This window comes from Subtercola sp. YIM 133946 (genome assembly GCF_036553535.1).
In the GTDB taxonomy this organism is placed as follows: Bacteria; Actinomycetota; Actinomycetes; order Actinomycetales; family Microbacteriaceae; genus Subtercola.
Genome location: NZ_JAZHPE010000039.1, coordinates 56,340 through 104,914, shown reverse-complemented (window position 1 = coordinate 104,914; position 48,575 = coordinate 56,340). Strand labels below are relative to the sequence as shown.

Here is a 48,575-nt window from a genome sequence, read left to right as displayed (position 1 = left end):
TCCGCCGCGCCCGCACGGTGATCTTGACACGGCGACGCCTGACGAAATCGCCGCGCTGGCCGACCGCATCTAGCCCGTTGGTCAGCCCCGCACGTCGCTTCGAAGGCACGGACTGGTGTGGTTACTCGGTTATCTCGCGGAGCAAGCTGGAGCGACGTGGCAGGAGCGCTGGGAGTCGTCCGGACTGAATGACGGTACCCGGCGGGTGCGGGAGTTGCGGACCGGTAAAGATCGGGTCGACGGAGAGCTCGGTCATTCGCTGATGCTGCTGTGCTGCCTCCGAATCGTCCGGCCCACGCTCGCTGCGTTCCGGGTGAATAGCTTCGTCCGCTACCACGAGCATTTCGAACCGGCCCAAAACGATCCGGAACTTGACCGTGTCCTTAAGCTGCTCGACGCGGTCGAAACCTCGCGGCACTTCAAACGTTGCGCCCGATTCGATATCGCCGTCGCCCTCACAACTCAGGGCATCACCATCGCCGATCTCACACCCCCAGGTTTGTTGCATTATGCGATCGCGACACGCGAAGGCGGATGGGGCGGCGGTTACGAAGCCTACGTCGGCCACCTCGCATGGCAGACACTCGTCAAGTCACGGCACTTTCCGCCAAGCGCGCCCGCGACGTTACGCGGAGCGATGCGCGGACCCGCTCTGAGCCCGGCCGAGCTCGTCGACCGGTACAACATCGAAAACACTGACATCCGGGCACTGTTCGTGACCTACCTCGCCCGGCGCAGCCACCCCCTTGACTACGTCACCCTCCGGGAGCTCGCCGCTGACCTGTGCGGCAAGTTCTGGACCTCGCTCGTGAACATCAACCCTCACCAGGCAACCCTGACGATCTCGGCGGAGGACTATCTCGCCTGGCGGGCCGCTGTGTCGTTGCGGGCCGATGGCAGGCCACGGATGGGCGTTGATGGGGTCGTGACCAACGTTCGTGCGTTCTATCTCGATCTGCAGGGGTGGGCCGCGTAAGAACCCGAGCAGTGGGCCCGTTGGGTGGCGCCGTGCCCGATCAGTATGCGGGAGCCGCGTTCGCGGATGAAAGCGAAACGGCGGACCAAGGAACGCATGGACGGCAGGACCCGGATCCTTCAACCGCTGCTTCCGGCGTTCATTCAGGCGGCCAGCGAACACCGCGACCACATGCGCGATCTGCTGAACGCTGCGACAGACGCGCCCGCCGATGGCATCTTCATCGTGGGTACGAGAAAGTACCGCAGACTTTTCTCCGCCGGCGACGCCCGACACGAACGCATCCACGGTCAACCCAATATTCGGGTCCGCGACGAAACAACGGGACGAGCGATCAATGTGACGTTCGTTGAGGATGCAGCGTTCTGGCAATGGGCAATGGTCGATACCCTCCGTCACACCGGTCTGCGGTGCAAAGAACTCCTCGAGCTGACCCAGCTCAGCATCCGTCAATACGCCCGCCCCAACGGCGAAGTCGTAGCCTTGCTCGTCGTCGCCCCATCCAAAACGGACAGGGAACGAGTCATCCCGATGACCGCGGACCTGTTCCACGTCATCGCAACCATCATCCGACGGCTCACCAGAGACCGCCGTGACGTTCCGCTGGCGACCCGGTACGACAAATACGAACGGATCACGAGCGAACCGCAACCATTCCTGTTCCAACGCACCGTCGGGCAGCGCACCGAGGTCATCTCGCCGAGCACGCTCCGCGCAGAACTCGAGAAACTCAGCGACACGCTCGCCGAGGAATACCCGGCATTCGCAGGCATCCGTTTCACACCGCACGACTTCCGGCGGCTGTTCTCAACCGACCTCGTCAACCACGGCCTCCCGATCCATATCGGTGCGGCGCTCCTCGGCCACCTCGATGTACAGACCACCCAGGGATACGTCACCGTCTTTCACGAGGACGTCATCCGGCACTATCAGGCGCATCTCGCTGGTCGTCGGAGCGCTCGACCCGCGGCGGAATACCGTAGTGCGACGGCCGCTGAATGGGACGAGTTCGAGGGCCACTTCGATAAACGAAAGGTCGAGCTTGGCCAATGTGGCCGTCCCTACGGCACGCCGTGCGAACACGAACACGCGTGCGTCCGCTGTCCCATGCTGCAGGTGGATCCGAGCATGATCGGCCGGTTAGGCGAGTTGAGGACCGACCTTGTCGCTAGGCGTCAACGCGCGGAAGACCAGGGCTGGTTGGGTGAACTCGAGGGCATCGATCTCACCCTCCTTTTCCTCGACGAAAAAATGGCCGAAGCGCTGAAACAGAAACGGAACGGAACGGAACCACACTCCTCGGAATGCCGGGCATCAGGATGCCCGGCATTTGACGGCAGCGTGTGGCGGAACAGCCGCCTTTCGGGTCAGCGGTCGGCGAGGGTGATGCGTTCCTCGCTGCGCGCATCGAAGTGGGCAAAGAACGCGGTGACCTCATCGAGCCCGCCGAGCGTGAACGAAGCCACTCCACCCTCGATCGCCTTCTTCAGCACAGCGACGGCATCGAGGAAGACCATGCCGGCGACGAGTTGCTTCGGGATCGACATGACGAAGCTCGCATCATCCGGGATCGAGGCCGTCGTTTCGAGGACACCGTTGCGGAGGATAAGCCCGACGTTCTCGCCGGTATCGGCGACCTGGACGCCGGCTGAAACGGTTCCGCCAGCTTTCTCTGGGTCGACGCGGAAGCGCAGGCTTTCCAGGAGCGCTGATCCGGGCATCGCGGCGATCTGGTCAGGAGCGTTGATTTGGATGGCGAGTGAGTAGTCGATCGTCCCGTCGAGTTCCCGGGCTGCGGTGAGGTAGAAATTGCGCCAGTTCGAATTCGGTGTGCCGTAGCCCAGCGTGCGGAGCGCATCGGCTTTCAGCAGCCGCGCGTCCTGATCGGTGGGATCGGTGCGCACGAGGTGGCTGACCAGCTCAGCCGCCCACTGATGGTCGCCGGCGTTTGCTGCTTCGCGTGCCGCTGTGAGCACGGCGTCGCGGCCGCCGATGAGGTTGATGTAGCGCTGCGACGATTCGCGGATATTCAGGGGCGCGAGGGTGGTGGGGTCGGCGTTGAACCAGCCGAGCTCGCCGAAATAGATCTGTCTTACCGAGTGCGGCACTCCGCCATAGAAGTCGCCGAGCCATTCGCTGCTGGACAGTGATTCGGGGAGGGTGACTTTCTCGACGAGGTCGTCGGGCAGGAACCCTTGGTTGATGTGGCGGAGGGTCTGGTCATAAACGTAGGAGATCGCGTCGCGGTAATCGGTGAGCACTTTTGCGACCTCGGTGCGGCCAGCGAGCGGGCGGCCGTGGGAGGGCACCATGAAGTCGGCCGGGAGGGGGCGGAGGTTCTTGTCGATCGACTTGAACCAGGCCTGCGGGTCGCGGTAGCGGCTGCCTCGAATGGAGTGCAGGTTCGGGAACGACTCGCCTTGGATGACTTCGGCGGACTGCAGCACCCCGAGGTCGGGGAACCAGGTCACGATCTCATCGATGGCCTCGGACGGGGCCCAGAAGAACTCCATCCGCACCCCAGCGACGGTCAACTCGAGCCGGTCGTCGACGAGGGTGTTCGGAGTGACCAACGACATTGTCTCCATGATGAAGTCCGGGCCTAGGCCCCCGTTCACGCGTCCTTCGGCGCCGACCTCGAGGAGACTGCCGAGCGAATAGTCGGCACGTACAGCGATGATAGGCCCGTCGCCGGAGATCGAGTTGGCGATGATGTTCGCCATGAAGTCGCGGTGAGCGATCACCAATACCTCACCAGAGTCGGCCTGCTCCTGGGTGATGAACGCCTTCACCCCGGCGTTGTGATCGGTGTGCCAGTGCGAGTACAGGACCGCCTTGATCGGCAAATCGCTGATCTTGCGCAGCTCGATAAGCTGCCGCTTCCCCTTCTCGACATCTTCGGGCGGGTCAATCAGGATCAGACCGTCATCACCCACTACAACAGTGAGCGCTGAAAGGGCGTAGCCGAAGATCTGGAAAACGTTCTTACCGACGATCTCGAAGGTCCCGGCGTCCATCGTGCGAGAATGCTCAGTCATCTCTGCGGGGACAGTGTCGGCGAATTCGGTGAAAGCGGTGTTCTCGCCCGACGGCGTGAACGTCACGCCTTCTGCTGCACCCAACCAGTACTGGCCCATGACTCCCTCACTCCTCGGGCACCCGTTGCCCATGCCTTAAGCGAACCACGCAACACCAGAAAGGCGAATACCGGCGCGCACCTGTTTCTATGTCGTGTGCTGCTCGGCTGAGACCCCACACGGATGCCAAGCTATCGGAATTGCGAAGTGCAGAGAAAGTGAGACGGTCCGGAAAGACTGGACCGCGGCGTTCCTGACCCGGAAGAAGCTGCCTGCGGATGCGGCCGCGTTCGTCGCGGTGACCCTGACCCGGCACTCCTATGACGTGACCGGCAACAACAGCGGCGCCGCAGCCGTGCTCCTCGGCCACGAGGGCTACGCGGCACGCGAGGCTCTCGCGGTGATGGTCGAGGCGACGCCGACGAAGGCCGGGTATGTGAGTCTCGCGGTCGCGTTGTCGGCGCGGGAGAACCGGACCAGCCGGGAGTCATGGCGGGACCCGAACCCGTCCGATAAGGCCTACCTTTTGCAGATCGAGAAATGGGGTCATCACCTGTCCGCCGTTGAGCGGATCGCGGCAGGCTACCCCGCTCCGGACGTGACTGCAGAAGGCGCACAAACGGACACCGAGTAACACTCTGACGGGTGGGTCGCGCAACACGGCCCGCCCCTCACCGGCACCGGTTAGCAGGTCACCTCACTGCTGCGGGTGGTTGCGTTCGCCGGCCCTTCCGGGGCCGGCGGCGAGGGGGAACCGGCCGTTCCCCCTCGCGCTCCCCCATCGACCAGATCGTGCATCGTTAATGCGCGAAGATGCGCCGCTGACCGTAGCGATTGGGCCTCTTTGCTGTGCGCGGTTCCCCACCCGTTTTGTGGGTGACGAGGCCGTGCCCAGGTCACACCAATGCGGTGCGTGACGTGCGCATGGTTGGTGACGGTGTGGCCTGGGTGCGGGCGGGATGTTGGGGTCCCGCTGTCCACCTGTGGGCAGGATGAGCCCGAACAGAGCTCGTGCTGTCCACAGGTGGTCAGGGGGTCACAGAACATGCCATCGGCAGGTGCTCTATTGAGCGGCGACGTCAGCCGACGGCGTCGTGCTGGCCCGGTTGCTGCGTCGCGCCCGCGGCGTCGTACTGGCTTTCCCCGGTGGGCGGGCGCCAGTCGCGCGGAGCTCTTTGTCGCTCCACCCTGAGGTGATCGCGTCGGCCCACGCTTTGGTATGGGCGTCGCGGGCGTCTTTGACGCTCTGCTCTGCGACGTCGACGGTGTTGCTGGCGTCGACGAGCGCACGAACAGCGTTGACGCGGCGCTCGGTTGTTTCCTGCAGGAGTTCCCGGGCCAGACGAACGGCTTCTTCCGGGTCGAGTTTTTGATCTGTCATGCCAGCCACATTAATCGGATCGCACCGCGATCTCCACATCACACCCCGCCATCAGTGATCCAGGCATGATTGCGAACAAAGTTTCGGAGGAACAAAGTTTCGGAGCAAGCTATAATGTTACCCGGGGTAACCTGCTTGTGACTCTTCCGCTTCGCGGCTGGTCCGGGGCATACTGGTCGTATGGTCCCCGCCGTGGGGCGGGTTCGCTGCGCTGGGCCAGGAAGGAATGTCGGTGTCGGAGTCGTCGCGTGAGGGTCGCCTGTTCGGCCGGCGTCGCCGCGCGAACGTGCCCGTTGAGCAGCGACGAACGAAGCGCTACGAGGTGTCTGTCAGCCCGGCCGAGGATGCGCATTTGCGCGCCCGGGCGGCGGTGCTCCAGGTGACGGTGCCGCGGTTGTTGTTCGAGTCGGCGATGAACGCGCAGGTCCGGACGGACACGGAGTGGAAGCTCGTCGGGGCTGAATTGTTTCGGGTGTCGAGGCTTATGAAGTCGGTGTCGGACAACATGAACCAGCTCGCCAGGTACGCGAACACCGAGGGCCGTTTCCCAGCCGAAGCAGAGGATGTGTACGAGCAGTACCGCCGGTTGCTGCCGAAGCTGGAAGCGACGATCGACAGGCTGGCAGGGCAGTGAGAACAAACATCACCCGCGGCTCGCAAATGTCCGGTCTGATGTCCTACCTTGCCGGTGCGGGGAAGGCGAACGAGCACACCGAACAGCACCTCGTCGCAGGGGACGCGGCGATCATGGCGATGCACGGCGACGCGGTCCTTGACCGTGCGACCGCGTTGGAGATCGCGAAAAGCCTGGACCGGCCACGGAAGTTCTTCGGCATCGAAGTCACCCGCCTCGCCGTGCAGAAAGGTGACGACGGTATCGCCCTCCGAGACGCTGCCGGTGCCGTCGTGAAAGAACGCGTCCAGGCCGACGTGTGGCACTGCTCCCTCTCGTTGGCGGCGGAGGAGGGCCAGCTGACGGATGAGAAGTGGGGACAGATCGCGACCGACTTCGTGAACAGGATGGGGTTCGCAGGCGACGATCTCGGGAAGGCGAACTGTCGGTGGGTTGCGGTCCGTCACGGGTTGTCGAAGAACGGCAACGACCACGTCCATATCGCCGTGTCTCTAGTTCGGGAGGACGGGACGAAAGCGGATGTGAACAACGACTACAACCGGTCGCAGAAGATCAGCCAGGAATTGGAGCGCGACTACGGGTTGCAGGTCTACACCCAACCCGAACGGGAGTACGGCGAACGCGGCATCAAGCCCGGCGCCCGCGAATCCGCGAGCCGTCGCGGACAGATAGAACCGGACATGCACCGCCTCGAGCGCGCCATCCGCGCCGCGGCCGTTTCCTCGGTTGATGAGGGGGAGTTCGTGCGTCGGATGAGGCAGGCCGGTGTCCTCATCCGGCCCCGGTTCGCCGCCGGCCGTGACGATGTCGTCGCCGGTTACTCCGTCGCGTTACGTCCGGAGAAGGGGCAGCCGGTGATCTGGCATGGCGGTGGGAAACTCGCCCGCGACCTGACCCTGCCGGAGCTTCGGAAAGGCTGGCCGGACCGCCCCGAAACCGCCACCGTGGCTGTTCAGGAATGGCGTGCCACCGCGAAGAACCCATGGCAGTACACCCCGGCGAACCCGGGCCGAGAAACTCGGGAACCCTCCCCCGACCTCTGGACCCAATACGCGAGAGAACTTCGCGCCCTCCGGGAGAAGATGCAGGCCGTTCCGGCATCAGATCGCGACGCGTGGGCACGCGTGGCCCGGGAGACTTCGGGTGCGTTCGCGGCCTGGTCGCAACGCGTCGAAACCACACCCGGGCCACTCGCGGAAGCATCACGCAGTCTGGCGAGGTCTGCGCATCTCCGCGCGCACGAAACGAAAGCCCGCCCGGTCGCGTGGGCGTCAGCCGCCGGCAACGCGATGGTTCTGATGCAGGTCGCCCAGACCGGGAAACCAACCCTGGCGTTGGCGTTGGTGATGCGGGAGCTAGAGAAACTCAGCCGCGCCGTCCACGACATGCACCGCGCCGCCGGCGACGCCCACCGGGCCAGCGACGTCCGCAGCATGATGCAGCACCGCCTCCACACCGTCTCCCAGCAGATGCCACACATCCCCGATGCCGGTGCCGGGGCGACTGCGGTCCAGACTTTGACGGCCGAGCAGCAGCAGACGCGGGCACGGATGGCAGCGGAACGCGGCTGGGCCGATGGCACACCCCTCCCGACACCGCTGACGAGGCGCGCACCGGACTGGGCGGCAGACACGGCTGCACCGCAACGTGGCCGCGACGATGACCGCGGCCGCTAAACCCACACGCACGAACCGGATGATGAGGAGCCAAATATGAGCGAGCACGATGCAGACGGTGGAGTCCAGGAGCAGCTGCACGCCGCGACCCGGACAGCGCTGACCGTCGCCCTGCAGATGGGTGAGAAGTTCGCGCGCGTTCGTGAGGAGATGGCGCGCCAGGCTGAACGCCAAGATGCCGTCGTCGCCCGCGAGCTCGCGGCACGATTCGACGCCGAGCGTGCCGCCGCACGAGCGGAGCTTGTCGTCGTCGACCAGCCCTCATGGTGGGACAACGCAGCGACGACGGATATCGCCCGAGTCGCTGAAACCGCCCAGACCTGGCGGGGCCTCGACGACCACGCAGCGGCCGCAGCAGAAACCATCAGCCAGGAAGTACGGGAACGGTACGGCGTCGATGTAGGCTCCCTCGCCACCACCGAACGCCAGACCGCGGATGATGAGCGCGCCGAAGCGGCACTCCTCATCGCAGAAGCAGACCGACTCGACCGCAACGCCCACGAGCAGCCCACCCCAGGCGAGACACCCGCGGATGTCGTCGCGGGCCTCGAGGCGCAGGCACGCTCCTACGACGCGGCCGCCAACCGGGGCGGCGAAGACGGCAAGACACCCGACGAGCTCCGCGAACTCGCCCCAGACGCCCGCGCCCAGGCACAACTGCACCACACCACCGCAAAAGGCCCGGCCGCGGAAACTGCCCGTGCGGATGCCGACGATGCATATGACAGCGCTACCCGCCGGGACGCGTTCGCCTCGGACCTCGAGAGCAAGGGCATCAGTTCGGATGACATCAAGGCGCGACTGCGCGCGGACGTCGACCATGCACGCCCCGCCCACGACGTTCTCACTTCACCAACCCGCAGTAGCCGGGTGAAGTCCCCATCCGGAACCACGGCCAGCCGGCAGCGGCAACGCGGCGACCGCAGCCGATGATCGCCCGCGCTGTTCGCGTAGACGAGAACTCATCGCGCGCCAGCGGAGCGGACTCTTATGGGGCGGTGCTTTACTCTCAGGACATTGTGAGAGGCCCGTGAAGCGGTCAGCTTTCTGTATGCGCCGTCATCATTATCGACACCAGGATGTTTTCGAGAACCGGGCCGAGCCGCGCCACCGCACGGGCGGGAGGGGCGGAGTCGAAGAATTCCGCGAATGCCTCGTTCATCCCTGCGAAATCATCCGGTTGCGCAAGCAGCACTGTGACCAGCGTCACGTCAGCAAGGCTGCTCCCACCTGCGTGGAGGACCGCCTCGCAGTTACGCAGCGCCTGCTGAGTCTGCTCTTGGATCGATGACCCCGCAGGTTGGCCTGTCGCTGGATCGATCCCGACCATCCCCGACACGTAGATCACCGAACCAGCCCGCACACCCTGGCTGTACAGCGGCGAGCTTGGCGCGTTCTCGGTGCTGATGATTTCTCTGCTCACAGGGGGCAAAGCCTGTGCCTGGAGCTTCCACGCTAAAAGGGGCCTGCGCTGCTCGATTGCCCCACAAATCTCTTCGGCCGTCGCCCGCATCGTCCGCGGAATCACGCTCAAAGGGCAAGCGGGGCAGTGCGCCCGCCCCGTTACCGGCTAGGCGCACTGCCCCTCTCCCTACTCTTCGCTGGCGCACATCATCAGAAGCGGGACCAGCTCGGAGGGGTCAGTTTCCGATCTTGTCATCGGCGGAGTCTCGGGCGCCATCGATCTTGTCGTTGAATTTTCCGCCCGTCGCCGTGTTGGCGGCGCCGCTTGCCTTGTCTAGGGCCCCGTCGCTGGCTTGTTCGCCTTTGTCGCTGTCTGCGAATTCCTTGGCTTTGTCGCCGAGTCCGCTGAGATCAACCATGGTATTTCCCGTCCATTCTAATCTTTTGCCTCCACCTGTGTGGTGAGGGGTCTTATCGTGCCCGCCCCGCCCCGGGACATAACAGGGGGCTTAGGCGAGGTCTCAGGCCAACCGCCGATCTATGCCGGAATACCCGGCAAGTTGGATGACGCTCCTTCGCGGTCGACCAGCGCTAGGACGGTGTCACAACGCCTCCAGGGTGAGTGGGCCGGTCGGGGGTTCGTGGAGGACATCGATGTGTTCTTTCCGGACGGTGTCGGTGACGGGCTGGTGCACGGTGATGGTCTTCTTGGTGAGTTTGACGCGTTCAACGGGGACAAGCTCCCTGACGATGCTGATGCGTTCTTCGTGGAGCACTATTTCGATCTCGTCCGGCTGGTCGGCGGGAACCTGGTCGAGGGTCAGATCGGTGAGGGGTTCGGTGGTGAGACGCACTTCCTCGCGGCGTACCTCGACGGTGAAGGTTTTCTGTTCGGTCACAATGAACTTCTGAAGCCGTGCGACGCTGACCGGTGCCTGCCGGGTGGTGACCTGAAGGTGCTCTTCGAACCGGGTCATCTCGACTGCACGGCCTGATGCTGCCAGGTCGGGGTTGCCGCTGGATGCGTAATCATTCATGGGTGCCGTCATTCCTCAGGTTGCGGTTCCTGGAGCTGTTTGTATGCCTGGTAGATGGTGGAGGGTTCGATACCGGTGGTGTATTGCCAGGTCCACATCGCGTCGAAGAGTTCATCTTGTTCTAAACCCTGGTCGAGGAGGTCTTGGGCGATGCTCCGCGCGGTCGGCTGAGGCGGTCCTCCCCGCGTGGCGGTCTTTCGTGCCCGTCGTTTGGCTGCGTGTTCCGGGGACAGCATGCGAGTGATCAAAGCACTAAAGAGAGACGCGGCGACCACTACCCGCAGCTGTTTGCGCACCCGCCTCAGCACGATGTGTTCCGAGCGTCACGCACCGCAGGAGAGCCGGGTGAGGTACCAATTAGTTGATAGGCGCGTTCTGGGCTATACCGGTCGCGCTTATCCAACGCGGCCCACTTGCACCCGGACGGTCGCGGGGGGTGTGAGGTCCTGGTCGGTGAAGTAGTTCCGGAGCGCATCGTGGGCTCGCCGACAGATCACGGTTGCGGGTTCATCGGCGGACACCCCGATGCAGGCGATGATGGTGAGGTCGTCCGGTTTTTCGTTGACGGTGACGAGGTGCATTCCGACCGGGTCATTCCGAACCGCCTCCACGACCGCGCCCACGATGGAGGGCAGCAGGGGTTTCGTGGCGTAGACGGTGTGCACACCGTCGACGTTTCGGAGGAGCCGGGTGAGCTGGGTGGGGAGGTCGTCTTCGGTGTCGTCGTTCATCGTGCCAAGTTCCCGTCATCGTCGAGGTCCTCATCGGTGATGTCGCTGTCATGCACCCGCACTGTCACCCGGGTCACGACAAGGTCGGTGTGCTCCCGAACGGTTTCGATGACGCGTTCCTGAAACAAAGGAACAACGCGCGCGTCGGTGGCGTCAGCGAACGTGGACACCACCACGTGTACCTGAACGGGTGAGCCTGGTGTTTCGAGGTCGCCATCGATGCGGGTGCGTTCGACAATCAGCCCGTCCGTGTCGTCTCCGGCTTCTCGGACCAGCGCCCGGACGGCGCCTTCGGAGATCGAGAGTTTAGCGCCGGGGACGTCGTGGAGGATGGGGATGTCACGGCCGGCGTGTGCCTGTACACCGATTTGGTCAAGGATTCGCGAGATCCAGTTCTCATTCTTGGGAGCGAAATATTCGGCGTCTGTTTTCATGATCCTGGGGGCGACGGCGCGGAGCCGGCTGAGGGCGGCGAGAGCGTGCTGCGCGGCGGGGGAGGCTTCGATGGCCGGGTTTCTGGGATGCCGGCCGTGGTCGAGGTAGTCGCTGAGTTGGTCGACGGTGAAGCCGTCGAGTTTGTTGTCGTCAAGCGGTGACGGTGTTTGCGGCTCGGGAGTGGTGTTGGTCATCTCCAGGCCTCCATCTCACGGACGAGCGTTTTTCGGCTGCGGACGAGAAGACCGCGGACGGTCGTAACGGGCAGGTCGAGCTGTTCTGCGATCTCGGAATAACCGTAGCCCGCGATCTCTCGGAGCACCCAGCACCGTCGCTGATCCTCAGGCAGCGAGGAGAGCGCCAATGACAGGGCCTCGTCAAGCGAGGAGGCAGAAGCGACGTCGGCCGGGCCGTCGGCGGGGTCGTGGATGTCGTGGTCATCGATTGATTCATGATCACGGCCCGCCCGTAGCCGGTCGATGCTCTTATGGGTGACGATGGTTGTCAGCCAGGACCGCACGACTGCCGGGTTCTCAAGGTCGGGGAGTTCCTGCCATGCTGTGACGAACGTGTCTTGCACGACGTCGTCGGCGTCGGCTGGGCGGACGATCCGGGCCGCGTACGCGCGCATCAGCGGGCCGTACCGGCGCATCAGAATTTCGAATGCCCGGATGTCTCCGTCTGCGGCGCGGCTGGCGACGGTGCGGTCATCGGCGTCGCTGAGCGAGTCCCGCCCGGGCAATGACACCATCACGGACCCTTCCGCCAGATCATGGCCACCTCTTGATTGCAACGGCCGGTGCGACCGAGGAGGCCTGTCCGCCAACCTAGTCGAGTACGTCGAATTTTCATGGGCCTTGTGGTTTGGGCCAGGCCGTGGTGCTGCCGCCAACGGTTGTAGTAGGGGCAGCACCACGGTGGTTAAGGGTCAGTTGCTGCGCCGCGTGGTCGCAGCGGGAGCGGTGGCGTTACGCGCCTTCTCGGCAGCCTGCTTGGCCTGCTCTTCGATGCTCGGCGCGTTCTGTACCTGCTGCTGCACATTGGGTGCTTCAGCTTCGGCGGTGTGCAGCCACGATTCCCAGCGTGCCTGCATCGGCTTGATGAGCCCGCCGCCGGCGCCGACGATGATGACTCCCGCGATGATCGCGAGCACCGCGATCAGGATCGGGGTCGTGACCGTGTCGGCGATACCGACCTGGTTCAGTGCGGCGGTGACGCCGAGGAACAGGATGAAGATGCTCGCGATGTTCGCCAGGACCTTGGCGTAGGACAGGCCTCCGAGGGTGCCCTGGATGAGCGTTTTCACGGCGGCTGCGATCGCGGCGGCGATGATGATGATGATGATCGCGACGATGATCTTCGGCACGTAGCTGATGATCGCAGCGAGCAGGTCACTGATCGGGTTCGGACCGAACACACCGAACGCGAACTGAAGCACGAACAGCACAAGGGCGTAGTAGACGATCTTCGCGACGATGTCGGAGGCGTCGAACTTCGATCGCTCGAGGGCTTTTTGGATGCCGCCGCGCTCGACGGCGCGGTCGAAACCGACCCGGGTGAGCAGTTTGCTGAGGGCTTTCTGGATGAGCTTCGCGACGATGAGGCCGACGATCAGGATCACGAGGGCAAGGAGTAAAAGCGGGACGAATGCGATGACGGCGGCGAGGCCGTTCTGCAGGGTTGCGGGGAAATCCACCGGTAGTGCCTTTCGAAAGGGTTGGGTAGGTGAAGGGTGGGCGGCCGCCGGCAGGCGAGGGATCTCCTGTCGGCGGCCGCACCGTGATTAGTTAGCGGCGGTTGTCGGTTGCCGTGTCGGTGGGGTCGACGAGTTCGATCTCTTCGTGGCCGACCTCTTCGGTGACCTGCTGCTGCTCGGTCACGGTCTCGGTGCCGAGCGCAACACGCTCAACGGGCACGGTTTCCTTGTTCACGATCACACGCTCTTCGGTGAGTACGACTTCGTGTTCTTCTTCGCTCAAGTCCGGGCCGGCGGCGGCGTTGCCGATGTTTGCCTCGGTGATCGGTTCACGGGTGAGGGTGACCTCTTCGTGGCTGACCGGCACGGTCACGGTCTGCTGCTCGGTGACGACATGCTTACGCAGACGCGCACGGCCCGCTTCGACCTTCTCGGTACCGACATGCAACTGCTCCTCCGAACGGGTCATCGCGTCATCCGTGGTCGGACCTGACGTGTCGTACCCGACCTGCGTGTCCACGGCCGCGTCGTCACTGTAGCCAGTGCGGGTGCCGCCGTTGCCGTAATACGCGTAAAGGGCCTGTTCCTCTTCCTGGCTGAGGCTGCCGTCATCGGCGATGCGGGGGGCGTCCTTCACGAACGCCTTCTCGAACGGCACGGTCAGGTCGTTGCCGTCGAAGGTCGCGCTTTCCAGCGGCGCGAAGCTCTCGCTGCTGCCGAACAGTCCCGTCTTGATAGTCACCCAGAGCGGTGCCTGGGTGTTGGTGTCGACGTATACCTGGCCGACCGTGCCGATCTTGTCACCGTCGGTGCCGTAAACGGTGGCACCGGTGAGGTCGTTGACGTTGTTGGTGTCGATCATGATTGTTCTCTTTTCCTCCCGGACAGGCGCCCGGAAACATGTGGGGTTTGCAATGCCGCGCGATGGCGCGGGTGGGTTAACGGCCGAGGCCGGCTTTGTCGACGCGGCGGTGGAACCGCATCCCGGCGAGGCCGCCAAGAAGAGCACCGAGCAGACTCACGACGAGAGCGACGACGGCGGTGATGATGCTGCCCACGGTGAGGGCGCCTTCATTCAGCGGCAGCCGCGGGAAGGCCTGCATTGTGGACAGAACATCGAACTGGGACCCGGCTATCAGGCCCACGACGGCCAGCACGATGGCGATGATGATCGCCCAGAGCCACACGGCGAGGCCCTGCTTGACCCCGTTGAAACGGGCCATCCGGCCGGCAACATAGCCGCCGCAGAAGTACGCGACCAGCAAGATCACCGCAAGGATGATGCCGCCGACGATTCCGATCGTGCTCGCGTTCGAGGTCGTAACATCCGCGACATCGTTGGTCGAGACACCGTTACCGAGACCGATCGCAGTCCCGGTCGATGCCAGCAAGGCGATCAGGATCACGGCTGTACCCGTCGCGGTGAGCCAGCCGAAGAAAGCGGACCCGAACTTCATCCCGCCGAAACGTTCCTGCTCCCGAGCAACGACACCCTCCCGGGTCGTCGGCCCAGCCTCGGCTGCTACTGCGGCTACGGGGGTGGTCAGGTTGTTGGTAGTCGGGTCGTTGTCGCTCACGTGAAATCTCCTCATCGAAACGCACCCAGAAAGGCCGGTGTGCGGACGCAACGCCCGAGGGACGCCAACGCGAGATCAGGGACACCAGCGAACCGATGCCTGTCACTTGATAGGCGAACACCGCGACGTTTCTGTCACACAACCGCCCAGGGGATTGACGCCTCAACAATCACGCCGTATAAACCTCTCGGCGTCGCCCGGCGCGTCCATCTCCCACCTACTCATCGCCGCAGTCGAGGCGCTCCACGAAGCGACGCCCCGCCGGGCGCACCCGTTGCCCATCCACCATCCCCGGAGCGCAATACGGTCTTGGCTTCGTTGCGGGTGGTTCAGAATTAGACAATGAGACAACGCGCCGTAGCGGTAGGCGGACACGACCTGAATCTGCCATTCACATTCGTGGGCGGGCGTGATGTCACCAAATGGCGTTCTCTCGCCGGCGGACTCCTCGTAGACAGGTACCGGCGCGTTTCCGGACCGTTCACCGCCCACCAGGCGTTAGCGGGGTCGCTGATCCTCGGCGGTGTGATCGCGGCCGCTACAGCCGGTGGGGCGGCCGCTGTTTATGATGCGGTTACCGATAAGGACGGTATCGAGGGGTTGGACAAACCGGCTCTCAAGTACGCGAAGAAGTTTCGATCTCGGCCAATGAACGCCGTCGCGGCCGGTATCTCCCGGGTTTTCGGGCCTACCGGGATGCCGGTCCTTGCCCTCACCGCAGGCAGTGTGCTCGCGATCCGACAACGACAGCTCAGCCCGCTCATCCTGCTCGTCGCAGCCGGTGCCGGGTCCCTCGGAATGACACTCGCCGGGAAGAGGATGATGCACCGGAACCGACCGGCACACCGCGACGCCATCGCCCCGTACGAGAAGTCTCCCTCCTTCCCATCCGGTCACGCCCTGAACGCGACAACCATTCTCGGTTCGGCCGCATATCTGCTCGTCCTCCGCCAGCAACACAACAGCCTCCAAACGCTCACCATCGCCGCAGCGGCAGGAACCGCACTCACGGTGGGACTGTCGCGGGTTCTGCTTGGCGCGCACTGGTTCACCGACGTGATGGTTGCCTGGACCACCGGCGCCGGCTGGCTATCCCTCATCGTGACCGCCCACCGGCTTTACCTCACAACCACGGAAACCTCACCGCTGAAACGGGCAGCCACACGCCAGTAACCCGCCTCAAGACATCGAATGGCACCGTTGCTAGCTGACTGGCTAATCACGCCAGGAGCGACGGAACGTCGTCTCTATCCGGCCAAGAGACGAGCGTCGACCTTAAATGCTGCGGTTTGATGTGATCAATTCACCCCTGAAACCGTTACCAAAAAGGTATAACGAAGATCTATACCCGCGCGTGGTCCTATATGACCATCCGACAAGGTACACATATGAGGGACGAGGGCAAGGTCATACTCCGAGTACTTCTGGCTCGCCCGCACCCACCGAGGCCAAAGGGGTCGTTGGACACAACATCACGAACCATTCCGCAGGAGTGCTGCGCTTCGACGGCACCCAATTCAACCTTATTGCCACCGACCTCAATTCCGCCAGTATTTACGAATGCATCGAGGATGCGATGAGAGCCCTCTGCGAAAGCTGCTGATAGTGCGAATCTGGCCGCATCACAACCGCCGCTGGGTAAGGTCCAAAGCCGGCGGTATTGCTCAGCAGGCCACTCACCGGAGGGGCCAGGTCAAGGTCACCTCAGGTGCAAGTAAGAGGAACTCGTGGATGTGACCGGGCATCTTCTCTGCGTGTGGCTGAAACGAATTTGCCTGCCACGCCTTGTCTAGTATCGAGATAGCCTCACAACTTTGGCCGCCATTGGCTCGCACGTCCGGCCGGGCATGACGGTACGGCGTGCCATCACGAGATGGTCTCGCTATCGACCAAGCGGTGACGGTGTATTCCTTTGGAGGCTGTGAGGATGTCGCCGTTTCGACTGGCTGGTCCGACGAGCACGGCGGTGACGCGTCGACTTCTACGGTGGACCCGTCACCTCGCCCACCGTCCGGGCGTGATTCGCACGCTGACGCTTTTCAGGTGGGAGTAGTGCGCAAGCGCTTCGATGCCTTTCTCGCGTCCGTAGCCGCTGGCCTTGTGTCCGCCGAATGGCATTTGCACCGACTGTGTCGACCAAGAATTGATGTAGACCTGGCCCGCTTCGAAGGCCTCGGCGACCCGGAATGCCCGCGAGATATCGGCGGAGAACACGCCGCCGACGAGGCCGAAGTCGGAGTCGTTGGCGAGTGCGATCGCCTCCTCTTCGGTGTCGAAAGGGATGACGACGAGCACGGGCCCGAACACTTCTTCGCGTGCGATGCGCATCCTGTTGTCAACGCCTGAGTACACGGTCGGCTCCACGAAGAAACCACCCTTGAGTGAGGGATCTGTTGAGACAGAGCCTCCCGTGCGCAGCACGGCACCCTCGGCGGCGGCCACCTCGAAGTACTCCTGCACCGTTTCGAATTGGCTGCGCGTGATCATCGGGCCGAGCGTTTCTCCTGGGCGGTAGGCCTGTGTGGCCTCCACGACGAGCGTGGTGAATTCCTCTTCGATGCCGCGCTGGACGAGCAGACGGGTGCCCGACGAGCAGACCTGGCCTGCGTTGGTGGCGAAGGCACGAGCTGCCTCGGTGGCGGCGAAGGCCAGATCGGCATCGGCGAAGACGATGTTTGCTGACTTTCCGCCGAGTTCGAGGGTGAGCGGAAGAATGCGATCGGCCGCGATCCGGCCGATCTGCTGGCCGGTGGGCACCGATCCGGTGAACGCGACCTTTCGCACCAACGGATGCTCGACGATCGCCGTGCCGACGACGGCGCCTCGGCCCAGCACCACGTTGAACACGCCGTCGGGCAGGCCGGCCTCTGATGCGATGCGCGCCAGCGCGATGGTGGTCTGCGAGGTGGTCTCGGCGGGCTTGGCTACCACGGTATTGCCTGCGGCGAGTGCCGGGGCGCAGGCCCGTGCGGCCTGGTTGATCGGCAGGTTCCATGGTGTGATGACCCCGATCACGCCGAGCGGCTCGCGCAATGTGTAGACGTGCAGATCGGGTCGTACGTCAAGTACGTCGCCGGCCGGCAGGTGCACGAGTGCGGCGTAGAACTCGAAGTAGTCGGCCGCACCCTGAATTTCGGCTCGGGCGAGTTCGATCGGCTTGCCGGTGTCGGCGACTTCGAGCTCGGTGAGTTCGTCGATGGCATTGCGGATTCCGGTCGCCACACGACCCAGGATGCGGCCGCGCTCCATCGAGGCGATGTGACGCCAGCCGTGCCGGGCGGCGTGGGCGGCCAGCACCGCGCGGTCGACATCGGCAGGGGTGCCTTGGGTCACTGTGGCACCTTCGCCGCCGGTGGCCGGAGCGACGCCGGTGCGGGTGCCGCCGTCGATCGAGGGCGTGGAGAGGCCGCCGATCCAGTGTTCGAGAACGTTCATGAGATGACGCTGCTTTCTTCCGGTGCCGCGGCCCCGATTAATCGGTACATCTCGGTGTGGTCGGTGTCGCGCTCGGTGGTGCTCGCGATGCCGCTCCATTGTTGGGCGACGACATCTGACACGTCGCCCTCGGTACCGAGGGCTCGGGCGAGGTTCACAGCGATCGTGACGTCTTTCGCCATGAGCGGCAGCGTGAAGCCTGAGTCGTAGGCGCCGCTCAACATGAACTGTGCGACCTTGCGTTCGCTTGTGTTGGTACGGCCCGAGGAGCTGTTCAACACCTCGGTCATCACCGCGGGGTCGATGCCGAAACGCCGGGCGGTGTGGAGTGCTTCGACTGTCACCGAAACGGTCGAAGCCGAGACAAGGTTGTTGAGGGCCTTCGCCGCGTGTCCACTACCCACCGATCCGACGTGGATGATCGTGGCGGCGAGCTGCTCGAGCACCGCACGCGCCTCGGCCAGGTCGGCGGCTGTACCCCCCACCATCGTCGAGAGTGTGCCGGCGATCGCGCCGCGCACCCCGCCCGAGACGGGAGCATCGATCATCCGGATGCCGGCCGCCGCCAGCCGCTCGGCGAGCTGCGCGGTGCGCAACGGCTCCGACGAGCTCATGTCTGCGACCAGTGCGCCGTGCCGCAGGCGCGCGGCCAAGCCACCCGTCTCGAGCACGGCCTCGACGACGTTCGAGTCGGGCACCATCACGATGACGAGATCGAGTTGGGGCAGGGTGGCGTCGCTCGAGAGATCGAACACGCTGGTGCCGGGGTGCTCGGCGATGAACGCGGCGACGACCTGGGGGGCCGCGTCGGCCACGTACAGCGGGAAGCCGGCCTCCGCCAAGCGATTCGCCATTGGCGTGCCCATGCGGCCCAGGCCGACGAATCCGATCGTGGGCTTAGGTTCGGGTGCGCTCACGCCTGCACCGCGGCCTTCTCGGCCTGCATTGTCTGGAATACCTCATTGGCCAGCCGGAAGGCTTCGAGGCCTGCCGGGGCTCCGCAGTACACCGACACCTGTAGCAGGACTTCTTTGATCTCGTCGGGGGTGACTCCGTTGTTCAGCGCGCCGCGCACGTGAGTCTTGAATTCATGGGGCCGGTTCAGGGCGCTGATCATTCCGAGGTTCACCAGGCTGCGATCGCGACGGCCAAGGCCCGGGCGGTTCCAGAGGTCGCCCCAACAGTACTGGGTCACGAACTGCTGCATCTCCATCGAGAAGTCGGTAGCGGCGGCGAGCGAGGCATCGACGTAGGCATCGCCGAGAACGGCGCGGCGGGTAGCGAGGCCAGCCTCGAAGAGGTCGTTGTTCATGGGGTGGATCCTTTCTCAGATGCGGGCCAGGTCGGCCCAGTCGTTCACAACGAAGACACCGTCGCCGCCGTGATGTGCGTGCTCGTTCGTTCCACGGCTCACGCGGCAGGCCGAGTGACCGCCGAAGTGGCCGGGAAAGATCAGCAGGTTGCGGTCGGCCGCCTCGTCGAGCAGCCGTCTGCGTGTTGTGCGGGCGAGCGCCGGGTCTTCGCAGAAACAGCTGTTCACGTCGGGTGCCGCGAGCTGAACAGGCGAGTGGATGATGTCGCCGAGAAAGAGCGCGCCGCTGCCCCGCGACTCCAGCCGCAGCACCGCCGAGCCGGGCGTGTGGCCGGGAGCAGCGTCGAGCAGCAGGTCGGAGTCGATGCGCAGGCTGCCGCTCCACAGCTCGATCAAGCCTGCGCGATGCACGGGCGCGACGCTGTCTTCGAACACGTTCTGGTTGCCGTCACCCTGCGGCCGGGGCACCACGAGCGGGTTCCAGAAAGCGAAATCCGCTTCGGCGATGAGGTAACGCGCGTTCGGAAAGGTCGGAACCCAGTCGCGGCCCTCGAGCCGCGTGTTCCAGCCGACGTGATCGACATGCAGGTGGGTGTTGATGACGATGTCAATGTCGCCCGGCTCGACTCCAGCATCCCGCAGGGTGTCGAGATAGGCCGTCGTGTGGTGGGCGTAGGCCGGGGCATAAGGTCGCTCCTTGCCGTTTCCGGCCCCGGTGTCGACCAGAATCAGCTGGCCCTGGCTTCGGATCAACCAGCTGTGCAGCACCGAGCGCAGCCGACCCGTCGAGGCGTCGAGAAAGTCGGGCGCGAGTTCGTCGACGTTCTGCGTCCAGAACGACGGATCACTGTCGGGAAAGAGAAAGGCCGGTGTCGCGGCGCCTGGGCCGGTGTACTCCTGGATGCGCGTGATCTCGACGTCGCCGACAGAAACCGTCGAGCTGCCGCTCACCATGATCTGTTCGCCTCTGGCACCGGGTACCGCTTCTCGAGTTCGGGTGTGATCGCCGCCGAGACGAAGTTGGCGGTCTGCATCAGCTCGGGGGTGAATCCGCCGCCCTTCGCCAGTCCACGAGTCTCGGCCATGTACGCAGAGCGGGCCTGCGCCTCATCCGTCATGGCGCGTTCGCGCTTCTCCCACGTTGCCAGCGCCTCATCGAGGTCGTCGAATTCGTCAAGGGCGTGCGCGAGGGCCACGGCATTGACGATGCCGACGCTGGCGCCCTGCCCAAGCGCAGGGCACATGGCGTGTGCCGAGTCGCCCACCAGAACGACTCGGTTCACCGACCACGGAGTCACCCGGTTGGTCTGGTAGCCGTCATGCCGCGGGCTCACCGCATGCTGGGCCGAGGCGATCAGCGGCGCGAGGTGCGGAAAGCGTTCCGACCACACGTCGGGGTCGATCGGAATGCGCGAGGCGCGCTCGTTGGTGGTTTCGGCCATCATTCCCATGTAGACCGTGTCGGGCCCGCACGGAACGTAGAGGATGCGCATGGCGTCGGGTTCCAGCGTCCAGAAGTCGATCACGCTGTCCCACTCGGGGGCGTAAAACGCGGGATCGCGCGGCACCAGCACCCGCACGACGCCGTCTTTGTACTTCTTGCGCTCTTGCACGAACTCCGTGCGGGAGTTGCGCACGAGCGAACCGACGCCGTCGGCGCCGATCACCAGATCGGCCTCGAAGAAACTGCCGTCTTCCATGTGCAGCACGCCGTTCGGGTCGGCGCCGACCGCCCGCGACGAGGTGACGATCTCAACCCCGGCGTCACGCGCAGCCTGGGCCATCACAGCGTGCAGCTCCGGGCGGGTGATGGCCCAATAGGGATAGCCGCCGAGCTCCTTCGTGGGCTCGGCACCGTTGAGACCGGTCTCGTAGAAAGGCGGCTGAGTGCCGAGCCCGCGAATGGTGTCGGCGATGCCGATCGCATCAAGCGAGAGCATGGCGTTGCGCCAGAGCAAGATGCCGGCACCGAAGTCACGCACTTCGTCGGACTGCTCGTGCACGCGCACCGACCAGCCGCGCCGGGCCAGCGCGATGCTCACCGTGAGGCCCGCGAATCCCGCACCGGCGATCTCGGCGTGACGTTGTCTCGTCATGAACTCTTCTCCTTCAATGTTTGGGCGGCAGTGTTTCTGCAGGGGCGGCAGATCACTCGGCCGAATCCACCCAGACGGTCAACGCCGCACGGGCCAGGGTATGAAAGTGCAGGTTGAAGCCGAGCACCGTCGGGGTGAGGTCGGGGTCGATCTCGAGTACGGGCACATCGACGGCGTGCACGGTGAAGGCGTACCGGTGCCGTCCGCTGCCCGGCGGCGGATTGGCGCCCACATAGCCGCGAACGCGCACGTCGTTCGGAAGAGTGAGAGCGCCGTCGGGCAGCGTCACCGAAGGGATGCCCGGCGAACCGGCACCGGTCGCGAGTTCCGTCACCGCCGCGGGGATGTTCGCCACGGCCCAGTGCATGAAACCGACGCCCGTAGGAGCGTCGGGGTCGTAGCAGGTCACGGCGAAACTCTTCGTCTCGGCGGGAAAGCCCGACCAGCTCAGCTGCGGGGAGGCATCCTGCCCGCCGATCTGCGGATCACGGAAAGCCGTCGGCTTTTCGGCGCCATCGACGACGTCGCTGCTCGTCAGCAGGAACGAGGGCGCAGGAGTGACAAAGGCGTAAGGGTCGTAGGTCATGGGGCTCCGATCGCGGAAGAAACCGACCGGAGACCGGTCAGCCGTCGAGGTTGGTATTCATCATCTGCTGAGCAAGCTCTTGCCGGCCCTGCACAACGTGGTGTCGCATGGCGCGCTCCGCCGAGTCGGCATCGCGCATGCGCACGGCTTCGACGACGGCCTGATGCTCGGCCATCGAACGTGAGAGTCGGCCGGGGCGACGAGTCACCACGGTCGAGAGGTAGTTGCGGTGCAGATGGTCGGTCAACAGCCGATATTGGTCCATCAGTCGCAGGTTGGCGCTGCCCTCGAAGATGGCTGCGTGCATCCGCTCGTCGGCCTCGATGTAGCTGGCAGAATCGGCCGTCGACACGGCCAAGGCCATCGTGCGCATCAGCCCATCGAGGCGATCCAGCAGATCTTCCGAGGCCCGCACCGCACACAGTCGGGCCGCCATGCCCTCGAGCGCTTCGCGCACCTCGTAGAGGTCGACGATCTCCCGCTGGGAGACGCCACGCACGAAGGTACCCCGGCGCTGCTCCACGACCACGAAGTCGGCCCGCGCGAGCACCTGCAACGCCTCGCGCACCGGCATCCGGCTGGTGCCGAATCGTTCTGCGAGCCGGCCCTCGGAAAGTTTCGTACCGGGAACGAGAACGCCCTGCACGATTTCGCTGCGCAGCACCTCGACGATCGACTCCCGCATCGAAGGCGCAGCCTGAGCGTCGGTTGTCATCGATTCCCCGCGATTGGCCATGCACGAACCTTACCGAATCGTGGCCGTCGCGGCCCTTGAGGAACATCGTTCACGCACCGAGCGCGGGGAAGGTGTGCACGTAGAACTTGCGGATGGTCTCGGTGATGTTCCACGTGCCGACCCATCCGTAGGGCAGACCGAGAACGCTTCCCGCGGTGAGTTCATGCACGGTACCGCTCTGATCGGTGATGGTGCCGGCGCCAGAAATGATGTACATGAACGAACCGCGGCGATCTTTCACCCGTGGGTAGACGCCCGCCTCGCACGCCCAGAGAGCGCAGAGCCCGTCGGGGCCATCAAAAACCGTCAGCTCATTCGCGGTCGGCGCGCCAGAGACGATCGGTTCCATCGAAACGATCTCGGGCCATTCTCCGTGCAACACGGTTTGGGCATCGACGAACACCGACGACTGAACTCCGTCGCGATACGGCGGCAGCGGCGTGGAATGCAGATAGACCTTACGGATGGTCTCGGTGATGTTCCAGGTACCCACCCAGCCGAACGGCAGCAGCAGCACTGAGTCGGCGGTGAGTTCGTGCACGGTGCCGTCTTCGTCGGTGATGGTGCCGGCGCCCGACAAGATGTACATGAACGAGCCGCGACGATCCTTCATCCGCGGGTACACACCGGGCCCGCACTCCCAGACGGCGAAGAAGCCGTCGACATCGTCGAGAAGCACACGCTCGGTGGCGAAGGCAACGCCCTCGATGATCGGCTCCATCGAGATCTGATCGGGCAGCTCGCCGCGCAGCACCTCCTCCGCGGGCAGAAAGGCAGAGGGAACGACGGGAATCGTGGTGGTCATTTGATGTGCTCCTCGAAGACGTGCGGTAAGACGGATGACGCTGTGACGGGTGATACGGCCGGCACGATGGGTCGCGGATCCTCGATCCCGAGCAGCTCGAAGGTCGGCCGGTGCAAAATGTCGTGCAGCTCCTCATCGGAGATCGTGGTGAGCGAGACCCGGCCGAGGTCGGCCACTACTCGGCTCAGCCCCTCGAACGAACTCTCGGCCGAGACCATCGGCGAGTCGCTGCCGAACAAGACCTTGTGCAGCACTCCGTACTCTTTGGCTGCAGAGAGGCCGCGGGCCAGCATCGTCGGCCGATTGGCGAGTGCCGAGGTGTCGGCGTAGACGTTGGCGTGGCGGCGCATGACAACGGCGGTCTCTTCCACCCAGGGATGACCGAGGTGGGCGATCACGATCTTCAGGTCGGGGAAGGCGATCGCCACGTCGTCGAGCAACAGCGGATTGGCATCCACCAGCCGACCCGCGTTGGCGAAAATGGCGCCTTGATGGATCAGGATCGGCAAGCCACGTCGCTCGGCCATCGCGAAGACTCGCAAGGTGAGGGGGTTCAACGGCGAGGTACCCTGGTAGATGGGGCCGAGCTTGATGCCAACCAGACCGAGCTCGTCGTGGGCGCGTTCGACCTCTTCGACCGCGTCGTGGCGGGTGGGATCGACGGACATGAACCCCACCGTGCTGCCGCCGATCGCGGCTACGAAAGCCGCCACGTCGTCGTTGGGAACGAACATGCCGGATGCACGGGCCTGCAGGCCGAACACGACGGAGCGTTCGGCGGGGGCGACGCTGCGCCGGTACGACTCGATCGTGACCTGATCAATGCGCTCGGCCGCGAGAGTGCGACGCACTCGGCTCAACCCGTCGGTCCACGGCGGCTGTTGATGGGCAGGAGTCCAGTAGTGCGTGTGGACGTCGGTGATCATCTCAGGCCTCGCTTCGGGTGTAAGGGATCGTGAGTGCCTGGGGCGCCCGGTGCCGCCGCCGCCCACCTGCAGCAAGAGCGGAGAGGGCCAGCACATACGGCAGGGCGAGCCACAGGGGTGCCGGCACGGTGATCGCTGGCTGCAACAGCGCGAGAGCACCCGACACCAGCACGGCGACTATTCCGATGATCTCGACTGTCGTGACAGGGGCGGTGCGGCGCCGCAATCGCCCGACGATCAAGAACACCGCCACGGCGACCAGGGCCATGACCCAGACCTCGGGCGGCACATCGCCACTGGCCTGCAGGCGCAGCTGCAGGGCATCCGCCCCCGCGAAGATGGCCACCGCCACCAGCAGGCCGCCGAGCCGCCAACCGCCGAAGAGCACGGCGGCGAGAGCGAGGTACCCTCGGCCGCCGACCATCGCCTCGCGAAAGACGCCGACGTCGCCGATCGAGACGTAGGCGCCGGCAGCGCCGGCGCAGGCCCCGGCGAAGAGCACTCCCGCCCAGCGGATTCCGCGCACGCTGACGCCTGCGGCGTCAGCGGCAACGGGATTCTCGCCCACGGCTTTGAGACCGATGCCCCAGGTCGTGCGATTGAGCGCGAGGCCGACCCCGACGACGACCACGATGACGGCGTATACGAAGACGTTTTGCGTGAATATGGCCTCGCCGAGCACGGGAATCTGTGAGAGTACCGGCAGGGCGACCCGCGACAGTGGCGTGAACGACTCTGCGCCGGGGAAGAGATCGGCGTTCAGAAATGCCGTGACGCCGAAGCCGAGCAGGTTGATGGCGATTCCGGCGACGATCTGGTCCACCTTCGCCTCGATCGCTAGTACCGCCATCAGAGCGCCGAACAGCAGGCCGGCGACGATGCCGCCGATGAATCCCAGCCCGATGCTGCCGGTGACGGCCATCGTCAGATACCCGCCGAAGGCCCCGCCGAGCATGATGCCCTCGAGTCCGACGTTCATCACGCCGGCACGTTGCGAGACGAGTTCGCCCGTGGCGGCCAGCAAAATCGGAGCGGCGATGGTGACCGTGGCTATGAGAAAAGCAATGTCGAAGACGCCCATGGTCACACCCGCCCGGCCGGTTCGCGCACCGGTGTGGTCGGGACCGGAGCAGGGGTCGCCGACGTCAGTGACCGTTTGGCCCGTACGTGCACGAAAACCGTCGACAGCAGTACGAGCACGATGACCGCGCCCTGCAGCACCGCCGCCAGAGACGAGGGTACGTCGAGCTTGGCTTGCAACGCTGTTCCACCCACGTTGAGCGACGAGAACACGATCGCCGCCAGAATCGCTCCCACCGGCGAGTTGCGGGCGAGCAGCGCCACGGCGATTCCGTTGAAGCCGACTCCCGCTTCGAATCCGTCGCTCATCCAGGGTGCGCTTCCGGCGAATAGCAGGGCGGCGCCGGCGAGGCCGGCGAAGCCGCCGGAGATGAGGATGGCCACGACCCCCGTCTTCTTCGGGTCGATGCCCGACCAGCGGGCTGCGGTCTCGTTTCCGCCCGAAGCGCGAACGTCGAAGCCGAACCGCGTGCGTGCCAGCATGAGCACGAGCAGCACGGCGCAGACGGGCATCAGCACGATGTCGAACGAGAGAGCGTGTCCCGGGATGCCCGGCACCGCGGGCCACAGGGTCGACATGGGGAAGGTGGCGCTCTGCGGTTGACCGTCGAGCGAACCACGAAGAGGGCCGCGAATCAGCCACGTGGCCACCTGCACGGCGACCAGGTTCAGCAGCAGTGACGAGACGATCTCCAGCACACCACGTACGGCCCAGAGCCAGGCGGTGATGGCCGCCCAGAGCGCGCCCCCGACGATGCCGGCGAGCGCGGTGAGCGGTACGGCGACGATCGGCGGAACATCGCCGCACAGCAGCCCCACAGTCGTGGCGACGGTACCGCCGGCGATGATCTGACCTGGAAAGCCGACGTGCAACCGACCGGCTTTGGTCGTGATGATCCAGCCGAGCGCAACCAACAACAGGGGAACGGCCTGGGTGAGGGTGGTGCCGAAGTTCACCGGCGTGCCGAACGTACCCTGCCAGAACGCGGCACCGGCGGCGGCGGGCGAAACACCGATGGCGAGAACCAGAGCTGCGGCCGCGACGATGGTCACCGCGAGCACCGCGATCGGCGTCAGGATGCGCGCGAGATCCGCACGGCCACGGCCGCGCAGCGCGTTCACGCTGCCACCGCCGAGGTCATCAGGGCGCCGACCGATTCACGAGTCGCCGTCGCCGCGGGCAACTCACCCTGCATCCGACCGTGCGCGAGCACGACGACGCGGTCGCTCATGGCGATCACTTCGTCGAGATCCATCGAGATCAGAAGCACTGCTCCGCCCCTGTCACGGTGCTCGATCAGTCGGCGATAGACGAAGTCCGTCGCCCGCACGTCGAGCCCGCGAACCGGCTGCACGGCGATCAGAAGTGTCGGATCTCCTGAGAGCTCACGCGCGAGCACCGCCTTCTGCTGATTGCCGCCGGACATGCGACCGATCGTGGTGTTCTCGCTTGCGGCGCGAACGTCGAACTCGACCATCAACTCGCGTGCTCGGCGCTTGGCGGCGGCGGTATCGAGAATGCCGTGACGGCGCAGCGGGGCGTGGCGGAGCATCCGCATCGTGATGTTCTCCCACAGGGTCATGCCCCCGACTATCGCCACATGGTGGCGGTCTTCGGGAATGAGTGCGCCGCCGGCGTCGTAGAAGTGCTGCGGATGCCCAGCCGAGATGGCGACACCCGATACGCGCACCGTTCCGGCGAGAGGCGCCGCGACGCCGACAATTGCCTCTACCAATTCGCGCTGGCCGCTACCGGCTACGCCCGCGACGCCCACGATCTCCCCACCACGCACCGTCAGCCCGACTCCCGATAGGGCGGGTGGCGCAGAGGGGGATGAGTTCTCTCGAGCGACATCGAGGCCCTCGATCTCGAGCACGGCGGCACCGGGTCGAGAGGGTTCGAGCGGGGGGCGTGGATCGACGGCGCCGCCCACCATCAGCGAGACCAGGTGCTCGGCGCTCACGTCGCCGAGGTCGCCCGAGCCTGCCACCGCCCCGCGGCGCAGCACCGTGAACCGGTCAGCCACGCTGAAGACCTCAGAGAGCTTGTGCGAGATCAGTATGATCGCGTGCCCGTCGGCCGCGAGGCGCTTCATCAGACCGGCAAGATCCTCCCACTCGTCGGGGGTCAGCGCGGCACTCGGCTCATCGAAAATGAGAATGCTCGCACCGCGCACCAACAGCTTCACGATCTCGATACGCTGCCGCTCGCTGACCGAGGCGTCTTCGACGAGTCGATCAGGTGTGATGCGCAGCCCGGTTGCCGAGGCGACCTCATCGGCCTTGCGCTGAGTCTCGCGCAGATCGTTCCGCCACGGAAAGACGGAGGGTCGCATGGCGATGTTCTCCACTTCGCTGAGGGTGGGCACGAGGGTGAAGTGCTGATGAACCATCCCGATCCCGGCGCGCAGAGCCTGCTCGGGCCGGCGAAAGTGAACGGCTTCACCGTCGATCTCGAGCGTGCCCTCGTCGGGCTGATAGAGACCGGTGACGATGCGCATCAACGTCGTCTTGCCGGCGCCGTTCTCACCGAGCAGTGCGTGAATTTCGCCCCACGCCACCGCGAGGTCGACGTTCTCGTTCGCGGTGAAGGAGCCGAACCGCTTCGTGACCGCGCGGAGCGTGAGGGCAGGTGCGCCGCGCTTCGCCTTCAGGCTCACTCGCGCATCGGGATCGGTATGGATGGTCATGGGTGACTTAGCGTTCGATCTGCGCGTAGTCGGGCTTGGGCAGCAAGACGCCTTGATCGGGAGTGATCTCCCCGGCGATCAACTGCTTCGTCACCTTGTCGGCAATGGCCTTCTCCGCGTCGGTGCCCTGACCGGGGCAGAACTCGAACTTCAGCGCACCATTCGCCAGTCCGTAGCTGACGGAGCCGCCGGGTAGGTTCTTGGCCGCAGCCGCACTGACCGCATCCTGCAAGATCTTGGTCCAGCTGACGGTGCCCGACCCGACGATGTAGGGGCTGGATTCGCAGTGCAACGCGAAGACGTCGTATACGTCAGTGGCAGTGGGTGCGGCATCCGCGGCCTGATAGATACCAGCCGAACCCGCGTCGAGGTCGGAGATGATCGAATCGATGCCGTTGGCCATCATGGCTTCGGCGGCCGACTTGGCCTTGCCGACGTCGTTGAAGTCGCCCGTGTAGGTGACCGACACGTTGGCGCTCGGGTCTTGAAGCTTTGCGCCTTGCTGCATGCCGTAATACCAAGCTGACGTGGCGGGAAGCTCCAGGCCGGCGATCACACCTAAGTCCTTCGACTTCGAGCGCTCTGCCGCAACCGCGCCGGCGACCATCGCCGGGTATCCGACATTCGCGATCACCGATGTGACGTTGTCAGCAAAGCTCGGCAAGTCGGCCGCAACCAAGATGAACCGGGTGTCCGGATACTTCGCCGCGACGACTTCGACGGCTTTGTTGAGTGAAGCACTGTCAGCGATGACGATCTGATTGTCGGCAGCAAGCGATTCGAGCCCCTGAATCTGGTCTTGCGACGTCGTGACGTTGTCGACGATCGAGGTCAGCTTCAGAGTGGGATCTGCGTCGACTGCTGCTTGCACGCCAGCCAGGCTGTATTGGGTCAGTCCGTTGTCGTTTCGGGGCGCAGCTGCGAGGAAACCGATATTTGTTGTGCTTCCGGCCGCGGCGCTGGAGGTGCTTCCGGCGTCGGCTTGGCCTGACGCGCATCCAGCGAGGAGAACCACACTGGCCGCAGCCAGTGCAGTGATGGTGAGGGTCTTGCGCATAATGGAGCCCCTTCGTGATCGGGAAGTGCGAGTGGGTCGAGCGAGAGTGGCAAATCTATCTGCCATGCCAGATTTCACTACCTTGTTCAATCTGATGCATTCAACAGCTAATTAATAGCACCCAAGGAATAAAACTGCCATACCAGAATCTAAATGAATAATGTTTCGCGCGCATTTCGGCGAAATCAAATTCGTGTGTCGGAGGTGGCATCCGCGCGACAGCACCCCGGCACACGCTTATCCTCTGCTGCTGAAACGGGCCGCTGCACGCCAGCGACTCGCCGTTCGGTGTGGGGCGGACTCGCTTCGATGTGTTGCAGTTCCAAGCTCCCTGGGTCAGCTCATCGTGAGTCGCCGTTGGCCACGTCTTCAGATCAGCGCGTCTGTTTGGTTATCTGGGGCGAAGTACCCGGCTGGTGGGGCGGTGTAGGGCAGCGGGTCTCCGGGTTTGCTTTCGTCTTCGGAGCCGGCGTATGGGCCGTCTGAAGAGAGCAGGACGGCCATGTGGCGGTCGCAGTGGGTGAGCCACCAGTCGCTCATCGCGGCGGGGTCTTGGCGGGCTTTTTCCCATGCTCGCCAGAGGGCTTCGATGCGGCTGATGGCTTCTTCGCTTTTCCACCACGCCGCCCGCCACCGGAAGTTCCCGCGGCCCGGCCGGGTGATCTGGCGCCGGTACTTGTATCGCAGCTGCTTCCGCACGAACTCATCCGCCGAACCGTAGAACAACGTCGGTACGAACGTCTCAGCCTCCCTTTCGAGCTCACCGCTACCGGGGGCGTCGGGTTCGTCGTCGAAGTCGTACGTGCCGCTCATCGCTACGGGTGGCCGGGTTCGTGGGCCGCGATCGACGCCTTGATCGCGGCGACAGTGTTTTTGTTGCCGGTGTACCAGGGCAGGGTGCGGAGGAGTGCGGCGCGGTTTCCGGAGGAGAACATGACGGCGCGGCCGCGGGGCATGTCGGCCAGCTCCTGCACCTCGAGGATCTTCTCTCGCTTCAGCGCAGTTGAAGTTGAGCGGATGCCGCGGTTGAGGCTGACGGAGGTGGTCTCGCGGTCGTAGGTGCCGATCAGGTCCGACATCTCCCCGAGGAACGCAGGTTCCGAGACGCCGCCGGCATAGATTTTCACGTTGGACGCGGACCAGAGTTTCCGCATGCCGTCTTGCCCGAACACGGCAATGCCTTGGCTGTAGGACTGGAACACACTCATGATCGGAATCCCTCGCGATCCGAAGTGGGAGTACAGGTCGGGGAGATCTGTCCACCGGCAAACATTGGCAGCCTCATCCAGCAGCCCAAGCAACGGCGTTCGCAACCGGCCGCCGGGTGAGTTCGACGCCAGCTCCTCGGCCGCTTCGATGGTGGCTGCGGTGAGGGCGGTGACGAGGGGGCCGGCGGTGCCGGCGCCCTCTTTGGAGAGGCTGTAGAGGGTGCCGGTACCTTTCACGAATTCGTGCGGGTCAAACCGCGGTCTCGGGATGAGCGGGGAGGGGTCGGGGTTCACCCAGCGTTCGATGCCGGTGTTATTCAGGCACGAGGCCATCCGCTCCGCAGAGGAATAGATGCCGTCACGTTGCTTCTCGGTGGCTTGCTGTACGGCGCTGACGCTTTCCGCGAGACGCTGGTACCCGGCACGCTCGAGGTAGGTGACGGGACCTGTGCGGCTGACGTTCGTCAACCACTCATACACGTCCGTAACCGGCCGGCCGCCGACAGCGGCGGCGAGGAGGAACGCGGCGAGGAGGTTCTGGCCTTTCCCGTCGAAGTACGCATCCGTTCTCGCCCCCGGCAGGGTGGTCCCGGAGGCAAAGTGTTGCGCCATCTTCGCCGCCTTAGTGTCATCGGTGACGTAGGACAGCGGGTCCCACCACCAGGTCGGCTCTTCCAGGGCGACGCGTTGCGGGTCGAACACCCACACCGGCCCCACCTGTTCGCGCGGGTCACGGGTCGCGTCAAGAACGTCTCGCTTGTTCGACGTCGTCACCACCGCACCCGGTGCCGCGCTGATCGCCGGGATGACCAAAGAGGTCGATTTACCGACGCGGGGGCCGGCGATGAGGATCATCATGTCCTCGAACGACGCGTACACCGTCCGCGAACCGAGCAGCAGCTTCCCGATGGGGATACCTGCGGAGTCTGCGACGCCGAGGCGGGCGGACTTCTTCCGCGCCTGCTTCTCCTGCATCCCGTCGAGATCTCGGGCCCTAGCCATGTACCGGGCCGCATGATCAACGCTCGTCCGACCCTTCCGGCCGGCCGCGCGAAGCCACAGGTAGAAGACCCCGACGCCTATGAGCAGCACAACGATCGCTCCGGCGATGAGGGTGCCGGTGGGGGGCCAGGTAATGGTGCCGCGGAGAAGTCCGCTGATCATCGCGAACGGATCCGACGGCAACCCCGGATTCACCCCATCAGCTCGAGAGCCGACGGCGACAGCGACCCAGATGACACCGACCGTTGTGAGGGCGGTGAACGCCACCCCGAGCATCAGTGCGTTGTTGGACTTGCCGGGTTCGCGGCGCCGGTTGTTCGCAAGACTCACGGCAGGATCTCAACGTCCACGGGGTCGGTGGTGCGGCCGGCGCGGGAGGCGGTGTGCCAGAGCTTGTTGGTGTCGTTCACTTCCATCTCCGCCTGCGTCAGTTCGACCCGGATCGGGATCCCGGGACGGCCGCCGACTTTGATAAGGAACCGGCCACGGCCGGGCGGTTCCGCCTCATGCCCGGACACCGGGTCCCAGGCGGGTGGGTCCTGCCAGGACGTCAGCATCGACTGCTCCGACACGGACAGCGGCACCGCAGACGTCAGCAGCGGCATCTCTGCGCCGGGCAGTCCGCCGCAGACGACCATCCCGGAGCGTTCCACGAACCCTCGCGCTTTCATCTGGTCCTCCGTTGACGCCAGCGAGAGCAGGTCCGACATGGTGTGCGAGATCATCGCCAAACCCACGCCGCGGGCCCGGTTGAGGCGGGTGAGGGCGTCGACGCGGTCGACCATGCCCCGGCCCGCGCGGAGGGCGCGCCAGAGCTCGTCGAGGATCACGAAGTAGTGTCGGCGCGGCTCAAGCCCGGCGTCGGCGAGGGCGGCTGCAACATTCACGGTCCCGAACCCGGCCGACCAGCACGCCAGCAGGATTGCGGCTTGCAGGTCGCCTTCGGAGTCGTCGATGGAAGACACGTCATAGACCACCGGCCGGTCCCGGCGCATCGGTGTTGTCGTCTGCTTCGAGAACACTTCCCCGAGCCGGCCGCCGGTGGTGAGCCCGATGAGGGACGCTTCGAGGTTCTCGGTGATCGCCTTGTACCGGGTCAGGTCCCCGCGATCCAAGGCCACCTGCCGGATCTCGTCGGGTGCGTCCTGGATGACCGTGAGGAGGTCGGCGAGAACGGGGACGCCGTCGTGGTTCTCGTCGAGGTATTTCAGGGCCCGGTCGATGATGGTCTCTTCCCGGTCTGTCGGGGGCTCGGAGCGGAGGATGGTGAGGAGGGCGGCGATCATGGTGTGCCGGCGGCCGTGCGCGTCCGCGAGGACCTGGTTCGCGAGGCGCTGCAGCTTCTCCGCACGGATCCGTTCCTCGGTGGCCTCTCCCAGCAGCTGGTCGGTCTCCGTGCGGCCGGTGACGAGCACCGCTTCTGCGATTAGCGCGTCAGAGTGCGTGAGAGCTTCGGTGCTGGCTGTGGTGAGGCGGGTGGCGGCGTGGTGTGCTTCGCCGGGGTCGAGGATGTTGAGGTACCCGCGTCCCCGGCCGAGGGTGATGACTTGACCGTCGAGGGCACGGATGAGGTCGACATAGTCCGGCTTCAGATCCCCGAGCACCAGCGGGAGGGTGCCGTACCCGGCGAGTCCGGCGGCCATCCGGCGGGTCAGGGAGGATTTCCCGAGGCCGGGTTTGCCGAGGACGAACATGGACGGGTTGGAGATGAGGTTCGCGCGCTGGAACCACGAGATCGGGTCGCAGCACACCGACGCACCTGTCGCGAGGTTCTTCCCCAACGGCACCCCGATCATTGGTGTTCCTGTGCCGACAGAGAACGGGTACAGCCCGCATACCTGCACGGTCGTGGCACGGAACTCATCCGCCGGCTGGATGCTCACCGCTTGCCCGCCGCCACGGCCCAGCCATCCTGTGGCCGTCGGCCGCAGCGGCCGCTTCGGGGCGGACCCCCGGGTCGTCTTCTGCTTTCCGCCTTGGTGCGGGATTGCGCGAACCTTCCGGGTCCGCTTGGGGAGTTTCTCGCGGACCAGCGGCGACCGGGCAGCATCTGCCGCCGCCGCTGCCACTGCGTCCTTGGTGGCGCGGGCGGCGCGCCGCGATGGGGCGACGGCCCCGTCCGGCAGACCGGTCACCCCGGTCGGTGATCCGCCCGTGATGCCGTCGATGGCAGTCGGAGCGACGTCTGGAAGGTCCTCGGTGGTGGTGTGGTGGGCGAGTTTGGCGGCGTTGTTCATAGTGAGCCTTCCGTGAGCGGTTATACGGGATAGGTGTGGCCTAGCGCCTTCTGGCACCGGGCTTTCCGCCAGGTGCGAGGAGTGTGGTTGTCGGTTAGAGCGCTTCTCGTACTTCGTTCGGGATCCGCAGGTGCCGTGGCAGGACCAGGCCGAGGGGAAGCGCGGCGGCGAAGGCTGTGTCTTGCGAGCCGAACGCGGGCCGCATCCGTAACCGGGCGGCTGCGGTGAGGGAGTAGAAAGCGGCGCGGGCGTCCGCCTGCTGGGCGCGGTCGGTGGTTGTTGCGGTGACGATCAGGCCGAAGTTCATCAGCCCCGCCCCTGACGCTTCTTCCGCCGCGGTCGCTTGCGCTGACCGGGTCGACAGCGTCGACCTTGCCGTCGGTTTCGTTGATGCAGTGCTGTTGAACCGTGCCGCGTTCAGATCCGCCTCGACCAGCGCTGCGGCGCGGGCGGGGTCGATGGGCCGGTACAGCAGGGTGACGCGTTTCCTTGCGATGTCGCGGTGCGGTGCGAGCAGGCGAGCGAGGATCCCGGACTGCACCACACCACGCGGCGGGCTCGTCATCGTCCACGACGTGCTGACCGCCCCGTCGTGCCGGTAGGAGTCCCAGCGCGCTTCCGCTGCGGCCGGTCCCACGTCCGTCCACGATAGGTCCGCGAGCTCCCCGGCCGCTTTGGCCTGATCGATCAGCAGGGCAGCGTCGGGGTCGTACGCGACCCGGATCACTTCGCAGAGCTCCTGCGCACCGAGCGGTCGGGCGGCGCCCGCGCCGGTCGCCGCGAGACTGGAGGTCAGCCCGGGGATCCGCGCACCGAGGTCGCCGGCGACTTCTGCGGCGGTTCGTTTCTTCCCACCGATCCGGGACGTTGCGGAGAACGTCAACGCAATGTACGCGCGGATCGTCGCAGAGCCCACCGGGTAGGACTGCATCACTTCGGTGAGCATCGCGCGCGCGAATTCGGGGGCGTCGGGGTCCATGGACCCTTCCACTTCCCCGCGGAGCCGTGTGCCGGTGTCGGGTGCTGTTTCGATCGTCACGGATGCGGCTTCGAGGCCGGGTTCGTCGCCGAGGTTGGAGAGCCAGATGCCGTACTCCGCGACCTGGTTGTTGATCTGGTCCTGATCCACCAACGCCGCACCATCCGGCTCGGTCGCGAGAACGATGGTGAAATGCCGGGTCGCGGGGGTGCTGATCAGCGCGAACCGGCGCCCGTGGGAGTCCTCCCATTCCGTCAGCTGCGATGCTGCCGCGAGCCCTGGGAGTTGGAAGGTGCCCCACTTTGCCCGGCCGGTGGGGCCGGAGCGGTAGATGTTTGCTCCTTTGGTTTTGGTGCGGTACCAGTTCATTCGGACCACTGTCCTTCCCAGGGCGGATTGCCCATGTTTGTCTTTCACTGAAACGGTCAACAGCACACCGCCGAAGACACCTGCAACGATCAGGGCAGTACCGAACCCGGCGAACATCGAGGCCACGATCGAGGCGACGATGCCGATGAACATCACGATCGTTGCCAGCTGCCCCAAACCGCCTAAGCCGGCGGTTTGAGGTTTCCGCCAGTTCCCGTAGGTACGCGGTGCCGTGCTCGAGGCGACGGGAGGTGTTGTGGTAGTCATGGGTTAGCTTCCGTTCTCGTTGCTGCCTGTTGCGTCAGCGGTCGCAGCTTTCACCGCACCCGCCGTCGCCTTCGCGCCGTCCGCGACCTTCCCGGCCACCGCGACACCAATACCGACAGGCCCCGCGGCAGCGGCCGCCCCACCAGCCGCAGCACCACCCGCTGCGGCACCGCCTCCGGCTGCAGCACCCCCACCGGCCGCGCCGCTGGCAACCGATCCACCACCCGCGGCGGTTCCGGATCCTGATGCGGCCGATAGGCCACCCTTGGCCCCGGCAGCTGACGTTCCGCTCCCGGAGGGCCCCTCACTGCCCCCTCCCCCACCGCTACTGCTGCTGCCGCTGTTGCTTGAGCGGATCGCGCCGGTAGCAAGCTCCGCCGCCCCACCCACTGCGGCGGCGCCGAGGAGCAGGCCCGCGCCCCCTCCGCCGCCGCTGCCGACGGAGGAGATGGCGGGGACCATGAACCGCATCAGCGCCGGTAACGCGATCAGCGCGATGAGCATCAGGGCAAGGCCGGTGACGATCTGGAACAGTCCGGTGCCGTCGGATTTGAACAGGTCTGTGCCGGTCATCCGGAACGCGGTCGCGTACACGATCGCCGCGGCAGGTTTGTAGAGGATGAAAGCGATCGTCCACGCCAGCACCTTCTTGAACCACTGCCGGCCGATCTCGGTATTCGTGAACGACGCCGCGACCGGGAAAATCCCCGCCAAAAGGACCAACATTGCGCCACGGAACACCATCAAAGCGATCTGGATGTACGTCATCAACACCGCCAGGAGGCCCATCAGGAACAGACCGATCAGCCCGATCGGGGACAACGTTGTGAGGCCGATCATGCCGGCGACGTTGGTGCCGAAACAGTTCGATTCCCCGTTCGTCACATCACATGTCGTCGAGTTGTTCAACACCCATACAGAGAACTGGTCCCCGGCCTCTGTCGCGAGCCGGATCACGACAAGGCCCGCCCCGGCGACAGCGATCAGGGTGAAGATCGCCCCGCCCAGCTCCTTCAACGGCATAGCGCGTTGGGTCCACGCCATCCGGCCGGCGGCTACGAGGATCGACAAGATCGCCAGGCCCGCGGTGTACCACTGCAGCTGCCCCTGCACCCACCCGACAACAGACGAGGCGTTACTGCCCGCCATTGCCTGGGGCAGGAACCCGGCGAGGAGGGCGGACGCGGCCGAGAGTAGTACGACGGCGATGAGGATCACCCCGATCCGGCCCAGGTGGGCTTCGCCGTCGCCGTGCCGGCGGCGGCTGGCCATCATCACTCCCGCTGCGATCAGGGATAGGACGGCGATACCGGCGCCGACCCAGGTGACGTAGCTGAGGATCATCTCGAACGCCCCCGACGCCGGAGGGACCCCTCCCCCGGCTGAGCTGCCGCCACGGTCAACGACCGTCACCGGTGACGGCACCTGCACCCACAACGAGCCAAGGGACGCGAGGGCCTTCCCGAATCCCTCGAAGATGTTGTTCACGAACTGCTGCAGCGCGTCGTTCGACGCTTTGGAGACGACGTCGCTGACGCCGGACGAGCTCCAGCAGACGAAGTCCCAGGGTGCGCACGGCGCGGCCGGGTCAACGCTCATCACGAGAGACCGGACCATGCGGTGTAACCGCCGAGGCTTTGCAGCACGATGGGGCGGAATGGGGGCTGGCCGTCGTCGGTGAGTTCGGCTTTCCAGTCCCCCTCCACCCATTTCATCGTGGACGCGAAACTCATCAGCGTGCCATTGGTCAGGGTGAACGCGGTGTCGATCGTGGCCTCGGTCCCGCTGTAAGACAGGACCTTATAGCCGGCGATCTGTGCGGAGAGGCCGCCGTTGCTTCTGGTGCTCGCAGCGGCCATGGCGGCGTCACGGCCGGGACCCGGCGCGGTGTTCGCTGCGATCGCTAACGGTGCGAGACGAGCATCAGAACCCATCGCCCACGAGTTCGCGACGGCGAACAGGGCGCCGGTTGGGGTGTGGGCGTAGCAGCTGCGCACACCGTCAGCGTCAGTCACCCCAGGACCGGCCGTCGTGCTGTGCGGGGCGGCCATGATCCCGACAATGTCCCATTCGGTTTTCGGGGCGGCTGTCAGGGTGCCGGATTTCACGAAGCCGGGCAGCCCGCACACGCTCGCCTCAGCGGGATCCGCTGTGGAGGTGGCTGTCGCGGCCGGCGTGGAGGCGGCGACCGTGCTGCTTTGGTCGCCGCCTCCATGGACTGAGGTGAAAGCGAGCAGGATGGCCGCGGCCGCGAGGGCGCAGATGATGATTGCGCCGGAGATGAAGCCCCGCCGGGTGGAGGGGTTTCGCGGTTCTGCGTCGCTCATAATAAATCTCCTTGCCTGTTGGTGGGTGCGGTTACGCACCCATGAGGAAGCCGACGATGGTGAACGCGGCGGAGATGATGATCACGCCGACGAGCAGACGGCCAAGCCACCCGCCGATCTCGCCGCCCTCCCCACGCCTAGCGGATACGGTCATCGTGACGCCGAGGATGATGAGTCCGACGACAGCTACGCCAAGGCCCACCCATTTCGCCCAGCCCATGATCGTGGTGAACGCTTCGAACCCGGGCGGCATCGTGCCAGCCCCCGGGTCCGGGACGGCTCCGGTAACCTGCGCGAAGGTGCCCGCGGTTGTGATGATGTCGTTGGCAGCTACCAGAAGGGACATCGTGTTCTCCGTTTCATTTTCTTTTGGGGGTTCACCGTCGCGGTCGCGGGGTGAAATTCGTGGGTTTTAATCAGGGGGTGGTGACGGGGCCGTCGGTGAAGCCGACGTCGAAGTGCAGATGGTTCGTGGTGTCGGAAAACTGGATGATGTGGCTGTAGGACACCGACCGGCACTGGACCTGCCCAGCGCGAGACCCGACAGGGACAAGCGGGTCAAGGATCGACAACAGGCGGAGTGAGTTCGCGTCGCACCCGGTGAGGCTCTGACCGTTCAGGGAGTAGAAGTCCACGGCGTGCCCTCCCCCGTTGATCCAGTGCGCGGACTCGGTGCCGGCGCCCTCGATCGAGCCGGTGCATTGCCGGTTCAAGTCAGAGATCCCGACCTGCGAGAAGTTGTTCAGCGCGATCGTGATGACCTGCAGGATGCGGACATCGATACCGCAGATACTCGAGGCGGTACCGTCAGCGACACCGCGGATCTCTGCCGCATACCGGTCCTCCGCGAGCATGAGCTTCCCGTTGTTCATCGCCGCAACCAGGTTCGCAGCGAGAGCGCGCGCATCCCCAGAGACAGCGCATCCCACTCCCCCGCCAGAACCTGACCCGGTCAGATAGGTGAGGATCGCGACGGCGTCGGCACGGAACTGGGTGTAGTAGTTCGGGTCCGCGTTGCCCTGCACCGAGTTGATCGCCAAAGACGGGTCCATTGTTTCCCATCCCGCGACGCCTGCAAGGCGGGTGAAGAACAAGGTGGCTGAAGCGGTCGGGTCCATGCGCTGTGCGACAGTTCCCCAGGAGGACTGCTGCTGGAACAAGCCGATCGAGTCAGCGACAGACCCGTCCGGGTTGATCGCCCCGTCGCCGTAGTTGATGTTCCGGAGAGTGGATTCACCAATGACAGTTTGCACACCTAGGGTCTGCGCTGCGGTAGGCAGACCCAGGGTGACCGAGGCGTTAGCGATCAGGGCCGCGTTCACGAGCTGGTCACGGTCATACGCGCCAACCGCCGCATCCGAAGCGATGCCATCGACATTGATCTGGCTGCCTGTACCGACCGTGCACGCCGCCGCTGCGCCCCCGAAAAACAGAATCCACAACGACAGCGAGACCACGAGCACTGGCACCATCACCACAGCGAGTACCCCAACACCACCTTTGCCAGCCACCCCTAGTTACCGGCCATCGGAGTAATCTGCTCGACCAGCCAAGGATCGGCAACTTCTGGGCGATGAACATACACGGAGTAATCGCCCGCGTTCGTCGGCACGATCACCCGCACAGTGAATGTTCCGTCACCGTCACGGACCCGCGCGTCCCCGGTCACGTTGGTACAGGGCACTCTTGCCGGGTTGACCGTCTCGTACGCGATCGCCGCGCTCTGGCTGAGGATAGGGTACAGGCCGTCGATCCAAGTCTCGCGGTCGAGAGTCGGCTGGCAGAACGCCTTCATCACGGTGGCGGCGATCGTAGTTGCATCGGATCCAACGGCCGACAAGCCAGAAGGTCGATCTGCGTCATGCGGGGCGGACGCCGAGGGCGGGAGATGCTCAGCCGTTGACCGAGGTTCCGTCAGCGGCAGCTCCTCTGCTTGGGATGTGCATCCGACCAACATGAAGGTGAGAGCGACCACGGCCAAGGTCCGACTCACCCGATTCGAAAGCAATGTCCTTCCTTTCTCATTCCGGGTAACGCTTCTGAGCCAGCTGGGCACACGCATTTGAAAGAGCCATTTATCAATTGCCCTAGGCAATCAGAAAATGTCCTACACACTTAATTCGAGTATAGGCGGCAATCAGAGAATGTCTACGTCGATTTCGCCGGTGAGACTTTTAGGCACTTTGGTCGATAGATGCCCGAAAAACGGCGCAACTCGGCCTCACGTAAGCATCGTGCCAATGGGAAAAGTGATGCGCGCGACAGCGTCAGTAGGCAATACAGCACTCTTGGACGACCCAAATTTCGGTACCTTAGTCGAATGGACAGCTTCGAGTACCGGAAAGAGCTCGCGAAGCGCGTCAATGCCCTCGTCGTCGTCTACGAGTTCGAGACCGGGTCCTCTCTAAAATTCGCCGCAGTCCAAACCGCTCTCGAAGAAGCGGGCGTCTCCATTAGCCGGCAACGATGGTCCTACATCAAGCACGGCTCAGGCTTTGCGGTGAAAGACCAGCCACTGCTCGAAGCAATCACCAAATTCTTTGGGGTCGATTCAGAGTTCCTGTTAGACCTCTCGTCCCCTCCGAGTGAAGACCTGCAGCGACGCATCGATCACGTAATCAGACTGCGCCGCGCAAACGTTGCAAAGGTCGCAACACGAGCGCTCGGACAGCTCGACCCTGAGCTCGCCGAATCGCTCGTCCGCGCAATCGAGGAATCCGCCGATCCAAGCGAATCGCGTAAACCCTAAATGCGATGAACTAGCCCGCTCAGCACCAAGATTCTGACGTTCGATCATTCGTGGCCCCTCCCGCGCAGTTGCGGCGAGGTGAGAGGAAAGCATGGACAAGCATGTTGAAGAAGTGCTCGACCAGGTCGGCGCCGCTCCGGGCGACGACCTCGAGACGGTCCTTGGGAAAGTCGAGGCAGTCGTCGGGATGCCGTTGCGCCTGGAGGCGCCGATGCACAAATGGAGCGGCACGCCGCTCACCGCAGCTATGGCGTTCCATGAGCGCCACATCTCGCTCTTTTACGCACCCCACCGCTCCCTCGTGTACCAATTGCATTGCATCTACCACGAGATCGGTCACGTCCTTCTCCAGACTGAATGCCGACACATCTCCAAAACGGAAATGAACGCCCTCTCAATCCCGATCGAGGGCGTCATCACCGCCTACGCGCGCAAACTCAACCCGACCGAGACGATTGCTTCACACAATTTCGACCTTCACGAAATCGACCGCACCAGACTGACGCCAGCAGCGCGAGACTTCGAAGCATCCGAAGAAATGGTCGAGAATTTTGCGTACGCCCTCGCCGCTCGAATCCGCGAACGCCCCCTCACCCGCATGGGCGAGGTCTTCGCTTGAAACAGTTCGCGGTCATTGCTTTTGCGATCCTCCTCGTCCTGCTTCTCACGCGCCTTTCTTCGCTCAAGCGTCCTTCTGCCCGCCCCGCGTGGCTCGCTACCTTCTTCGGCTGCCTTGCCATCATCTCCATTGGCGCGGTATTCCCCCTCCCCCTAGTAGACGAAGCGCTAGGCGGCACCAACCTCATCAACCTGGTCCAAAGCTTCCTGACCGTGACCGCTTTCTGGTTCTTTCGAGACGCAGTGAGCATCTTTTACCAGAAGCCAAAGCTACGTTCTCGGTGGACGCTTCTCTTCATCGTGGTGGCGATGGCCGTGCCGTTCCTGTTCATTCACGACCGTGGACCGACCTCAAACACGTTCATGGCCGACCATGTCGATCAGCTCGGCAACGTGATGTACAACACCGTCTACATGCTCGCGGTGGCAGCGATCGTTCTTGATCTCATCCGCCTTCTCCGGCATCCGGCCGACAAAATCCAGACCGTCTTCCTGGTCGGGCTTTTCCCCATTCCGTTCGCTTGCGCCGTCGAGATTGCTTACGTCGTCACAGCACACCTTCTCCCCTACTGGGGTGGGGCTCAGCTTCTTGCAGATGCTTTTTACCCGCTGTTTTACGTGGGAGTATCGATCGTCGCGATCGCATGGACTACCGCGATGATCCGCGAAAGAGGAGTCATCAATCGCGTCCTGTGGAAACTCCGGTCGGCACAGGTGGCGTATCTCCTCAAGCGCTCCCACCTGTCCGCCTTACGGGCGTTCCGTAGCAAGAAGCCGGACGAACTCGCTTACGCCCTGTCGATTCAGATCCGAAACCACGAGATCCACACTCAAATTCCGCTCAGCCACCGTCAGGAGCGCGCAGTGGCTCGACTCGAATCGCGCTTCCTGGAACTCAGCGCTGCGGATCTGACAGCAACCGCGCGGTAACTAATCCTTCAAACCGCGAACGGTCGACGTTCCACTCCATCGTGTGAAGAGCGCCCGTGAACTCAGTTAGGGTCACCAGATCCGGATTCACCTCCCGCATTTGACGGCTGAGGCGTATCGGAACTTCCTCATCACTCGACGAATGGATGATCAGCGCTGGGACGGTAAGTCTTTGCCGTGTCGTCCAATCCAACGCGTTGAAGTCGAGGCCGGCTGGTAGGCCGATAGACCGGGCAAAGGGGCTCCAGCCCAGCGCGGCAACTACAACAGAGGAAATCCAACGCGGGACGCGGGCGGCCTCGGCGCCGAAGGCAATGACCTCTGCCCAGTTGGTCACAGGACCGACCAAGATGAGATCTGAGATCTGACCCCGGTGTGCTGATTGTTCTGCGACCCTCAATGCAATTCCGCCGCCCTTGGACCAGCCCATCAACGTGATGCGCTCCGCCCCTTGTTCGAGCGCAAACGCGACTGCCGCCTCGACATCCAGTAACTCCGTCTGGCCGAGCATGCTGGCGTTCTTGGCCACCGCAGGCCCCTCCCCGTCGCCTCGATAGGACACAACCAGCGACGTCACCCCAGCAGCAGATGCGGCTACAACGCCTCGGAGGGGCGAGTCACGGCCAACGCGCAAACCGTGAATATGAATAACCCAATGCCCACGCTGATGGCTTCCAGAGAATAGCCAAGCCGGACAGTCGCCAGCCGGTGAACGGACAATCACAGGCGACCACGGAAGGCCTAGTTCGGCCGGCAGCGTCCAGACCATTCCGATCCACTCTGCCGGTCCTGCCTTTAGTCGGCCTCCGCTTTCTGAAATGATCTGACGCGTAACGGTTCTGGCCCGGTCATTCGAGCTGACCACGTCGCCGACGACGGTGTGGCATTTTCGATCATCTGTCCAGCAGGCGTATAGGCCCGAAGCGTTAGTGGCCGGTGTCTGTACGAAAGTCGCGAGACTACCCTCACGACTCACGCACGTCACGGTCTTCGGCTTAAAAGGCAGGACAACCTTCCCCGCAAAGACGCGCAGCCCAGCCCATACCGCACTTAACAGCGCAATTGGAGTGAGTATGAAAACGACGAGCCTCATACCAAGCAGAGTATCGACTTATAGGCGGCTGCGGAAGTTTGCTAGGCAAAATGAATATGCCCCGGACATTGTGTGAGTACGATGCGTTTATGGTCGATTTATGTACCCGCAACAACGGTAAATTCGGTTCGCCTGAGGAGAAGGCCGCCAGCAAGCGGGGAACCCGTACGAACAATCGAGACACACCGACAGCCTTCGCGCACGTATGCATACATTAACGAGAGCATTGCGGGCATGAGCGCAAACAGAGGCAGAGTTCGTCGACCGGACAACGTTCCCACCGTGCTGTTGCAGGCCCGTGTCTCGCCCGACATTCGGGATGAAGTCTCTGCAGCAGCCGCAGCAAGCGGCGTCTCTCTCGCGTTCTACCTCGAAAGTCTTCTCAAGAGAGATCTCGCCGAAAGCGGACGTCTTCCCATCTTTGAGATCCGTCCGCAATTGGAGGAGCTGCCCATCGACCAGGTCGCTTAATGACGAAGGGCCCGTCGCGCCAACGACGGGCCACTCAAAGTTTCGTAGCTCAAACCTTCTTCGCTTGCCGGCTAACAGGTTAGAGCTAATCCAGATCACCAGCCCATAAGGGAGGTTTCTCTATGTCCGTCACTATAGCAACACCGTCTGAAAAATACAGCAGCCTCTTCGCGGGCGTGTCGTGCCAGCCGGCAAACACCCCAGTCCGCCAGGCGGAGCACTGTAGCTCTGGCGTGGCGTCGACGCTCGGACTCACGATGAGCGAACCCGCTCTCGTCTTCTCGCGCACAGATTACCGACGGGAGCTGCCTACGGCGACCGGTTAACGAAAATAGCCCGCCGTACCACCGGCGGGCTATTCCCAAGTCATGTAGCTCGAACCCTCTTTGCTTGCAGGCGGGAGGTTTTAGCTAATTCAATCCACCTGCCCTCACGGGAGGCTTCTCTATGCCCGAAACACTACCTCAACCGATCGGCTCGACACCTGAGCATCGTGTCGGCGTGTCGTCGACCCCTGAACCGGGTGACATGCTGCGCGCGTGGGATCTGACCCGGAGGATGAGCCCGCGTGGGACGGTGCGGGTGATGAAGCGCGACGCGTATGGGCGGCTTGATGAGAACAGCTACCCAAGCACGCACATGGTGGGTCCTGGGGCGCCGTCGACGCCGTGGTGCGTGAATCTTGCGGATGACGCGGGCTCGTTCTGGTTGTTGTGCTTTGACTTCGATGGCAAAGACAGCCACGGTGTCAGCCCGGAACTGATGGAGCTCGCGCACGACGAATGTGACGCGCTCTCGGGCGTTCTGGGTGAGCTGTCGATCGCGCACGTTGTCTGCCAGTCGTCCGGTACCGGTGGCCGGCACATCTGGGTCGCCCTGAACACCGGCGTTCCCACCGCCGCCGTCGCAACGCTCGCCCTGGCGGCACGCGCAAACTACCGCACCTTGGACCACGGGATGCTGCACAACGCCCGAACGGGCGCCGCCCGCCCTCCCCTGTCGCCGCACCGCGACGGAAGCTCCTCGAGCGTGCTCCGCGGCCGCCTCGACAGCCTGATCGCCCCGTCCACCGATGCCGACATGATCGCAGACCTTGCCCGGGCTCTCGACGCTCGGAAGCCCGAGGTTCGCGCCTTGGAGACCGCACCGTCCGGTCCGGTCGATGGTCGTCATCACGCGCACCGGCCGTTGAGCGCGGCAGGTACTGCGCACATGGCCACGATCGGTGGTGGGAGTAACCCGTCGTGGACGGGTTTCATGTGCCTTCTCGCGGCCGCGCACGCTGGTTGGCAACTCGCAGACGTCCAGCACGCCGCGAAGACCGCACCGGGAATGGAGCACTACCGCAGTAAGAACACCGGCCGCGGCACCCGCCGTACCCGCACCCAGACGGAAGCCGCCGACAGGCTCGGCCGGCAGTGGGACAAAGCCCAGCACATCGCCGCCCTCCAGCGCCCCCTTCCCCCAGCGGGTTCAGAACCGAAAGACCTCTCCGAGCTCTACGGCATCGTCGACGCCGTAGACGCCGTTCTCAGCTCGTTTCACACCGCACCCGGCCGATGGGGCTCGACCGAGACCGCACAGTCTCAGCGCAGCGTTCTCGCCGCCCTGGCATACCTTTCTCTGCAGACCGGGAAACGTATCGTGGCCGCCTCCATCAGGGATCTCGCCCTGATGACCGGGCTTGGCCGGACCACCGCTGCAGACGCCCTTACGGCCCTGAGCGAGCAGGACCTGATCTCCCGGGTCAGCACGAGCGACGGCGGTAACGCCGCAGAATGGCGGATGACCCCTGAGTTTTCCACAACCTCAGGAACACTCCGGTCACAACCACTACATAACCCCCGCCCCCCTGCCGAACTTTTCAACACCAGAGTCGATCAAGTCGCCACCCTGGAGAACCTGCTCACCGACCAACGACACGACCTGTTCACCCGCGCCGGCCTTGGCCACCTCGCAGGAAAGATTTACGCGGTCCTTCGTCAGATCCCTGCACTGACCGTCGAATCAGCAGCACGACTTCTGGGGGTCTCGACGAAACACACGATCACGGTGCTCAGCCGGCTACGGCGCCACAAGCTGATCATCCGACACCCGGAAGGCTGGGCTAGGTCCAAGAGAGACCTTCGAGACCACGCCGCGAAAGTCATCGGAGTCGCCGGCTTGCTACTTGATCGGGCGAACCGGTACGCCAAGGAGCGTGAAGTGTGGGCGTGGTGGTTGGCTGAGGTGAACCAGATGAACTCGACCCCCCGCCGGCGTACTCGAAGGCCACACGTTTCGAGCCGAACGCTTCAGTTCATCGACGATCTCCCAGGTGAACGCCAATGGCCGAGATACCCTCGAGCTGCTGATGGTCGAGCCGATCACAAAGAAGCCCGCTACTGGGCCCTGAACGGGATGCTCGAGCCAGGATCGCTATGGCACTCCAGCGCGGCGTAGCCAGCGTGCGAAGAAAATCTCGAACCCTTGGTCCCGCCGACGTAGCGTGCGCTCGGACACAGCGGATGCCGCGTGCGGCAGTCAGGACTCGGCATGGGAAACCTCATCTACGGAGCGCCGGGAGTCGAGATCGAATTGCACGGTTCGGATTCGTATTCAACTTTGCTTCGTGCTCCTCGGGAAGCTTCGTCACGAGGAGAAATTCGCTCTCTGCTGGGACGCCGTCGCGACCAGCTAGATGCACCTGAATTGGTTCAACCGCGCGAACTCGCTCTGACTGTTAGTCAGCACCACTCCCCCGGTCTCAATCAGCCGAGCCTGATTGGTGCGCTGACAACAACATCGAGCACTGCGGCGGTGTTCGTATCGCTCGCGGGAGGGGACTCGTTTGATTCGCCGAGGGTATGCCTAAGCCGTGAACGGGCTTGGCAGCCCCGCCGGTGCCAAGGTGGATGACCCCTCACCTGGGTTTGCGGGGCGGTGTATGTTCTTGGCATGTCGCGTCTGATCTCGCTGCCCAACAAGCACGACCCGGCAAGCCCGGGTCGCATCTGGTTCAACCCCGAACGTGTCGTGTCACTGATCCCAAAATTCGGCAGCAACGGCACCCAGCACAGCCTCACCGTCGAGATCAAACTGACCGGAGTCCCCGCCATGGACGCCTGGCTCGGCAATTTCCTGTCCCGCGCGGACGCCGACATCGCCTGGCACACCTTTCTGACCAGCATCACTGCCGATCAGGCCGCTATGTAACGGGGACGAGCGCACCCGAAGTCTCGGGCAACTGCTCGACATGCGCCCCTGCGTCGTCCTCACCGGCAGTCACGGAGACCCAGCCTTCGTCCCCTCCCCCGACGGCTGGGAATCTATACCAGTGCAACGCAAGCGCCCGCGTCGCACTCCAGAACCACGGGCTCACTCTTCCCGAAGTGAAGGCGTGACCGTGCTGATTCTGATTACCAGACGGTCAGAGCGTCGCCGGATTGACCGGCCTCATCACCAAGTGGCTGAAAGGCGAGCTTCCACTGTTCGGCGACGGCATTTTCCGCTTCTACACCTTTCTGCCACACCCGCGACTTTTGACTACTTTGGAGGCGCCCCATGAGCACCACACCTACCAGCCACCGCGGCGCTGTAATCGGCTGCCTCTCCGCTCGGTAGTCTGGCGCGACGTCGCGTGGCCCGATGCCTGCCCTTCCCTCTTTTCCAGTAATGCAAAACGAGGCGGTCGTCCTCACGCCGTGTCCGGAGTCTGTAACTAACAGACTCTGTATGTCTGTTAGTGCCTGCCCTATAGCTCGTGAATTCTCATTGACGATCCGCGTTCGCGGATCGTTGCTGGTCCGATTCCGTTGACCTGCCTTCCGAGTGAGTTGCGGACAGCGTTGTAGGTTGGCGCGCTAGTGTGCGCTTGCACAAATTGGACGCTGCGTAACTTCGCGAGGCCGCAATCGGCTTGGTAGGAGGTTACAGAGTCCGTAAGTGCGTAAGTGCGTAAGTCTGTAAGTCTGTAAGTATGTAAGTCTGTAACATCGTTAGTGTAAGAACACATTTTGCAAGTCTGTAACTCTCGGACTAACAGAGGTACAGACTTACAGACACCGGAACTGTCGGAGTCTGTAAGTTCGTAAGTCTGTGACATACAGACTACGACTTGCCGGATCTGTTCCGGGAAAACCCCAAAAATTCGGATTGGATAACAACATGCGCATTGTTTGCTTGGTCGGTCAAAAGGGCGGGGTGGGAAAGACAACGACCACGATGAACCTGGCCGCCGTCATGGCCAAACATTCTCGAGTGCTCGTCGTAGACGTTGACCCCCAGAAGTCCACGACTTGGTGGGCAGAAAACGCGGGGGAGAATCTGCCCTTTGACTTCGCCGCAGACGTAGACCCGGAGAACCTCGCCCGACTTCGCGAACTGCCCTACGACACCATCTTTGTCGACACCCCAGGCAGCCTTGAAGACACGCGTGTTCTTTCCGCAGTTCTTGACGCATCTGACTTTGTCATCCTCCCACTCAATCCGGAGCCTCTCAACACGCCTGCGATGATCCGAACAATCAAACAACACATCACCCCCCGAAACCTTCCGTTTAGGGTCCTCCTCAGCAAAATCGACCGGCGTCGCGCGGGTCAACTCGAGGACTGGGAAGAACTCATCGATCAAGGGCTCAACCTGCCCCGATTCCGGCAATATGTGCGTCTTTACGCAGCCCACGCTGACGCGCCGCTGGAAGGGCGAGTGGTCACCCAATACGCGGACACCAGGCAAAACGCAAATGCCATCTTCGATTACACCCATGTCGCAATGGAGCTCATGGCTATTTGGGCCAACGAACTAAAGGAAGTTGAGGCACGCTAATGGCTCGAGCCAACTTGAGCGCAATGCTCGGGAAGCTAGACGAAGACGAATCGACAGCCGCACAGCCGGCAACGATCAATGCCCCAGTTGAGACTAGGACCCGCAAAGCCCCTTCAGCCAAAGCGAAAGCGGGCGAATCGAATACAACCACCAAGCCGACGTTGGAGAACGC

48 protein-coding genes and 1 pseudogene are annotated in these 48,575 nt (G+C 64.1%); 14 read left to right on the top strand and 35 right to left on the bottom strand.

All coding sequences use genetic code 11. The annotated features are described in order from the left end of the window. Positions 1–115 precede the first annotated feature (115 nt). Positions 116–976 (top strand): hypothetical protein, encoded by an 861-nt coding sequence (locus V3W46_RS13130; protein ID WP_331783567.1) that lies wholly within the window; start codon positions 116–118, stop codon positions 974–976. A gap of 45 nt (positions 977–1,021) precedes the next feature. Next, a pseudogene (locus tag V3W46_RS19665) lies at positions 1,022–1,822 on the top strand (tyrosine-type recombinase/integrase); the annotation flags it as partial. On the opposite strand, the gene V3W46_RS13125 reads toward V3W46_RS19665, so the two are convergent. Next, the gene (locus V3W46_RS13125) at positions 1,784–2,026 is read right to left on the bottom strand and encodes a hypothetical protein (protein WP_331783566.1); all 243 of its coding nucleotides are present in this window, start codon (positions 2,024–2,026) and stop codon (positions 1,784–1,786) included. The pseudogene V3W46_RS19665 and the gene V3W46_RS13125 overlap by 39 nt on opposite strands. A 317-nt stretch (positions 2,027–2,343) precedes the next feature. Continuing rightward, entirely contained in the window at positions 2,344–4,113 is a 1,770-nt protein-coding gene (locus V3W46_RS13120; RefSeq protein WP_331783565.1) for an alkyl sulfatase dimerization domain-containing protein, read from the bottom strand. Between the two features lie 265 nt (positions 4,114–4,378). On the opposite strand from V3W46_RS13120, the gene V3W46_RS13115 reads away from it, so the two are divergent. Beyond that, positions 4,379–4,687, top strand: a complete 309-nt coding sequence (locus V3W46_RS13115; protein ID WP_331783564.1) for a hypothetical protein — start codon at positions 4,379–4,381, stop codon at positions 4,685–4,687. A 429-nt stretch (positions 4,688–5,116) separates the two neighbouring features. On the opposite strand, the gene V3W46_RS13110 is transcribed toward V3W46_RS13115, so the two are convergent. Continuing rightward, entirely contained in the window at positions 5,117–5,434 is a 318-nt protein-coding gene (locus tag V3W46_RS13110) for a hypothetical protein (protein ID WP_331783563.1), read from the bottom strand. 232 nt (positions 5,435–5,666) lie between these two features. On the opposite strand from V3W46_RS13110, the gene V3W46_RS13105 reads away from it, so the two are divergent. Genes V3W46_RS13105 through V3W46_RS13095 form a run of 3 tightly spaced genes read left to right on the top strand, consistent with a single transcriptional unit; the run spans position 5,667 to position 8,677 of the window. Continuing rightward, a complete protein-coding gene (locus V3W46_RS13105) occupies positions 5,667–6,068 on the top strand; it encodes a plasmid mobilization protein (protein WP_331783562.1) in 402 nt (133 codons plus the stop codon). After that, entirely contained in the window at positions 6,065–7,744 is a 1,680-nt protein-coding gene (locus V3W46_RS13100) for a relaxase/mobilization nuclease domain-containing protein (protein WP_331783561.1), read from the top strand. The genes V3W46_RS13105 and V3W46_RS13100 overlap by 4 nt, the downstream gene beginning before the upstream one ends. A 36-nt stretch (positions 7,745–7,780) precedes the next feature. After that, a complete protein-coding gene (locus V3W46_RS13095; RefSeq protein WP_331783560.1) occupies positions 7,781–8,677 on the top strand; it encodes a hypothetical protein in 897 nt (298 codons plus the stop codon). Positions 8,678–8,783: 106 nt separating this feature from the next. On the opposite strand, the gene V3W46_RS13090 is transcribed toward V3W46_RS13095, so the two are convergent. The 9 genes from V3W46_RS13090 to V3W46_RS13050 form a co-directional block, all read right to left on the bottom strand. Further along, positions 8,784–9,167 (bottom strand): RidA family protein, encoded by a 384-nt coding sequence (locus V3W46_RS13090; protein WP_331783559.1) that lies wholly within the window; start codon positions 9,165–9,167, stop codon positions 8,784–8,786. 217 nt (positions 9,168–9,384) lie between these two features. After that, positions 9,385–9,567 carry an antitoxin gene (locus tag V3W46_RS13085; protein WP_331783558.1) on the bottom strand — a complete coding sequence of 61 codons (183 nt, stop codon included), beginning with the start codon at positions 9,565–9,567 and terminating at the stop codon, positions 9,385–9,387. A gap of 183 nt (positions 9,568–9,750) precedes the next feature. Next, entirely contained in the window at positions 9,751–10,185 is a 435-nt protein-coding gene (locus V3W46_RS13080; protein WP_331783557.1) for a YsnF/AvaK domain-containing protein, read from the bottom strand. A gap of 395 nt (positions 10,186–10,580) precedes the next feature. Continuing rightward, the gene (locus tag V3W46_RS13075) at positions 10,581–10,916 is read right to left on the bottom strand and encodes a hypothetical protein (protein ID WP_331783556.1); all 336 of its coding nucleotides are present in this window, start codon (positions 10,914–10,916) and stop codon (positions 10,581–10,583) included. Continuing rightward, positions 10,913–11,545: a hypothetical protein gene (locus V3W46_RS13070; protein WP_331783555.1), complete on the bottom strand. Its 633-nt coding sequence runs from the start codon at positions 11,543–11,545 to the stop codon at positions 10,913–10,915. The genes V3W46_RS13075 and V3W46_RS13070 overlap by 4 nt, the downstream gene beginning before the upstream one ends. Beyond that, positions 11,542–12,102, bottom strand: coding sequence for an RNA polymerase sigma factor (locus tag V3W46_RS13065; protein ID WP_331783554.1), 561 nt, complete (start codon positions 12,100–12,102; stop codon positions 11,542–11,544). Before V3W46_RS13065 ends, V3W46_RS13070 begins: the two co-directional genes overlap by 4 nt. A 177-nt stretch (positions 12,103–12,279) precedes the next feature. Next, a complete protein-coding gene (locus V3W46_RS13060; RefSeq protein ID WP_331783553.1) occupies positions 12,280–13,047 on the bottom strand; it encodes a mechanosensitive ion channel family protein in 768 nt (255 codons plus the stop codon). A 91-nt stretch (positions 13,048–13,138) separates the two neighbouring features. After that, the gene (locus tag V3W46_RS13055) at positions 13,139–13,909 is read right to left on the bottom strand and encodes a DUF2382 domain-containing protein (RefSeq protein ID WP_331783552.1); all 771 of its coding nucleotides are present in this window, start codon (positions 13,907–13,909) and stop codon (positions 13,139–13,141) included. A 76-nt stretch (positions 13,910–13,985) separates the two neighbouring features. Then, the gene (locus tag V3W46_RS13050) at positions 13,986–14,624 is read right to left on the bottom strand and encodes a hypothetical protein (RefSeq protein ID WP_331783551.1); all 639 of its coding nucleotides are present in this window, start codon (positions 14,622–14,624) and stop codon (positions 13,986–13,988) included. A 342-nt stretch (positions 14,625–14,966) separates the two neighbouring features. Here V3W46_RS13050 and V3W46_RS13045 point away from each other — a divergent pair, with 342 nt between their 5' ends. Beyond that, positions 14,967–15,797, top strand: coding sequence for a phosphatase PAP2 family protein (locus V3W46_RS13045; protein WP_331783550.1), 831 nt, complete (start codon positions 14,967–14,969; stop codon positions 15,795–15,797). An 822-nt stretch (positions 15,798–16,619) separates the two neighbouring features. Here the strand turns inward: V3W46_RS13045 and V3W46_RS13040 are convergent. The 22 genes from V3W46_RS13040 to V3W46_RS12935 form a co-directional block, all read right to left on the bottom strand. After that, complete coding sequence (locus V3W46_RS13040) at positions 16,620–18,059, bottom strand: aldehyde dehydrogenase family protein (protein ID WP_331783549.1); 1,440 nt, start codon at positions 18,057–18,059, stop codon at positions 16,620–16,622. After that, positions 18,056–18,976, bottom strand: coding sequence for an NAD(P)-dependent oxidoreductase (locus V3W46_RS13035; RefSeq protein WP_331783548.1), 921 nt, complete (start codon positions 18,974–18,976; stop codon positions 18,056–18,058). The genes V3W46_RS13040 and V3W46_RS13035 overlap by 4 nt, the downstream gene beginning before the upstream one ends. Then, on the bottom strand, positions 18,973–19,371 hold the full coding sequence (locus V3W46_RS13030; protein WP_331783547.1) for a carboxymuconolactone decarboxylase family protein: 399 nt from the start codon (positions 19,369–19,371) through the stop codon (positions 18,973–18,975). Before V3W46_RS13030 ends, V3W46_RS13035 begins: the two co-directional genes overlap by 4 nt. Before the next feature lie 15 nt (positions 19,372–19,386). Next, the gene (locus tag V3W46_RS13025) at positions 19,387–20,325 is read right to left on the bottom strand and encodes an MBL fold metallo-hydrolase (RefSeq protein ID WP_331783546.1); all 939 of its coding nucleotides are present in this window, start codon (positions 20,323–20,325) and stop codon (positions 19,387–19,389) included. Further along, on the bottom strand, positions 20,319–21,467 hold the full coding sequence (locus V3W46_RS13020; protein WP_331783545.1) for an FAD-dependent oxidoreductase: 1,149 nt from the start codon (positions 21,465–21,467) through the stop codon (positions 20,319–20,321). The genes V3W46_RS13025 and V3W46_RS13020 overlap by 7 nt, the downstream gene beginning before the upstream one ends. A gap of 52 nt (positions 21,468–21,519) precedes the next feature. Continuing rightward, complete coding sequence (locus V3W46_RS13015; RefSeq protein WP_331783544.1) at positions 21,520–22,053, bottom strand: YbhB/YbcL family Raf kinase inhibitor-like protein; 534 nt, start codon at positions 22,051–22,053, stop codon at positions 21,520–21,522. Positions 22,054–22,090: 37 nt separating this feature from the next. Then, entirely contained in the window at positions 22,091–22,738 is a 648-nt protein-coding gene (locus V3W46_RS13010; protein ID WP_331783543.1) for a GntR family transcriptional regulator, read from the bottom strand. Between the two features lie 100 nt (positions 22,739–22,838). After that, entirely contained in the window at positions 22,839–23,594 is a 756-nt protein-coding gene (locus V3W46_RS13005) for a cupin domain-containing protein (RefSeq protein ID WP_331783542.1), read from the bottom strand. Then, complete coding sequence (locus V3W46_RS13000; RefSeq protein WP_331783541.1) at positions 23,591–24,520, bottom strand: amidohydrolase family protein; 930 nt, start codon at positions 24,518–24,520, stop codon at positions 23,591–23,593. Before V3W46_RS13000 ends, V3W46_RS13005 begins: the two co-directional genes overlap by 4 nt. Position 24,521: 1 nt before the next feature. Next, positions 24,522–25,601, bottom strand: a complete 1,080-nt coding sequence (locus tag V3W46_RS12995) for an ABC transporter permease (protein WP_331783540.1) — start codon at positions 25,599–25,601, stop codon at positions 24,522–24,524. Between the two features lie 2 nt (positions 25,602–25,603). Continuing rightward, entirely contained in the window at positions 25,604–26,722 is a 1,119-nt protein-coding gene (locus V3W46_RS12990; protein ID WP_331783539.1) for an ABC transporter permease, read from the bottom strand. Continuing rightward, complete coding sequence (locus V3W46_RS12985; RefSeq protein WP_331783538.1) at positions 26,719–28,290, bottom strand: ABC transporter ATP-binding protein; 1,572 nt, start codon at positions 28,288–28,290, stop codon at positions 26,719–26,721. Before V3W46_RS12985 ends, V3W46_RS12990 begins: the two co-directional genes overlap by 4 nt. A 7-nt stretch (positions 28,291–28,297) precedes the next feature. Beyond that, positions 28,298–29,347, bottom strand: coding sequence for a BMP family lipoprotein (locus tag V3W46_RS12980; protein WP_331783537.1), 1,050 nt, complete (start codon positions 29,345–29,347; stop codon positions 28,298–28,300). 369 nt (positions 29,348–29,716) lie between these two features. Next, positions 29,717–30,160 (bottom strand): DUF4913 domain-containing protein, encoded by a 444-nt coding sequence (locus tag V3W46_RS12975; RefSeq protein WP_331783536.1) that lies wholly within the window; start codon positions 30,158–30,160, stop codon positions 29,717–29,719. 2 nt (positions 30,161–30,162) lie between these two features. Continuing rightward, a complete protein-coding gene (locus tag V3W46_RS12970) occupies positions 30,163–31,887 on the bottom strand; it encodes a type IV secretory system conjugative DNA transfer family protein (protein WP_331783535.1) in 1,725 nt (574 codons plus the stop codon). Then, positions 31,884–33,794, bottom strand: coding sequence for an ATP/GTP-binding protein (locus V3W46_RS12965; RefSeq protein ID WP_331783534.1), 1,911 nt, complete (start codon positions 33,792–33,794; stop codon positions 31,884–31,886). The genes V3W46_RS12970 and V3W46_RS12965 overlap by 4 nt, the downstream gene beginning before the upstream one ends. Before the next feature lie 94 nt (positions 33,795–33,888). Then, a complete protein-coding gene (locus V3W46_RS12960; protein ID WP_331783533.1) occupies positions 33,889–35,409 on the bottom strand; it encodes an SCO6880 family protein in 1,521 nt (506 codons plus the stop codon). Between the two features lie 3 nt (positions 35,410–35,412). Then, entirely contained in the window at positions 35,413–37,026 is a 1,614-nt protein-coding gene (locus V3W46_RS12955) for a hypothetical protein (protein ID WP_331783532.1), read from the bottom strand. Further along, positions 37,008–37,736 carry a hypothetical protein gene (locus V3W46_RS12950; RefSeq protein WP_331783531.1) on the bottom strand — a complete coding sequence of 243 codons (729 nt, stop codon included), beginning with the start codon at positions 37,734–37,736 and terminating at the stop codon, positions 37,008–37,010. The genes V3W46_RS12955 and V3W46_RS12950 overlap by 19 nt, the downstream gene beginning before the upstream one ends. 31 nt (positions 37,737–37,767) lie before the next feature. Then, positions 37,768–38,082 (bottom strand): hypothetical protein, encoded by a 315-nt coding sequence (locus V3W46_RS12945; RefSeq protein WP_331783530.1) that lies wholly within the window; start codon positions 38,080–38,082, stop codon positions 37,768–37,770. A 70-nt stretch (positions 38,083–38,152) separates the two neighbouring features. Beyond that, complete coding sequence (locus tag V3W46_RS12940; RefSeq protein WP_443069982.1) at positions 38,153–39,214, bottom strand: hypothetical protein; 1,062 nt, start codon at positions 39,212–39,214, stop codon at positions 38,153–38,155. Positions 39,215–39,249: 35 nt separating this feature from the next. After that, positions 39,250–39,534, bottom strand: coding sequence for a hypothetical protein (locus V3W46_RS12935; RefSeq protein ID WP_331783529.1), 285 nt, complete (start codon positions 39,532–39,534; stop codon positions 39,250–39,252). Between the two features lie 522 nt (positions 39,535–40,056). On the opposite strand from V3W46_RS12935, the gene V3W46_RS12930 reads away from it, so the two are divergent. From V3W46_RS12930 to V3W46_RS12920, 3 genes are all read left to right on the top strand, one after another. Further along, a complete protein-coding gene (locus tag V3W46_RS12930) occupies positions 40,057–40,485 on the top strand; it encodes a hypothetical protein (RefSeq protein WP_331783528.1) in 429 nt (142 codons plus the stop codon). A gap of 91 nt (positions 40,486–40,576) precedes the next feature. After that, positions 40,577–41,104, top strand: a complete 528-nt coding sequence (locus V3W46_RS12925) for a hypothetical protein (protein WP_331783527.1) — start codon at positions 40,577–40,579, stop codon at positions 41,102–41,104. Beyond that, entirely contained in the window at positions 41,101–42,033 is a 933-nt protein-coding gene (locus V3W46_RS12920) for a hypothetical protein (protein ID WP_331783526.1), read from the top strand. The genes V3W46_RS12925 and V3W46_RS12920 overlap by 4 nt, the downstream gene beginning before the upstream one ends. Here V3W46_RS12920 and V3W46_RS12915 read toward each other — a convergent pair. Beyond that, on the bottom strand, positions 41,999–42,562 hold the full coding sequence (locus V3W46_RS12915) for an alpha/beta hydrolase family protein (RefSeq protein ID WP_331783525.1): 564 nt from the start codon (positions 42,560–42,562) through the stop codon (positions 41,999–42,001). The genes V3W46_RS12920 and V3W46_RS12915 overlap by 35 nt on opposite strands. Before the next feature lie 798 nt (positions 42,563–43,360). Between V3W46_RS12915 and V3W46_RS12910 the strand changes: the two genes are divergently transcribed. The 4 genes from V3W46_RS12910 to V3W46_RS12895 all read left to right on the top strand — a co-directional run bounded on the left by V3W46_RS12910 (position 43,361) and on the right by V3W46_RS12895 (position 48,403). Then, on the top strand, positions 43,361–43,597 hold the full coding sequence (locus V3W46_RS12910; protein ID WP_147305966.1) for a hypothetical protein: 237 nt from the start codon (positions 43,361–43,363) through the stop codon (positions 43,595–43,597). Between the two features lie 447 nt (positions 43,598–44,044). Next, positions 44,045–46,039, top strand: a complete 1,995-nt coding sequence (locus tag V3W46_RS12905) for a hypothetical protein (RefSeq protein ID WP_331783524.1) — start codon at positions 44,045–44,047, stop codon at positions 46,037–46,039. Between the two features lie 495 nt (positions 46,040–46,534). Then, positions 46,535–46,792, top strand: coding sequence for a hypothetical protein (locus V3W46_RS12900; protein WP_331783523.1), 258 nt, complete (start codon positions 46,535–46,537; stop codon positions 46,790–46,792). A 939-nt stretch (positions 46,793–47,731) separates the two neighbouring features. Next, entirely contained in the window at positions 47,732–48,403 is a 672-nt protein-coding gene (locus V3W46_RS12895) for a ParA family protein (protein ID WP_443069981.1), read from the top strand. Positions 48,404–48,575: the final 172 nt, after the last annotated feature.

Coding starts and splice junctions, on each gene's coding strand:
- V3W46_RS13120 (WP_331783565.1), bottom strand. CDS start 4,113: ATGGGCCAGTACTGGTTGGGTGCAGCAGAAGGCGTGACGTTCACGCCG.
- V3W46_RS13110 (WP_331783563.1), bottom strand. CDS start 5,434: ATGACAGATCAAAAACTCGACCCGGAAGAAGCCGTTCGTCTGGCCCGG.
- V3W46_RS13095 (WP_331783560.1), top strand. CDS start 7,781: ATGAGCGAGCACGATGCAGACGGTGGAGTCCAGGAGCAGCTGCACGCC.
- V3W46_RS13085 (WP_331783558.1), bottom strand. CDS start 9,567: ATGGTTGATCTCAGCGGACTCGGCGACAAAGCCAAGGAATTCGCAGAC.
- V3W46_RS13080 (WP_331783557.1), bottom strand. CDS start 10,185: ATGAATGATTACGCATCCAGCGGCAACCCCGACCTGGCAGCATCAGGC.
- V3W46_RS13075 (WP_331783556.1), bottom strand. CDS start 10,916: ATGAACGACGACACCGAAGACGACCTCCCCACCCAGCTCACCCGGCTC.
- V3W46_RS13070 (WP_331783555.1), bottom strand. CDS start 11,545: ATGACCAACACCACTCCCGAGCCGCAAACACCGTCACCGCTTGACGAC.
- V3W46_RS13065 (WP_331783554.1), bottom strand. CDS start 12,102: ATGGTGTCATTGCCCGGGCGGGACTCGCTCAGCGACGCCGATGACCGC.
- V3W46_RS13055 (WP_331783552.1), bottom strand. CDS start 13,909: ATGATCGACACCAACAACGTCAACGACCTCACCGGTGCCACCGTTTAC.
- V3W46_RS13045 (WP_331783550.1), top strand. CDS start 14,967: ATGAGACAACGCGCCGTAGCGGTAGGCGGACACGACCTGAATCTGCCA.
- V3W46_RS13040 (WP_331783549.1), bottom strand. CDS start 18,059: ATGAACGTTCTCGAACACTGGATCGGCGGCCTCTCCACGCCCTCGATC.
- V3W46_RS13030 (WP_331783547.1), bottom strand. CDS start 19,371: ATGAACAACGACCTCTTCGAGGCTGGCCTCGCTACCCGCCGCGCCGTT.
- V3W46_RS13025 (WP_331783546.1), bottom strand. CDS start 20,325: ATGGTGAGCGGCAGCTCGACGGTTTCTGTCGGCGACGTCGAGATCACG.
- V3W46_RS13020 (WP_331783545.1), bottom strand. CDS start 21,467: ATGACGAGACAACGTCACGCCGAGATCGCCGGTGCGGGATTCGCGGGC.
- V3W46_RS13015 (WP_331783544.1), bottom strand. CDS start 22,053: ATGACCTACGACCCTTACGCCTTTGTCACTCCTGCGCCCTCGTTCCTG.
- V3W46_RS13010 (WP_331783543.1), bottom strand. CDS start 22,738: ATGCGGGAGTCGATCGTCGAGGTGCTGCGCAGCGAAATCGTGCAGGGC.
- V3W46_RS13005 (WP_331783542.1), bottom strand. CDS start 23,594: ATGACCACCACGATTCCCGTCGTTCCCTCTGCCTTTCTGCCCGCGGAG.
- V3W46_RS13000 (WP_331783541.1), bottom strand. CDS start 24,520: ATGATCACCGACGTCCACACGCACTACTGGACTCCTGCCCATCAACAG.
- V3W46_RS12995 (WP_331783540.1), bottom strand. CDS start 25,601: ATGGGCGTCTTCGACATTGCTTTTCTCATAGCCACGGTCACCATCGCC.
- V3W46_RS12985 (WP_331783538.1), bottom strand. CDS start 28,290: ATGACCATCCATACCGATCCCGATGCGCGAGTGAGCCTGAAGGCGAAG.
- V3W46_RS12980 (WP_331783537.1), bottom strand. CDS start 29,347: ATGCGCAAGACCCTCACCATCACTGCACTGGCTGCGGCCAGTGTGGTT.
- V3W46_RS12975 (WP_331783536.1), bottom strand. CDS start 30,160: ATGAGCGGCACGTACGACTTCGACGACGAACCCGACGCCCCCGGTAGC.
- V3W46_RS12965 (WP_331783534.1), bottom strand. CDS start 33,794: ATGAACAACGCCGCCAAACTCGCCCACCACACCACCACCGAGGACCTT.
- V3W46_RS12960 (WP_331783533.1), bottom strand. CDS start 35,409: ATGACTACCACAACACCTCCCGTCGCCTCGAGCACGGCACCGCGTACC.
- V3W46_RS12955 (WP_331783532.1), bottom strand. CDS start 37,026: ATGGTCCGGTCTCTCGTGATGAGCGTTGACCCGGCCGCGCCGTGCGCA.
- V3W46_RS12950 (WP_331783531.1), bottom strand. CDS start 37,736: ATGAGCGACGCAGAACCGCGAAACCCCTCCACCCGGCGGGGCTTCATC.
- V3W46_RS12945 (WP_331783530.1), bottom strand. CDS start 38,082: ATGTCCCTTCTGGTAGCTGCCAACGACATCATCACAACCGCGGGCACC.
- V3W46_RS12930 (WP_331783528.1), top strand. CDS start 40,057: ATGGACAGCTTCGAGTACCGGAAAGAGCTCGCGAAGCGCGTCAATGCC.
- V3W46_RS12925 (WP_331783527.1), top strand. CDS start 40,577: ATGGACAAGCATGTTGAAGAAGTGCTCGACCAGGTCGGCGCCGCTCCG.
- V3W46_RS12910 (WP_147305966.1), top strand. CDS start 43,361: ATGAGCGCAAACAGAGGCAGAGTTCGTCGACCGGACAACGTTCCCACC.
- V3W46_RS12905 (WP_331783524.1), top strand. CDS start 44,045: ATGCCCGAAACACTACCTCAACCGATCGGCTCGACACCTGAGCATCGT.
- V3W46_RS12900 (WP_331783523.1), top strand. CDS start 46,535: ATGTCGCGTCTGATCTCGCTGCCCAACAAGCACGACCCGGCAAGCCCG.